Source organism: Actinoplanes sp. NPDC049265 (assembly GCF_043197135.1).
Lineage (GTDB): Bacteria > Actinomycetota > Actinomycetes > Mycobacteriales > Micromonosporaceae > Actinoplanes.
Genome location: NZ_JBICSP010000014.1, coordinates 206,005 through 254,538 on the forward strand (window position 1 = coordinate 206,005; position 48,534 = coordinate 254,538).

At 70.1% G+C, this 48,534-nt stretch carries 49 protein-coding genes; 34 read left to right on the forward strand and 15 right to left on the reverse strand.

The genetic code is table 11. The annotated features are described in order from the left end of the window. Window positions 1-56 precede the first annotated feature (56 nt). The 3 genes from ACGFIO_RS30090 (at window position 57) to ACGFIO_RS30100 (ending at window position 4,277) form a co-directional block, all read left to right on the forward strand. Entirely contained in the window at window positions 57-1,703 is a 1,647-nt protein-coding gene (locus tag ACGFIO_RS30090; RefSeq protein ID WP_392830922.1) for a bifunctional adenosylcobinamide kinase/adenosylcobinamide-phosphate guanylyltransferase, read from the forward strand. Next, on the forward strand, window positions 1,700-2,413 hold the full coding sequence (locus ACGFIO_RS30095; RefSeq protein WP_392830925.1) for an adenosylcobinamide-GDP ribazoletransferase: 714 nt from the start codon (window positions 1,700-1,702) through the stop codon (window positions 2,411-2,413). The genes ACGFIO_RS30090 and ACGFIO_RS30095 overlap by 4 nt, the downstream gene beginning before the upstream one ends. Window positions 2,414-2,573: 160 nt before the next feature. Then, window positions 2,574-4,277 carry an alpha/beta hydrolase gene (locus ACGFIO_RS30100; RefSeq protein ID WP_392830927.1) on the forward strand — a complete coding sequence of 568 codons (1,704 nt, stop codon included), beginning with the start codon at window positions 2,574-2,576 and terminating at the stop codon, window positions 4,275-4,277. A 107-nt stretch (window positions 4,278-4,384) separates the two neighbouring features. Here ACGFIO_RS30100 and ACGFIO_RS30105 read toward each other — a convergent pair whose 3' ends face one another. Genes ACGFIO_RS30105 through gcvT form a run of 3 tightly spaced genes read right to left on the reverse strand, consistent with a single transcriptional unit; the run spans window position 4,385 to window position 7,207 of the window. Beyond that, on the reverse strand, window positions 4,385-5,341 hold the full coding sequence (locus ACGFIO_RS30105; RefSeq protein WP_392830929.1) for an anti-sigma factor RsbA family regulatory protein: 957 nt from the start codon (window positions 5,339-5,341) through the stop codon (window positions 4,385-4,387). Next, complete coding sequence (locus tag ACGFIO_RS30110) at window positions 5,338-6,105, reverse strand: MEDS domain-containing protein (RefSeq protein ID WP_392830931.1); 768 nt, start codon at window positions 6,103-6,105, stop codon at window positions 5,338-5,340. Before ACGFIO_RS30110 ends, ACGFIO_RS30105 begins: the two co-directional genes overlap by 4 nt. A 31-nt stretch (window positions 6,106-6,136) precedes the next feature. Beyond that, on the reverse strand, window positions 6,137-7,207 hold the full coding sequence (gcvT, locus tag ACGFIO_RS30115) for a glycine cleavage system aminomethyltransferase GcvT (RefSeq protein ID WP_392830934.1): 1,071 nt from the start codon (window positions 7,205-7,207) through the stop codon (window positions 6,137-6,139). A gap of 136 nt (window positions 7,208-7,343) precedes the next feature. Here gcvT and ACGFIO_RS30120 point away from each other — a divergent pair, with 136 nt between their 5' ends. Beyond that, the gene (locus ACGFIO_RS30120) at window positions 7,344-8,903 is read left to right on the forward strand and encodes a leucyl aminopeptidase (protein ID WP_392830937.1); all 1,560 of its coding nucleotides are present in this window, start codon (window positions 7,344-7,346) and stop codon (window positions 8,901-8,903) included. 144 nt (window positions 8,904-9,047) lie between these two features. Here ACGFIO_RS30120 and ACGFIO_RS30125 read toward each other — a convergent pair whose 3' ends face one another. Continuing rightward, window positions 9,048-10,439 (reverse strand): MFS transporter, encoded by a 1,392-nt coding sequence (locus ACGFIO_RS30125; RefSeq protein WP_392830940.1) that lies wholly within the window; start codon window positions 10,437-10,439, stop codon window positions 9,048-9,050. Window positions 10,440-10,580: 141 nt separating this feature from the next. Next, the gene (locus ACGFIO_RS30130) at window positions 10,581-10,895 is read right to left on the reverse strand and encodes a hypothetical protein (RefSeq protein ID WP_392831065.1); all 315 of its coding nucleotides are present in this window, start codon (window positions 10,893-10,895) and stop codon (window positions 10,581-10,583) included. A 143-nt stretch (window positions 10,896-11,038) separates the two neighbouring features. Here ACGFIO_RS30130 and lpdA point away from each other — a divergent pair, with 143 nt between their 5' ends. From lpdA to ACGFIO_RS30150, 4 genes are all read left to right on the forward strand, one after another. After that, on the forward strand, window positions 11,039-12,448 hold the full coding sequence (lpdA, locus tag ACGFIO_RS30135) for a dihydrolipoyl dehydrogenase (protein WP_392830941.1): 1,410 nt from the start codon (window positions 11,039-11,041) through the stop codon (window positions 12,446-12,448). A 39-nt stretch (window positions 12,449-12,487) separates the two neighbouring features. Continuing rightward, window positions 12,488-14,386 (forward strand): 2-oxoglutarate dehydrogenase, E2 component, dihydrolipoamide succinyltransferase, encoded by a 1,899-nt coding sequence (gene sucB, locus ACGFIO_RS30140; RefSeq protein WP_392830943.1) that lies wholly within the window; start codon window positions 12,488-12,490, stop codon window positions 14,384-14,386. Between the two features lie 174 nt (window positions 14,387-14,560). After that, a complete protein-coding gene (locus tag ACGFIO_RS30145; RefSeq protein WP_392830946.1) occupies window positions 14,561-15,478 on the forward strand; it encodes a TIGR01777 family oxidoreductase in 918 nt (305 codons plus the stop codon). Window positions 15,479-15,509: 31 nt separating this feature from the next. Beyond that, on the forward strand, window positions 15,510-17,375 hold the full coding sequence (locus ACGFIO_RS30150; protein WP_392830949.1) for a DUF2079 domain-containing protein: 1,866 nt from the start codon (window positions 15,510-15,512) through the stop codon (window positions 17,373-17,375). 10 nt (window positions 17,376-17,385) lie between these two features. On the opposite strand, the gene ACGFIO_RS30155 is transcribed toward ACGFIO_RS30150, so the two are convergent. Together ACGFIO_RS30155 and ACGFIO_RS30160 are read right to left on the reverse strand one after the other, a co-directional pair. Then, window positions 17,386-17,703, reverse strand: coding sequence for a hypothetical protein (locus ACGFIO_RS30155; RefSeq protein WP_392830951.1), 318 nt, complete (start codon window positions 17,701-17,703; stop codon window positions 17,386-17,388). A 3-nt stretch (window positions 17,704-17,706) separates the two neighbouring features. Continuing rightward, window positions 17,707-18,165, reverse strand: a complete 459-nt coding sequence (locus ACGFIO_RS30160) for an ester cyclase (protein WP_392830953.1) — start codon at window positions 18,163-18,165, stop codon at window positions 17,707-17,709. A gap of 56 nt (window positions 18,166-18,221) precedes the next feature. Here ACGFIO_RS30160 and ACGFIO_RS30165 point away from each other — a divergent pair, with 56 nt between their 5' ends. Genes ACGFIO_RS30165 through ACGFIO_RS30175 form a run of 3 tightly spaced genes read left to right on the forward strand, consistent with a single transcriptional unit; the run spans window position 18,222 to window position 19,665 of the window. Next, the gene (locus ACGFIO_RS30165; RefSeq protein WP_392830955.1) at window positions 18,222-18,848 is read left to right on the forward strand and encodes a TetR/AcrR family transcriptional regulator; all 627 of its coding nucleotides are present in this window, start codon (window positions 18,222-18,224) and stop codon (window positions 18,846-18,848) included. Further along, complete coding sequence (gene lipB / locus ACGFIO_RS30170) at window positions 18,823-19,497, forward strand: lipoyl(octanoyl) transferase LipB (protein ID WP_392830958.1); 675 nt, start codon at window positions 18,823-18,825, stop codon at window positions 19,495-19,497. Before ACGFIO_RS30165 ends, lipB begins: the two co-directional genes overlap by 26 nt. Before the next feature lie 3 nt (window positions 19,498-19,500). Further along, the gene (locus ACGFIO_RS30175) at window positions 19,501-19,665 is read left to right on the forward strand and encodes a peptide ABC transporter substrate-binding protein (protein ID WP_392830960.1); all 165 of its coding nucleotides are present in this window, start codon (window positions 19,501-19,503) and stop codon (window positions 19,663-19,665) included. An 18-nt stretch (window positions 19,666-19,683) separates the two neighbouring features. On the opposite strand, the gene aspS is transcribed toward ACGFIO_RS30175, so the two are convergent. Beyond that, complete coding sequence (gene aspS / locus ACGFIO_RS30180) at window positions 19,684-20,931, reverse strand: aspartate--tRNA(Asn) ligase (protein ID WP_392830961.1); 1,248 nt, start codon at window positions 20,929-20,931, stop codon at window positions 19,684-19,686. A gap of 370 nt (window positions 20,932-21,301) precedes the next feature. Between aspS and lipA the strand changes: the two genes are divergently transcribed. Continuing rightward, window positions 21,302-22,198 (forward strand): lipoyl synthase, encoded by an 897-nt coding sequence (lipA, locus tag ACGFIO_RS30185; protein WP_392831068.1) that lies wholly within the window; start codon window positions 21,302-21,304, stop codon window positions 22,196-22,198. A gap of 274 nt (window positions 22,199-22,472) precedes the next feature. Here the strand turns inward: lipA and ACGFIO_RS30190 are convergent, their stop codons facing one another. Then, window positions 22,473-23,015 (reverse strand): CGNR zinc finger domain-containing protein, encoded by a 543-nt coding sequence (locus tag ACGFIO_RS30190; RefSeq protein WP_392830964.1) that lies wholly within the window; start codon window positions 23,013-23,015, stop codon window positions 22,473-22,475. 84 nt (window positions 23,016-23,099) lie between these two features. Between ACGFIO_RS30190 and ACGFIO_RS30195 the strand changes: the two genes are divergently transcribed. Next, window positions 23,100-23,999: an alpha/beta fold hydrolase gene (locus ACGFIO_RS30195; RefSeq protein WP_392830967.1), complete on the forward strand. Its 900-nt coding sequence runs from the start codon at window positions 23,100-23,102 to the stop codon at window positions 23,997-23,999. A 329-nt stretch (window positions 24,000-24,328) separates the two neighbouring features. Here ACGFIO_RS30195 and ACGFIO_RS30200 read toward each other — a convergent pair whose 3' ends face one another. After that, window positions 24,329-24,904: an NADPH-dependent F420 reductase gene (locus ACGFIO_RS30200; RefSeq protein ID WP_392830968.1), complete on the reverse strand. Its 576-nt coding sequence runs from the start codon at window positions 24,902-24,904 to the stop codon at window positions 24,329-24,331. A gap of 92 nt (window positions 24,905-24,996) precedes the next feature. Here ACGFIO_RS30200 and ACGFIO_RS30205 point away from each other — a divergent pair, with 92 nt between their 5' ends. After that, window positions 24,997-25,509, forward strand: coding sequence for a MarR family winged helix-turn-helix transcriptional regulator (locus tag ACGFIO_RS30205; RefSeq protein ID WP_392830971.1), 513 nt, complete (start codon window positions 24,997-24,999; stop codon window positions 25,507-25,509). Here the strand turns inward: ACGFIO_RS30205 and ACGFIO_RS30210 are convergent. Continuing rightward, complete coding sequence (locus ACGFIO_RS30210; protein WP_392830974.1) at window positions 25,476-26,351, reverse strand: glycosyltransferase; 876 nt, start codon at window positions 26,349-26,351, stop codon at window positions 25,476-25,478. The two genes, ACGFIO_RS30205 and ACGFIO_RS30210, sit on opposite strands and share 34 nt — an antisense overlap. A 579-nt stretch (window positions 26,352-26,930) precedes the next feature. Here ACGFIO_RS30210 and ACGFIO_RS30215 point away from each other — a divergent pair. Beyond that, window positions 26,931-27,644 (forward strand): hypothetical protein, encoded by a 714-nt coding sequence (locus ACGFIO_RS30215; RefSeq protein ID WP_392830977.1) that lies wholly within the window; start codon window positions 26,931-26,933, stop codon window positions 27,642-27,644. Window positions 27,645-27,855: 211 nt separating this feature from the next. Here ACGFIO_RS30215 and ACGFIO_RS30220 read toward each other — a convergent pair whose 3' ends face one another. Together ACGFIO_RS30220 and ACGFIO_RS30225 are read right to left on the reverse strand one after the other, a co-directional pair. Further along, on the reverse strand, window positions 27,856-28,404 hold the full coding sequence (locus ACGFIO_RS30220; RefSeq protein ID WP_392830979.1) for a GNAT family N-acetyltransferase: 549 nt from the start codon (window positions 28,402-28,404) through the stop codon (window positions 27,856-27,858). Beyond that, window positions 28,401-29,180, reverse strand: a complete 780-nt coding sequence (locus tag ACGFIO_RS30225; RefSeq protein ID WP_392830982.1) for a GntR family transcriptional regulator — start codon at window positions 29,178-29,180, stop codon at window positions 28,401-28,403. The genes ACGFIO_RS30220 and ACGFIO_RS30225 overlap by 4 nt, the downstream gene beginning before the upstream one ends. Before the next feature lie 150 nt (window positions 29,181-29,330). Here ACGFIO_RS30225 and ACGFIO_RS30230 point away from each other — a divergent pair, with 150 nt between their 5' ends. From ACGFIO_RS30230 to ACGFIO_RS30300, 15 genes are all read left to right on the forward strand, one after another. Further along, window positions 29,331-30,200 carry a hypothetical protein gene (locus tag ACGFIO_RS30230; RefSeq protein ID WP_392830984.1) on the forward strand — a complete coding sequence of 290 codons (870 nt, stop codon included), beginning with the start codon at window positions 29,331-29,333 and terminating at the stop codon, window positions 30,198-30,200. Window positions 30,201-30,263: 63 nt separating this feature from the next. Continuing rightward, on the forward strand, window positions 30,264-30,719 hold the full coding sequence (locus ACGFIO_RS30235) for a single-stranded DNA-binding protein (RefSeq protein WP_392830986.1): 456 nt from the start codon (window positions 30,264-30,266) through the stop codon (window positions 30,717-30,719). A gap of 10 nt (window positions 30,720-30,729) precedes the next feature. Beyond that, a complete protein-coding gene (locus tag ACGFIO_RS30240; RefSeq protein WP_392830989.1) occupies window positions 30,730-31,644 on the forward strand; it encodes an FtsK/SpoIIIE domain-containing protein in 915 nt (304 codons plus the stop codon). Between the two features lie 178 nt (window positions 31,645-31,822). Next, entirely contained in the window at window positions 31,823-32,119 is a 297-nt protein-coding gene (locus ACGFIO_RS30245) for a hypothetical protein (RefSeq protein ID WP_392830992.1), read from the forward strand. A gap of 123 nt (window positions 32,120-32,242) precedes the next feature. Continuing rightward, window positions 32,243-33,277 carry a hypothetical protein gene (locus ACGFIO_RS30250; RefSeq protein ID WP_392830995.1) on the forward strand — a complete coding sequence of 345 codons (1,035 nt, stop codon included), beginning with the start codon at window positions 32,243-32,245 and terminating at the stop codon, window positions 33,275-33,277. Further along, window positions 33,277-33,957: a hypothetical protein gene (locus ACGFIO_RS30255; RefSeq protein WP_392830998.1), complete on the forward strand. Its 681-nt coding sequence runs from the start codon at window positions 33,277-33,279 to the stop codon at window positions 33,955-33,957. The genes ACGFIO_RS30250 and ACGFIO_RS30255 overlap by 1 nt, the downstream gene beginning before the upstream one ends. Next, complete coding sequence (locus ACGFIO_RS30260) at window positions 33,954-34,217, forward strand: hypothetical protein (protein ID WP_392831001.1); 264 nt, start codon at window positions 33,954-33,956, stop codon at window positions 34,215-34,217. Before ACGFIO_RS30255 ends, ACGFIO_RS30260 begins: the two co-directional genes overlap by 4 nt. Then, entirely contained in the window at window positions 34,214-34,435 is a 222-nt protein-coding gene (locus tag ACGFIO_RS30265; protein ID WP_392831004.1) for a hypothetical protein, read from the forward strand. The genes ACGFIO_RS30260 and ACGFIO_RS30265 overlap by 4 nt, the downstream gene beginning before the upstream one ends. After that, the gene (locus ACGFIO_RS30270) at window positions 34,432-34,890 is read left to right on the forward strand and encodes a Pycsar system effector family protein (protein ID WP_392831007.1); all 459 of its coding nucleotides are present in this window, start codon (window positions 34,432-34,434) and stop codon (window positions 34,888-34,890) included. The genes ACGFIO_RS30265 and ACGFIO_RS30270 overlap by 4 nt, the downstream gene beginning before the upstream one ends. 5 nt (window positions 34,891-34,895) lie before the next feature. Then, complete coding sequence (locus ACGFIO_RS30275) at window positions 34,896-35,993, forward strand: hypothetical protein (protein ID WP_392831010.1); 1,098 nt, start codon at window positions 34,896-34,898, stop codon at window positions 35,991-35,993. Between the two features lie 98 nt (window positions 35,994-36,091). After that, the gene (locus ACGFIO_RS30280; RefSeq protein ID WP_392831013.1) at window positions 36,092-36,421 is read left to right on the forward strand and encodes a DUF4031 domain-containing protein; all 330 of its coding nucleotides are present in this window, start codon (window positions 36,092-36,094) and stop codon (window positions 36,419-36,421) included. Further along, window positions 36,418-38,145, forward strand: a complete 1,728-nt coding sequence (locus tag ACGFIO_RS30285) for a DNA cytosine methyltransferase (RefSeq protein ID WP_392831015.1) — start codon at window positions 36,418-36,420, stop codon at window positions 38,143-38,145. Before ACGFIO_RS30280 ends, ACGFIO_RS30285 begins: the two co-directional genes overlap by 4 nt. Beyond that, the gene (locus ACGFIO_RS30290) at window positions 38,142-39,725 is read left to right on the forward strand and encodes a replication initiator (RefSeq protein ID WP_392831017.1); all 1,584 of its coding nucleotides are present in this window, start codon (window positions 38,142-38,144) and stop codon (window positions 39,723-39,725) included. Before ACGFIO_RS30285 ends, ACGFIO_RS30290 begins: the two co-directional genes overlap by 4 nt. A gap of 81 nt (window positions 39,726-39,806) precedes the next feature. Next, window positions 39,807-40,007 carry a helix-turn-helix domain-containing protein gene (locus tag ACGFIO_RS30295; RefSeq protein ID WP_392831020.1) on the forward strand — a complete coding sequence of 67 codons (201 nt, stop codon included), beginning with the start codon at window positions 39,807-39,809 and terminating at the stop codon, window positions 40,005-40,007. A gap of 2 nt (window positions 40,008-40,009) precedes the next feature. Then, on the forward strand, window positions 40,010-41,215 hold the full coding sequence (locus ACGFIO_RS30300) for a tyrosine-type recombinase/integrase (RefSeq protein WP_392831022.1): 1,206 nt from the start codon (window positions 40,010-40,012) through the stop codon (window positions 41,213-41,215). A gap of 81 nt (window positions 41,216-41,296) precedes the next feature. On the opposite strand, the gene glnA is transcribed toward ACGFIO_RS30300, so the two are convergent. Continuing rightward, window positions 41,297-42,721, reverse strand: coding sequence for a type I glutamate--ammonia ligase (gene glnA / locus ACGFIO_RS30305; protein WP_392831024.1), 1,425 nt, complete (start codon window positions 42,719-42,721; stop codon window positions 41,297-41,299). A 177-nt stretch (window positions 42,722-42,898) separates the two neighbouring features. Between glnA and ACGFIO_RS30310 the strand changes: the two genes are divergently transcribed. After that, window positions 42,899-43,300 (forward strand): RDD family protein, encoded by a 402-nt coding sequence (locus tag ACGFIO_RS30310; RefSeq protein ID WP_392831027.1) that lies wholly within the window; start codon window positions 42,899-42,901, stop codon window positions 43,298-43,300. Here ACGFIO_RS30310 and ACGFIO_RS30315 read toward each other — a convergent pair. Further along, on the reverse strand, window positions 43,297-43,989 hold the full coding sequence (locus ACGFIO_RS30315; RefSeq protein WP_392831030.1) for a DUF4191 domain-containing protein: 693 nt from the start codon (window positions 43,987-43,989) through the stop codon (window positions 43,297-43,299). The two genes, ACGFIO_RS30310 and ACGFIO_RS30315, sit on opposite strands and share 4 nt — an antisense overlap. A gap of 181 nt (window positions 43,990-44,170) precedes the next feature. Between ACGFIO_RS30315 and ACGFIO_RS30320 the strand changes: the two genes are divergently transcribed. The 3 genes from ACGFIO_RS30320 to ACGFIO_RS30330 are packed head-to-tail and all read left to right on the forward strand — an operon-like array spanning window position 44,171 to window position 48,233. After that, on the forward strand, window positions 44,171-44,347 hold the full coding sequence (locus tag ACGFIO_RS30320) for a hypothetical protein (protein WP_392831032.1): 177 nt from the start codon (window positions 44,171-44,173) through the stop codon (window positions 44,345-44,347). Between the two features lie 41 nt (window positions 44,348-44,388). Continuing rightward, a complete protein-coding gene (locus ACGFIO_RS30325; protein WP_392831034.1) occupies window positions 44,389-47,256 on the forward strand; it encodes an AAA family ATPase in 2,868 nt (955 codons plus the stop codon). Window positions 47,257-47,258: 2 nt separating this feature from the next. Then, complete coding sequence (locus ACGFIO_RS30330; RefSeq protein WP_392831071.1) at window positions 47,259-48,233, forward strand: polysaccharide deacetylase family protein; 975 nt, start codon at window positions 47,259-47,261, stop codon at window positions 48,231-48,233. Window positions 48,234-48,534 lie beyond the last annotated feature (301 nt).

The window sequence follows — 48,534 nt, forward strand, 5'->3', positions numbered from 1 at the left end:
GCCTGGCGAAGTCCCGCCTCGCAGGTGAATTTGGGCCAAGGCCTAAGGTACGGGGCATGTCCGTTGATCGGTGGAACACCGCGCTGGTGCTCGGGGGCATCCGCTCCGGCAAGTCCGCATTCGCCGAGGAACTGGTGGCCGACGCGGCATCGGTCCGTTATGTGGCGACCGCGGTCGGCGCCGAGGACGACCCCGAGTGGATGGGCCGCATCGAGGCGCATCAGCGGCGCCGCCCGCAGACCTGGTCCACCGAGGAGACCGGGCCCGATCCGGCGCGGCTGGCGGCGGTGCTGGCCGAGGCCAAACCGGACGAGACGCTGCTGATCGACGACCTCGGCGGCTGGGTGGCCGCCCTGCTCGACCCGGCCAACCAGCCTCAGGACGACGTGGCCATGGTGGCCGCGCTGGCCGAGGCGGTGCGCGAGTGCGCGGGCCGGGTGGTGCTGGTGAGCCCCGAGGTGGGGCTGTCGCTGGTGCCGGCCACGGTGGTGGGTCGCGCTTTCGCTGACGCGCTGGGTACGACGAACCAGGCGCTCGCCGCGGTCGTCGACCGGGTCGCTCTGGTCGTGGCCGGCCAGCACACCTGGATCAAGGCGGCGGCGGGCCGGCCGCGCCCGGCGCAGCAACTGGTCGCTCCGTCGGTGGAGCCGACGCCGGTTCAGCCCGCCACCATCCAGTCCGACTTTTCCGACATTTCAGATATCGTGTTCGAGTCGGGCATGGACCTGCCGATGCCCGATCAGGACGCCGGCCCGGACGCGCACGACCGCCTGGGCACGCTCGACCTGACCGGCGCTGGCCTCGGCGCGCTGGGCGAGGCGGTCGAGTTCGCCGCCGCCACCCAGGGCACCGTGACCCCGCAGCCGTGGTCCGCGGTCCGCGTCCTGCTGCTGTCGGGCACGCACGCCGGCGGCTCGGGCGCCGGCACCGACCCGGCCGACGTCGACCGGCGGGTAGCCGAGGCCGAGGCCGGCACCGGCCCGCTGATCCGGCTGGCCGGGCAGGCCGGCGCCGACGTCGCGGTGGTCCGCGCGGCCGGCTCCGGGGCCATGGAGGACGGCCCGGTGCTGGACGCCGGCGAGGTCGAGGCCGCCCTGCGGCACGGCTGGCAGCTGGCCGCGGCAGCCCGCGCCGACGGCAAGGACGCCCTGGTCATCGCCGCCTGCGGGACGGGCGCGGAGGCGGCCGCCACGGCCGTGCTGGCCGCCACCACGGGCGCCGAGCCGGTGGCCGTGCTGCCCCGGGTGCTGGCCGCGGGCGGAACCATCGACGACAACGCCTGGATGGTGCGCTGCGCCGCCGTACGCGACGGGCTGCACCGGATCCGCACCAAGTCCCGTGGCGCCCTGGACATCCTGGCCCAGGTCGGCGGCGCGGACGTGGCCGTGGCGACGGGCGCGCTGCTCGGGGCGGCCGCCCACCGGCTGCCGGTGCTGCTGGACGGACCGGTGGGTATCGCCGCCGGCCTGGTCGCCCGCGACCTCGGCAGCCAGGCCCGGCACTGGTGTCTGCTGGCCGACGCGGGCACGTCCGAGCTGGTCCAGCAGGGCGCCGACGTACTCGGCCTGACGCCGGTGACGGAACTCGGGCTCGATCTGGGCGAGGGCCTAAACGCGCTGACCGCGCTGCCGGTCCTGCGTACCGTGATCGGTCTGGCCGGCGCGCTGCCCACGCACCCGGCCCTCGCCGAAAACACGGATTGAACGGCCTCCGCCTCGCGCTGACCACCCTGACCGTCCTGCCGGTCCGCGCGGGCCGGATCGACCGCCGGGCGGCGGGCGTGGCGATGAGCGTGGCGCCGCTGGTCGGCCTGCTTCTCGGCCTGCTGCTGGCCGGCCTGCGCTGGCTCCTGTCCGGCTCCCCCGACCTGGTCGCCGGCGGCGTGACGGTGGCCGCGGCGGTGCTGCTCACCCGCGGCCTGCACCTGGACGGGCTGGCCGACACGGTCGACGCGCTCGGCTCCTACCGTCGCGACGCCGAGGCCCTGGCCATCATGAAGAAGCCGGACATCGGGCCGTTCGGTGTCGCCGCGATCGCGTTGACGCTGCTGGTGCAGGCGGCCGCGATCACACCGGCGGCGGCCGTGGTGGCCTGGACCGCCGGCCGCGCCGCCCTCCCCCTGGCCTGCCGGCGCGGCGTTCCCCCGGCCCGCCCCGAGGGGCTGGGGGCGATGGTCGCGGCCACCGTTCCGGTACCGCTGAGCGTGGCGATCGCGGCCGCCGTCGCGGCCTCGGCCTGGTGGGCGGTGCCGGGCCGTCCGTGGCAGGGGCCGGCCGCCGTCGCCGCCGCCCTGCTCGGCGTGGTCCTGCTGGTGCGGCACGCGGTACGCCGCTTCGGCGGCATCACCGGTGACGTCCTCGGCGCCGCCGTCGAGCTGGCGACCACTCTCACCCTGGTCGGCCTGGCCCTCTGAATACGCCGCGGCCGACCATATTCGCGTTTTCCGGTAACGGGATCAGGACGCTCCGCCGCTAAGAACAAGTTAAGGAAGCGGAGCTGAACAATTCCGCCGGGCCGACGTTTTTCAGGAATGATCGCGACCGGCGCGGTCATTCTCGGAAGAAGGCCCCCTCATGCCGTCCAGAAAGCGAAAACTGCTGATCGCGACGTTGGCCGGGGTGGTTTTCGCTTCAGCCGCGGCCGTGATGGTCGGGGCGGACGCGGCCACCCAGCCGACCTCCGATGTCACCGGCCGGGCCGAGAAAGCCCGGGTTGACTCGGTGCCGACACCGAAGCTGAACTGGGTGCCGTGCAACGACACGGCCGAATGCGCCACCGTGCAGGTGCCGCTTGACTACGATCAGCCACGTGGCGCCTCCGTCGACCTCGCGGTGCTGAAGATCAAAGCAAAGGATCCGAGCCGCAAAATTGGCAGTCTGTTTATCAACCCCGGGGGTCCGGGCCTGCCCGGCACGCAATTCGCACTCGACGCCCCGTCCTATCTGAGCGCCGGTGTTCTCGATCGCTTCGACGTCGTCGGATTCGATCCGCGCGGCATCGGCGGAAGCACCCAGGTCCGCTGCTTCGCCTCGGTCGAGGAGCAGACCGCGGCCCTCGCTTACCAGGACGTCATCTTCCCGTTCGGCGCGACCCAGGAAAAGGCGTTCGTCAAGGGTGCGAAGACGTTCGGCGCGGCCTGCTCGGCCAACGGCCCGGCGATCACCGGCGCGATGTCCACCGCCGAGGTCGTCCGCGATATGGACGTGCTGCGCCGCGCGGTCGGCGACGCGAAACTCAGCTACCTGGGCCGTAGCTACGGCACCGTGCTGGGCCAGTACTACGCCAACATGTTCCCGGACCGGGTCCGCGCCGTCGCCGTCGACGGCGTGATCGACCCGACGGCCTGGGTGGGCAACACGAAGCAGATCATGGAGGAGCGGCTGCGCGCGGGCGCCGGCGCCCACGGCGCGCTGGTCGAGCTGTTGAAGCGCTGCGACCGGGCCGGCGAGACGAAGTGCGCCTTCGCCGCCGGTGACCCGGTGCGGAACTTCGACACGGTGGCGAAACGGCTGCAGGCGAAGCCCCTGGAGCTGACCGGCGGCGAGGAACCAGTCCCGTTCACGTACGCGGACTTCATCAACGAGGCCATCGGCGGGCTGCTGTCGCACAACATCGCCGACGTCACTGGCGTGACCCAGCTGGCGGCCGACGTGCGGTCGGCGCTCGACGGGGGCTCCACCGACCCGATCAGCCAGCGCCTGGCGGCCGAGGCGAAGGCAGCGACGGAGGCGACGGTGGCCGACACCGGGGACGCGGACGCCTACGACAACAGCACCGAAGCCCTGAGCGCCGTGACCTGCACCGATGCGCTGCACCCGGCGGACGCGGGCGTCTACCCGGCCGCGGTGGCCCGCGTCGACCGGCAGGCGCTCCACTTCGGCCGGCTCTGGGGCTGGAACGAGCCGCAGTGCGCCCGCAACAGCTGGACGGTACGCGACGAGGACGCCTACACCGGACCGTTCAACCGCCGCACGGCCGCGCCGGTCCTGGTCGTCGGCACCTTCCTGGATCCGGTCACCAACTACGCCGGCGCGGTGTCGTCGAGCAAGCTGCTCCCGAACTCCCGCCTGCTGTCCAGCAACAACTGGGGCCACACGGCCTACGGCAGCGGAACCTGCGTGACCACCGCGGTCGACACCTACCTGCTGACCGGCAAGCCGCCCGCGGCCGGCAAGATCTGCTCCGACGCGCCCCAGCCGTTCACCCAGCCGGCCGGCGCCACCGGCACGACGGCCGGCCGGACCAGCATGACCGCGGCCGGGACCGCACCCCGCTGACCGGCGGACCATGCGCCGGTCCTGATCACCGCCCCGGCGTCACCAGCCGCCGTCGATCCGGGCGAGCGAGGGCCGTCGCCGTGGCGCCGGCCCTCATGTGGGCGGGCTCAACCCGGGTTGCCGGCGGTGAGGCGGAGGGTGAAACCGTCCGGGGAGGACACCGCGGTCACATAGTTGCAGGACTGGTGGACGATCCACAGTCCACGGCCGCCGGTGGCCCGGTCGGTGGCCGGCATCAGGCCGGCGAACGGGTCCTTGGGGCCGGGGCCGGCGTCGGTGATGGTGACCACGATGCGGCCGTCGCCCGCCCACACCCGCATGGTGGCCGGCGCCCGGCCGTGGACCAGGGCGTTGGTGACCGCCTCGCTGACCGCGACGATCAGATCTTCCAGGTCGTCGTCGCCGATGACGGCACCGGCGTTGGCCGACCGGATCGCCGCCCGCGCCGACGCCGGGGTGGGCTCGGGCAGGTCGGCCAGCGGCGGCGCCGCCTGCAGCGGGTCGGCGGCCTCGGTGCGGGGTTCGCTGAGGTAGGTGACCGGTTCGACGTACGCGGTGGAGATCGGGTGGGTGCCGTCGGGGCACGCGGTACGCGGGTGGGTGCGGGCGATCTCGGCCAGCTGGTCCTCGGCCGTGGTACGCCGGTCGTACGCGCACATGCTCCACAGCGGAAAGTCGTTGTAGACGTGATTGATGGCCGACTCGTAGCGCGTCCACCAGTCCCAGGTGGCGCCGAACGCCGAGGCGGGCAGCTCGCCGATGATGCGGATCTGCGGCGCCCCGGCGGCGAGGTGGCCGGCCAGCAGCCGCCGGTACGAGCGGATGGCCGCGGTCGGCCGGGCGTAGACGGCCCCGCCGGTCAGGTATTCGACCCTGGACCGGGCGGGCAGCGCCGACCGGACCAGGGTGGCGTTGCGCTCACCGAGCGCCACGATGGTCGGCTCGCCCGCCTCGCTGCCCTCGCTGAGGAACGGGACCAGCACCGACAGCAGTTCGTCGTCGGACGAGTAGTAGACGGCCTCGTGGTAGTAACCCTCGTGGCCGGCGGCGGCGCCAGTTCTCATCGGGTGGCCTCGACACGCAGACGGGACAGGTCGAGCAGGTCGGCGAGACGTTTCAGGCCGCCGCTGGCCCCGCGGAGCACGATCGTGGTGTCGTGGTCGTCGGCGAACCGCTGGATCCGCAGCAGCGCCTCGTGGTCGGCGAACCGCAGGCCACGCGCCTGCAGCACCACCTCGCCGGCGGGCGGCAGGTCAGCCCGGGCCAGGGTGGTGGTGAGCAGGTCGTGGGCGGTCAGGTCGAGTTCGCCGGTGAGCGCGGCGCTGCCGTCGGCCGGCGGGCACGCGTGCAGCCGGAACGGGACTGTCGCGTCGGCCCGGGAATGCATGCAGGCGAGCTCGGCGATCACGTCGTCGCCGAGCTCGGTGCGGTCGTAGGCGCACATGGCGGTGTACCGATGATCCGGGATGTAGCGGTCGATGAGGAATTCGTAGCGGGCGAAGGCGTCGCGCTGGGCCGGGGTGCGTACCAGCGGGGTGACGTCGGCCACCACCCGCAGGCCGGTGTAACCGGTCGCCACCGCTTCCTCGGTCGCCGCCGCGTAGACCGCGACCTGGGCCCGGGGGTCGATGACGGCGCCGTCCGGGTAGCGCTCGCCCAACGCCAGGAACGGGAGCGGCAGGGCCGGCCGGTCGGCGGCGACGAACCTGGTCAGCTCGCCGGCCGCCTCGCCCGCGGCCAGGAAGTCCCGGGCGCGTTGCTCCAGCCCGGCACGGTTGTCGAAGGCGAGACAGACGTGCCCGGCGCATCGGCCCTGGTCACTGCTCACCCCCCGAGCATAGGTCGCCACGCCGATCAGGTCATCGCACAGAGGTGTCAACGAACGGCGGCCTGACCAGTCGCGCCTCGGCGCGGCGGCCGCGGATGTCGATCTCCACGGTGTCGCCGTCGGAGAGGCCGGCGGAGTTGTCGATCAGAGCGAGGGCGATGCCCACCTTCTTTGTCGGGGAGAAGGTCCCGCTGGTCGTCAGGCCGATCGCGTGCTCACCGGCGTACACGGGCATGTGTCCCCGGGGGATCCCCCGGCCGGTCAGCTCGAGTCCGCGCAGGACCCGCCGCGGACCGTCCGCCTTCTCCTTGACCAGCGCGTCCCGGCCCCAGAAGGCCGGCTTGGACCAGCCGACGGCCCAGCCGGCGCGCGCCTGCACCGGGGTGATGTCCAGGCTCAGCTCCTGGCCGTGCAGCGGATAGCCCATCTCGGTACGCAGGGTGTCGCGCGCGCCGAGCCCGCACGGTCGCACCCCGGCCGCGATCAGCCTGTCCCACAGCGGGCCGGCCTCGTCCCAGGGCACCACCAGCTCGTAGCCCTGCTCGCCGGTGTAGCCGGTGCGGCACACCACGATGCGGTCCTGGGCGGTGAACGACATGTACTCGTGGCCGACAGGCAGGCCGAGCGCGCGGACCGCGTCCTCGGCGGCCGGACCCTGCACGGCCAGAATGGCGTAGCCGGTGTGCTCGTCGGTGACTGTGACGCCCTCGGGCGCGGCGGCCCGCAGCCGGGCCACCACCTCGGCCGTGTTGGCCGCGTTGGGGATGAGGAACACGTCGTCCGCGCCGAACAGATAGGCGATCAGGTCGTCGACCACGCCACCGGACTCGTCGCAGCACATGGTGTATTGCGCCTTGCCCGGCCCGATCCGGCCCAGGTCGTTGGTCAGGCAGCGGTTGACGAACTCGGCCGCGCCCGGACCGGCCACCCGCGCCTTGCCCAGATGCGAGACGTCGAAGACCCCGGCCTGGGTACGCACGGCCGTGTGCTCCTTGATGACGCCACCCCCGGCGTACTCCAGCGGCATTTCCCAGCCACCGAATTCCGCGAGCTTGGCGCCGAGGCCGAGGTGCCGTTCGTGTAAGGGCGAGTGCTGGAGCATGGAGTCAACTTACCCGTGATCACCGTGCCGGTTAGAGTCGCCTGAGCACTCAGGGCCCGGCCGCACCGCGCCGAGCCTCGCCAGCGCCGGCGCCGCCCACAGGCGACACCGGCTCCCGACTTCCCGGAGAGCCCGCGTGACCCAGCCCCGTCTCAGCCTGGTGGACACCGATCCCGCCGAACTCGCCGTCGATGCCATCGTGATCGGCCTGCACAGCCAGCCCGACGAGGGCGGTGCGCTGCTGCCCGCGGCCGGCGCCGAGAGCATCGCGGCCGCGTTCGACGGCAAGCTGACGTCGACGCTGGCCCTGCTGGGGGCGACCGGCTCGCCGGGTGAGGTGACCAAGCTGGCCACGCTCGGCACGATCACCGCGCCGCTGGTGGTGGCCGTGGGGCTGGGCGACGAGCCGTCGGGTTCGGCGCCGGCCCCCGAGACGCTGCGCCGGGGCACCGGTGCGGTGGTGCGGGCGCTGGCCGGCAGCGAGACGGTGGCGCTGGCCCTGCCGGTGCCCGACGACGCGGACGCGCCCGGCGTGCTGCGGGCGATCCTGGAGGGTGCGCTGCTGGGGTCGTACCGGTTCGCCGGTTACAAGACCAAGCCGCAGCCCGGCCGCCGCGAGCCGGTGTCGGCGCTGCAGGTGCACGTGCCCGACGCGGCCGACGAGCCGGCCCGGTCCGAGGTTTCGCGCGCTTCGATCGTGGCGGCCGCCGTCCGGCAGACCCGCGACTGGGTGAACGCCTCGCCCAACAACCTGCGCCCGCCGGCGTTCGCCGACGCGGTGGTGGCCGCGGCCGAGGGCACCGGCCTGCAGGTCGAGGTGCTGGACTTCGACGAGCTCAAAGCCGGTGGGTACGGGGGAATCGTCGCGGTCGGCCAGGGTTCCGCCGCCGGTCCGCGCCTGGTCAAGCTCAGTTACACCCCGGCCGGCGTGACCGACCCCAAGCGGGTGGCCCTGGTCGGCAAGGGCATCACGTTCGACACCGGCGGCATCAGCATCAAGCCGGCCGCCGGCATGTGGGAGATGAAGTCGGACATGGCCGGCGCCGCCGCGGTCGGCGCGACCATGCTGGCGGTGGCCGCGCTCGAGCCCGGCATCGCGGTCACCGGTTACCTGGCCATGGCCGAGAACATGCCGTCGGGTACGGCGTACCGGCCCGGCGACGTGATCACCATGTTCAACGGCAAGCGGGTCGAGGTGCTGAACACCGACGCCGAGGGCCGCATGGTGCTGGCCGACGCGATCGCCCGCGCCTGCCAGGACGGCACCGACTACCTGTTCGAGACGTCGACGCTGACCGGCGGGCAGGTGATCTCGCTGGGCAAGCGGATCGCCGGCGTGATGGGCGACCCGGCCACCTGCGAGCGGGTCAAGGCGGCGGGCGAGTCGGTCGGCGAGCCGGCCTGGCCGATGCCGCTACCGGACGAGGTGCGCAAGGGCATGGAGTCGGAGATCGCCGACATCTGCCAGACCAACAGCTCGATGGACCGGGCCGGCCACATGCTGCAGGGTGGCGTGTTCCTGCGCGAGTTCGTGGCCGAGGGTGTCGACTGGGCGCACATCGACGTGGCCGGGCCGGCGTTCAACTCGGGCGAGCCCAGCGGCTATCTCACGAAGGGCGGCACCGGGGTGCCCGTCCGCACCTTCCTCGCCCTGATCGACGACATTGCTGCTGACTCCGCTCCGCTCCGTGGGTGATCGCCCCGATAGGCCGATGAGATGACTCGGGGTTTTCTGCCGCCCGCAAACCCGCGGGCGTCAGAAAACCCGGGCCATCTGATCGACGGGCGATCGCCGCCGCCAACGGCTGAGCGGGCGCTTCCCGAGTGGTAGCGCTGGGCGCTATTCGCGGCCCGGACGGCGCTCGGGGCTACCACTGTCTTTGACTGTGGTGGGGACGGTGCCGTCGAGCAGGGGCATGGCCAGGGCGGCGAGCCCGATGCCGATCACGATCCAGGCGACGCGGTGGAAGCCGGCGTCGTCGACCCGCGCCCCGAAGCTCAGCCCGATCACGCTGGCCGAGAAGATCGCGCCCAGGTAGTTGGCGGTCCGGTAGAGGCCGGCCGCCACCGCGATCCGCTCCCCCGGCGCCTGCGTGTAGAGCGCCGCCTGGTTGGCGACGTTGCTGAAGCCGTTGGCCACCCCGAACATCGTCGAGATGGCCAGCATCAGCGCCACCCCGGAGCCGTGGCCGGCGGCCAGCATCACGCCGGCCGTGGCGATCAGCGCCGACGCCCCGGCCACCAGCGGCCACCGCACCCAGCCGCGGGACGACGCGACCCGGGCCAGCCCGATGCTCACCACCGACAGCGGCAGCATGATCAGGCCGACCGCGAGCGACGAGTAGCCGGCGCCCTCCTCCATCCACTGGCTGACCCCGTACAGCGCGGTGTAGTTGCCCAGCCCGGCCAGGAACTGCCGCAGATAGGTGCGTTGCAGGGCACCGTTGCGTCCGAGCATGGGCAGGTCGATCAGCGGTTCCGGGGCGCGCGGCTCCCAGCCGGCGAGGGCGGCCAGCAGCACCAGGGCCAGGCCGGCGATCCACCACCGGGGGTGGGTCAGGTCGCCGAGGAACAGCAGCAGCGCGACGATCGCCCCGGCGAACAGGGCGATGCCGGGCAGGTCGAGCGCGGCGAGCGTGCCGCGGCGGGACCGGAGCGGCTCGTCCCGCTCGACCGCGAACCAGGTGGCGGCCAGCGTGATCAGCGCCAGCGGCACGTTGACCAGGAACAGCCCGCGCCAGCCGAAGGTCCCGTTGAGCAGCCCGCCCAGGGGCAGGCCGACGACGATGGTGACCTGGGCGGCGATGGAGAAATTGCCGAGGGTACGGCTGGGTACGCCCGTTCCGAGCCGGTCGGCGCGGCGGCGGACCAGGGCCATCGCGGTCGGGTAGCCGGCCGACGTACCGATGCCGATCAGCGCCCGGGCGACCAGCAGCGCCTCGAAGCTCGGGGCGAAGCCGCCGAGCAGTCCCCCGGCCAGCAGGATCGTCACGCCGGCGAGGAACACCCGCCGGGGTCCGAAGAGGGTGGCCAGCTTGCCCATCGTGGGCTGGGCGACAGCGCTGCACAGGTAGAGCACCGAGACCAGTTGCGCGGCGGCGCCGGGCCCGACCCGGAAGTCGGCGGCGATCGCGGCCAGCCCGGTGGCGATCATCGAGCTGTTGATCGGGTTCAGTGCCGACCCGAGCAGCAGCGGCGCGATGAATCGCCGTTCTTTAGCTTGGCTAACCACTTATCTCACGGTACCCGCGGGCGCCCCGTCGATGAGACGGCGCGCCGTTCGCTGGCGCCCGCGGCGTTGCGGGCGACAGTAAGCGGTGGGTCATCTCATCGGCATCAGGGGCGCACGCTCGCGGAGCGCAGCGACGCCGTACTACTCGGCCTTCTTCCTTGCGTTGTAGTCGCGCATGCGCTGGGGGTAGCCCATCAGCTTCACGTCGTACACCGGCATGGCGAGCTGGTGGGCGAAGCGGCGGGCGGTCTCGGGCGAGTCGACGCGGCGACGGGTCCACTCGCCGTCGTGTGCCACGAGCAACAACGTGGTCTCGGTCACCGTCGTCCGCGGCTCGATGAAGCCTTCGACGCCACGACGGGATCGGACAAAATCGGCGAGGTGCTCCAAACCAGCACGATCCGCACCACGATCGGTCGTACGACCCGGCTCCCTGCGCCGGCGGAACCAGGCCACCGAGCCCTCCTCACGTTCTTTAGCCACAAGCGTACTTTGCGTGCGCATGTCGTTGGGCACCTGAGTGCATCGACCGCGTGCGCAAGTGACAAGATGGCCAGGACGACTGTGACCGTTTCGTTTGTGTGACCCGCAGCGGAACGATGCTTAGGGAGTTGACCGTGAGCCAGCCAGACGGCGGAACATTCGACATCGTGATCCTCGGGGCGGGCAGCGGTGGATACGCCGCCGCGCTCCGCGCCGCCGAGCTTGATCTGACCGTGGCGCTGATCGACAAGGCCGAGCTGGGCGGCACCTGCCTGCACCGCGGCTGCATCCCGACCAAGGCGCTGCTGCACGCCGCCGAGATCGCCGACCAGACCCGCGAGAGCGAGCAGTTCGGCGTCAAGGCCGACCTGGTCGGCATCGACATGGCCGGCGTCAACTCGTACAAGGACGGTGTCGTCGGCCGGCTCTTCAAGGGCCTGACCGGCATGCTCACCACCAACAAGAAGATCACCGTGATCCCCGGCCACGGCAAGCTCGTCGCCAAGGACACCGTCGAGGTCGACGGCAAGCGCTACACCGGCCGCAACGTGATCCTGGCCAGCGGTTCCTACTCCCGCTCGCTGCCCGGCCTCGAGGTCGACGGCAAGCGCGTGATCGCCAGCGAGCACGCCCTCAAGCTCGACCGCGTGCCCAGTTCCGCGATCGTGCTCGGCGGCGGCGTGATCGGCGTCGAGTTCGCCAGCGTGTGGAAGTCCTTCGGAGCCGACGTGACCATCCTCGAGGCGCTGCCCCGGCTGGTGGCGGCCGAGGACGAAGAGATCTCCAAGGCGCTCGAGCGGGCGTTCCGCAAGCGTAAGATCAACTTTAAGGTCGGCAAGCCGTTCGAGAAGGTCGAGCACACCGAGAACGGCGTGCGGGCCACGATTCAGGGCGGCGAGACCATCGAGGCCGAGGTACTGCTGGTCGCGGTCGGTCGTGGGCCGACAACCAAGGACCTGGGGTACGAGGAGCAGGGCGTCACCCTCGACCGCGGCTTCGTGATCACCAACGAGCGCCTGCACACCGGCGTCGGCAACATCTACGCCGTCGGCGACATCGTCCCCGGCCTGCAGCTCGCGCACCGCGGCTTCGCCCAGGGCATCTTCGTGGCCGAGGAGATCGCCGGCCTCAACCCGGCGGTCATCGACGAGGCGGGCATCCCCCGGGTCACCTACTGCGACCCCGAGATCGCGTCGGTCGGCATCACCGAGGCCAAGGCCAAGGAGAAGTACGGCGCCGACAAGGTCAAGTCGTACAACTACAACCTCGGCGGCAACGGCAAGAGCCAGATCCTCAAGACCGCGGGCTTCGTCAAGCTCGTCCGGGTCGAGGACGGGCCGGTCGTCGGCGTCCACATGATCGGCGCCCGCATGGGCGAGCAGGTCGGCGAGGCGCAGCTGATCTACAACTGGGAGGCCTTCCCGGAGGAGGTCGCCCAGCTCATCCACGCCCACCCGACGCAGAACGAGGCGCTCGGCGAGGCGCACCTCGCGCTCGCGGGCAAGCCCCTGCACGCTCACGCCTGATTTCATCCACCCGCAAGCACTGGTTAGGAGTCACAGAACATGCCGACATCGGTCACCATGCCGCGGCTGGGTGAAAGTGTCACCGAGGGCACCGTCACGCGCTGGCTGAAGCAGGAGGGCGAGCGGGTCGAGGCCGACGAGCCGCTGCTCGAGGTCTCCACCGACAAGGTCGACACCGAGATCCCCTCCCCCGCCGCAGGCGTGCTCACCCGCATCGTCGTCGGTGAGGACGAGACCGCGGATGTCGGCAGCGAGCTGGCCGTGATCTCCGGCGAGGACGAGGACGCGGGCTCTTCCGCCCCGGCCCCCGCCCAGTCGCAGCAGGAACAGGAGGACGAGCCGCCGCTGGCCCAGGAAGAGGCGAGCCACCGCGAGGAGCAGCCGGCCGAGCAGGAGCAGCCGTCCGCCGACGCCTCGTCGCAGGGCGGCTCGGGCGGTGACGCGACGTCGTCGCCGGATGGCTCGGGCGGTGGCGGCGAGGGCACCCCGGTGAAGATGCCGGCGCTGGGCGAGAGCGTCACCGAGGGCACCGTCACCCGCTGGCTCAAGCAGGTCGGCGACTCCGTCGAGGTCGACGAGCCGCTGCTCGAGGTCTCCACCGACAAGGTCGACACCGAGATCCCGTCGCCGGTGGCCGGCACCGTCCTGGAGATCAAGGTTCAGGAGGACGAGACCGCCGACGTCGGCGCCGACCTGGTGATCATCGGCACCCCGTCGTCGGGCGGGTCGTCCGCCCCGGCGCCGTCGCAGCCCGAACCGAAGCAGGAGGCTCCCAAGCAGGAGGCTCCCAAGCAGTCGGCTCCCGCCCCCGCGCCGCAGCAGGCCGAGGCGCCCAAGGTCGAGTCGAAACCGGCCCCGCAGGTGTCGGAGGCCGGCGAGTCCTACGCCGGCCCGACCCCCGAGGTGGAGCAGGGCAAGCCGGTGCAGCAACCGTCCGCCCCCGCTCCGGCCGCGCAGGCGTCGTCGTCCAACGGTGGCTCCGGCGACGCCGGCTATGTCACGCCGCTGGTCCGCAAGCTGGCCGCCGAGAAGGGCGTGGAACTGTCCTCGCTGACCGGCACCGGCGTCGGCGGCCGGATCCGCAAGCAGGACGTCATCGAGGCCGCCGACAAAGCGGCGGCGGCGAAGGCCGAAGCGGCCAAGCCGGCTCCGGCCGCGTCGTCCGCCCCGGCCTCCGCGCCCGCTCAGGCACCGGCGCCGAAGGCGGCACCGAGCCCGCTGCGCGGCCGCACCGAGAAGCTGACCCGCATGCGTGCGGTGATCGCCCGGCGGATGGTCGAGTCGCTGCAGACCTCGGCCCAGCTCACCACGGTCGTCGAGGTCGACGTCACCAAGATCGCCCAGCTGCGGCAGAAGGCCAAGGCCGACTTCCAGGCCAAGCACGGCGTCAAGCTGACCTTCATGCCGTTCCTGGCCCTGGCCACGGTCGAGGCACTGCAGGAGCACCCGGCGGTCAACTCGTCGATCGACCAGGAGGCCGGCACGGTCACCTACCACGACGGCGAGCACCTGGGCATCGCGGTCGACACCCCGCGGGGCCTGATCGTCCCGGTGATCAAGGACGCGGGCGACCTCAACCTGGCCGGGCTGGCCAAGCGGATCGCCGACGTGGCCGACCGCACCCGCAACAACAAGATCAGCCCCGACGAGCTGTCCGGTGGCACGTTCACGCTGACCAACACCGGCAGCCGGGGCGCGCTGTTCGACACCCCGATCATCAACCAGCCGCAGGTCGGCATCCTCGGCACCGGCGCGGTGGTCAAGCGGGCCGTGGTCGTCGACGACCCCAACCTGGGCGAGCTGATCGTGCCCCGCTCGATGATGTACCTGGCCCTGAGCTACGACCACCGCATCGTCGACGGCGCCGACGCCGCCCGCTTCCTCACCACGATGAAGCAGCGCCTCGAGAGCGGCGCCTTCGAGGCTGAATTGAGCTAGCCCCACGCGATCGCCCCGTCGGTGAGATGGTCGCGATTTCTGATGCCCGCCGGGTTCGCGGATATCGGAAATCGTGGCCATCTCATCGGCATTCTGGGGGCGATCGCGCGCGGAGCGAAGCGAAGCCATCCAACTCAGTTTTGAACCTGTTCGACAAGGGGCATCATGGGGATCATGCGGATCCTCATGGCCGGTGCGTCCGGTTTCCTCGGCGTCCCGCTCGCGAAGCGGCTGCGAGAGGCTGGGCACGACGTCACCAGACTGGTCCGGCGGCCCGCCGAGTCGACGGATGAAGCGACCTGGTCGCCGTCGCAGGGGCAGCTCGACCCCGCCCTGGTGGCGGGGGCCGACGCGGTGATCAACCTGGCCGGGGCCGGGGTCGGCGACAAGCGGTGGACCGCGGCGTACCGCAGCGTCATCCGCTCCAGCCGGGTCGACACGACCGGGACCATCGCGCGCGCGATCAAGCACCTCCCCGCGGCCGACCGGCCGCGCACGCTGCTGCAGGGCTCGGCCGAGGGCTGGTACGGCGAGACCGGCGACCGCCGGGTCACCGAGGACTCGCCGGCCGGCCGCGGCTTCCTGGCCGACGTCGTGCGGGTGTGGGAGGCGGCGGCCCGGCCGGCCGAGGACGCCGGCACGCGCGTCGTCCTGCTCCGCAGCGGGCTCCCCCTGCACCAGGACGGCGGCCTGCTCAAGCCGCAGATGCCGATCTTCCGCGCCGGGCTGGGCGGCCGGCTGGGCAGCGGCCGGCAATACCTGCCCTGGCTCTCGCTGGAGGACTGGCTGCGCGCGGTCGAGTTCCTGCTGGACCAGGAGGAGATCAGCGGGCCGGTCAACGTCGTCGGGCCCGAGCCGGTGACCAACGCCGAGTTCGCCGAGACCCTGGGCCGCGTGCTGCACCGGCCGGCGGTGACCTTCGTGCCAGGGTTCGCGCTGCAGATCGCGCTGGGCGGCTTCGCCGAGGAGGCGCTGGGCAGCAAGCGGGTGATGCCCGGGGTGCTGAGCCGGGCCGGATTCCGGTGGAACCACCCGACCCTGGAGTCGGCCCTGCGGGTGGCAGTCGGCCAGACGCCGAGCGCGGCTTCCTGATCACGGGGCGGCGGCTGTTAGCTTGTAGCCGATGTCCGTCACCGCCACCGCGCCCGCCGAGTCGTCCGACCCGCCCGCCGAGCCCGCCGCCCCGTCCGCGGTACGCCGCCGGTGGCCGGGTCATCTGATCATGGCCGCCGTGTCGGTGGCCGTCGCGGTCTACGTGACCCAGGGGCTGTGGGCCGACCCGTACGGCAAAGTGCTCCAGCGCAACGCCGGCGACCAGGCGTTCTTCGAGTGGCTGCTGGGCTATGGGTGGTACCTGCTGAGCCACGGCGCCGACCCGTTCTTCACCGACATGATGAACGCGCCGGACGGCGTGAACCTGGCCGCCAACACCTCCATCACGGTCTACATCGTGGCGCTGGCGCCGATCAGCCACTTCCTCGGCCCGCAGGTCAGCTTCGTGATCATCCTGACCGCGAACCTGGCCGCAGCGGCGTTCGTCTGGTATTTGTTCCTGCTCCGCCACGCCACCACCCGCCGGGGCGTGGCCGCGGTGGCCGGGCTGTTCTGCGGGTTCGCGCCCGGCTTCGTGTCGCACGCCAACGGCCACCTGAACTGGTCCGCCGGTTGGATCGCGCCGCTGGTGCTGTGGTGGGTGCTCAAGCTGCGCGAGGACCGCTGGATCCGCAACGGGCTGGTCCTCGGCCTACTGGTCGCGGCCGGGTTCTCGATCGCGGCCGAGGGGCTGTTCTTCACCGCCCTGGCCAGCGCGGTCTTCCTGGCGGCGTGGGCGCTGGCCCCGGCGACCCGGGCCGAGGCGCGGGGCGCGCTCACGACCATGCTCAAGGGCTTGGGTGTCACCGCGGTGGTGGCCGGCGCGCTCCTCGCGTACCCCCTGTACATGCATTTCGCGGGGCCGCAAAGCTTCTCCGGGACCGGGTTCAACCAGCGCCACTACGTCGAGGACGTGGCGTCGTACCTGAGCTACGCCGAGCGCAGCTTCGCCGGCTGGGCCGGGCTGGACAGCGCCTGGCTGGCGCCGAACCCGACCGAGGAGACGTCGTTCTTCGGGCTGCCGATGGTCGTGCTGATCATCGCCGGGCTGGTCACGCTCTGGAAACGGGCCGACGCCGGGCGGCGGGCGACGCTGCGGGCGCTGATCGTCGTGGCGGTCACCTTCGTGGTGCTGTCCTGGGGGCCGCGGCTGCAGATCTTCGAGCAGGAGACGCCGATCCCGCTGCCGTACGCCGCCCTGGCCCATCTGCCGCTGTTCGACTCGGCCCTGCCGGCCCGGTTCGCGCTGGTGCTCGTGGGCGTCTTCGGCGTGGTGCTGGCCATGCTGGGCGATCTGCTGCTGCGCGACCGGACGATCCCGTCGGCGGCACAGACCGCGTTCGGAGCGGCGTACGCGGTGGCTCTGGTCCCGATCATGCCCTTGCCCCTGCTGACGACCACACGCGCGGTCGAGCCGCAGTTCATCGCCGACGGCACCTGGAAACGGTACGTGGACGACGACGCCTCGCTGAGCTCGCTGCCGTTCGCCAGCAACCTGTCGGCCGACGCGCAGCGCTGGCAGGCGTACACGATGGCCCGGGGCGGCAAGCAGTTCCGCATCCCCGACGGCTATTTCCTCGGGCCGGGCGGGCACGACGGCACCGGGCAGATCGGCGCCCGCTGGCATTGGACCGACTGGCTGCTGGCCCGGGCCGGCCGGTACGGCGAGGTCCCGCAGGTCACCGAGGCCGACCGGATCCGGGCCCGTGAGGATCTGGCCCACTGGAACATCCAGGGCCTGTTCCTGGCCGACCGGGTGACCGGCGCGGACGGTCCGGAATTCCGGGCGGCGATCGAGCTGACCGCCCGTGATCTGTTCGGCGAGCCCGAACGCGTCGACGACGTGCTGTTCTGGCGCATCCGCCCCGGCGTCGACCCGGTCACACCCGGGCAGTAGGGCCCACCGCTCAGGTGAGCGGCGATCCGGCGACCGGGTCGAGCAGCAGGTCCTCGACACCGAGGATGTCGCTGACGTCGAAGCCCCGCATGTCAGCCGCCAGTTCGGGGCTGGCCCCGTAGGCGGCGAGGAATTCGGCGGGGTCGACGTCCTCCCGGAACGAGATCAGGGCGATCAGACGGTGCGCTCCGGCCTGGTCATCGGTCCAGAAGCCGTGCACGGTGACACCGAACTTGGGCATGCCGACGATGTGCCGCGGCCAGTGCACGGTGGCGTACTGGTGAAGCGCTCCGGTCGTGCGCAGGGTATAGGTCTTGATCTGATACACGATTCATGCTCCCGTGACGGCCACGATCGCCGACTTGAAATCGGGGTCGGCCCCGATTTGAGCGAGCAGCACGTTCGCCGAGTTGTAGCAGTCGAACCGTTCGATTTTTCCGTTCCGGAGAAACCAGAGATCCGCCGTCGGTACGTCGATACGGTTACCGGTCGGCGGGATTTCGCCGGCCGGGGTCGGGAATGCGCCGCGATGCGTTCCCTGAATGCGGAGTTCGACGGCGACGACGTCACCGAGCGCATGCACTTCGAGCAGTTCCCGGTGGACGTCGGGGAAGACGCCGGCGAAGCCGTTCACCGCCTGCGGAATCTGGTCCCCGCGGAAGGTCAGTGAATTCGGGATGTCGTTGAATGTTCCGTCCTCGGTGAACAGGGCGCGGAAACCGCCGGCGTCGAGGGCGTTCCCTTCCGCCAGCCGGTAGGCCTCGCGGACAACCTCTTCGTTACTCGTCATGACGGCCAAGCTAACAGGGTTTTTGACCGTACAGTCAATAACGTAAGCTGGCTCACATGCCTCGTCCCCGCAAGTTCGTCGAGAGCGACGTCGTCAGCAGCGCCGGCGAGGTGTTCGCCGTGCACGGCCTCGCCGCCGCGACGCTGGATGACCTGGTGCGGGCGACCGGTCTGGGCAAACAGAGCCTGTACAACGCATTCGGCGGCAAGCGGGAATTGTTCTTCCGGGCCCTTTCCGAGGATCGGGAGGAGGCGACCCGCGCCGTCACCGAAGCGCTCGGACACGACGACGCTTCGCCGCTGGAACTGATCCGCGGTCACATGCTCCGGATGGCGATCGAGTTCAGCAGCGGTGATCGGCGGGTCTCGCTGACCACGCGGGCACTGGTCGAATCGACCGGCGAGGAGGATCCGCTCTCGACGGCCACCAAGGCCGGCATCGAAGAGCTCGCCGGGATCTACGGTCAATGCCTGGAACACGCACGGGAGAACGGGGATCTCCCCGAGGACGCCAACGTGCAATCGCTGGCGGTCTACTTCGTCGCCGTCACCCGGGGGATGGAGCTGCTCGGCCGCGCCGGTGTCGGCCGCGCCGTTCTCACCGCCGTCGCGCTCGACTCGCTTCGCGCGCTCCACGGGAAGCGGATGGAGGAGGCCGATGACCACCCGCGGCGGCCGGAGTAGCGTTGGCGGCGTGACCAGCCCGACGCTCACCATTCTGCGGCCCGGCCTCGTCGACTACCGCGAGGCCTGGGACGAGCAACGCCGCATCCACGAGGCCGTCGCCGAGGGCAAGCAGCCCGACACCGTCCTCCTGCTCGAGCACCCCAGCGTCCTCACCGCCGGCAAGCGCACCGAGCCGGCCGACCGCCCGCTCGACGGCACCCCGGTGGTCGAGGTCGACCGCGGCGGCAAGATCACCTGGCACGGTCCGGGTCAGCTGGTCGGCTACCCGATCCTCAGGCTGCCCGACCCGATCGACGTGGTCGCGTACGTCCGGCGGACCGAACAGATGTTGATCGACGTCTGCGCCGAGTTCGGCGTGACCGCGACCCGGGTCGAGATCAAAGGGCGCAGCGGCGTCTGGGTACGCGCGGACGACCGCGGGCCCGACCGCAAGATCGCCGCGATCGGCATCCGGGTGGCCCGGGGCGTGACACAGCACGGCTTCGCCATCAACTGCGACTGCGACCTGTCGAACTACGACCGGTTCGTGCCGTGCGGCATCCGCGACGCCGGCGTCACCTCGCTCTCCTGGGAGCTGGGCCGCGACGTCACGGTGGCCGAGGTGCAGCCCGTGGTCGAGCGTCACCTGCCCACTCTGCTTACCTAGAGCATGGCCTTCGAGAAGGATCCGACCGACCCGCGCGTGTTCATCCCGCGGCCGGGCGGCGGTGTGACGCTGAACTACGCCCACGGCATCTCGTGGGCGATCTTCCTGAGCATGACGGTGATCCCGCTGGCCGTGGTCATCGGGACCACCGTCCTGCTACTGCTCTGAGGCGTTTGTCCGGCCGGCCTAGGGCGCTATCCGGTGCAGGTCGCGGGGGAACGCGGTGACCTCGCGGACATTGCGCGCCTCCAGCAGGCGGGCGACGAAGCGCTCCAGGCCGATCGCGAAGCCGCCGTGCCGGGGCATGCCGTAGCGGAAGGCGTCGAGATAGCCCGCGTACGGCTCGACGTCACCGTCGAGGGCTGTCACGTAGTCCTCGTACCGGTGCAGCCGTTGCCCGCCGGTGACCAGCTCCATCCCGCGGAAGAGCAGGTCGAAGCCGTTCGAGTAGCGCGGGTCGGCCGGGTCGGGATGGGTGTAGAAGGGACGTTTCGCCATCGGGTAACCGGTGACGAACACGAATTCCGAACCGTGCTTCTCCTTCGCCCACGCGCCGACGGCCCGCTCGTGCGCCGGCGCCAGGTCCGGTTCGTCCTCCGGAGCCCCGGCGATCTTCAGCGCTTCGGTGAAGTGCACCGCCGGGATCTCACTCGGTGTTTCCAAGGCAGCCCACGGCTCGACCGCCGCCGCCATCCCGGCCAGCGCCGACGTCAGCACCGCCATCACGTCCCGGTGGTCGGTGATGAAGCCGAGCTCGGCGTCCAGTGACGTGTACTGGGCCAGGTGCCGGCCGGTGTCGTGCGGCTCGGCCCGGAACACCGGGCCGACCTCGAAGACCCGCTCGAACACCCCGACCATCATCTGCTTGTAGAACTGCGGCGACTGGGCCAGATAGCCGGGCCGGCCGAAGTAGTCGAGAGCGAAGACGTTGGCGCCGGACTCGGTCGCCGACGCCACGATCTTGGGCGTGTGGATCTCGACGAACCGCTGTGCCGCCAGCGCCGACCGGAAACCCTCGGTCGCCGCGGCGGCCACCCTCACCGCTCTCGACCGCGTGGGGTGGCGCAGGGCGAGAGCGGCGTGGTCCAGCTGGGTGGGCAGGGTCGCGGTGAGTTCCGGGCGGTGCAGTTCGAGAGGCAGGGGTACGGACACAGCGCTCTGTACGCGTACCCGTGGCGAAATGAGCTCGACCCCCGCCGGAGCCGCCGCGTTGACGCTGACCTTGGCCGTCACCTCGATCACACTCTCCTCGGAGATCGCCTCGATCTCCGCGCGTGTGGCCGGGTCGGTGACGACAACCTGGGCGAGCCCGGCGGCGTCGCGGACGATCAGAAAAGCGACCTGTTTGAGAATTCGGCGGCGGTGCAGCCACCCGGCGATAGTGACCTGTTCGCCGGGGTGCATCGGCAATTCGGTGGAAAGAATGCGTTGCATTGGTACCTCCTCTGGTGCTGCCCCAGGGAGGTGTGGGCGAGCGGGATCCTCGCGGTGCCACCACACCTTCGCGCCTTTCGGCGCCTCTTGGTGTTGCCGCAGCTCAGGAGTGTCTTCCCACCTCGGCGCCGGGCCGCACTCACAGCAGTCGAGCGGCTCTCTCGGCCGGCGTGATCGAGGCGGTACTTGGTTCCGTCACAGCCGATGGACCGGACGTTAACAGGGGGCGACTCCCCGGCAAAGCGGGTTTACACGTGTCACGTGAGGGCACTCACACCGCCAGTCACGTGAGCCACGTCGCCCAAAGGCCAACGCTGCCGCGATCCGGCGTAACCTCGGCTTTGTGACTATCGCTCCCGAGGGCCGCCGCATGCTGCGCATCGAAGCGCGCAACGCCGAGACTCCGATCGAACGGAAGCCTCCGTGGATCAAGGTCAAGGCGAAGATGGGCCCGGAGTACACACAGTTGCGTGGTTTGGTGCAGCGTGAGGGTCTGCACACGGTTTGCCAGGAAGCGGGCTGTCCCAACATCTACGAGTGCTGGGAAGACCGCGAGGCCACGTTCCTCATCGGCGGCGACCAGTGCACGCGGCGCTGCGACTTCTGCCAGATCGACACCGGCAAGCCGGCCGAGTTCGACGCCGACGAGCCCCGCCGGGTCGGCGAGTCGGTCGCCACCATGGGCCTGCGCTACGCCACGGTCACCGGCGTCGCCCGCGACGACCTCCCCGACGGCGGCGCCTGGCTCTACGCCGAGACCGTCCGCCAGATCCACAAGCTCCAGTCCGGCTGCGGCGTCGAGCTGCTGATCCCCGACTTCAACGCCGACGAGACCCAGCTGGCCGAGGTCTTCGGCGCGGCGCCCGAGGTGCTCGCGCACAACGTCGAGACCGTGCCGCGCATCTTCAAGCGCATCCGCCCCGGTTTCCGTTACGAGCGCTCGCTGGGCGTGCTCACGTCGGCCCGGGGCGCCGGCCTGGTCACCAAGAGCAACCTGATCCTGGGCATGGGCGAGGAGCGGGCCGAGGTGTCCCAGGCGCTGCGCGACCTGTATGACGCCGGCTGCGAGATCATCACGATCACGCAATACCTGCGGCCGACGCCGCGGCACCACCCCGTGGAGCGCTGGGTCAAGCCTGAGGAGTTCATCGAGCTGCAGGCCGAGGCTGAGGCGATCGGCTTCGCCGGGGTGATGAGCGGGCCGCTGGTGCGGTCTTCGTATCGTGCCGGGCGGCTCTACCGGCAGGCGCTGGACGCTCGCGGCTGAGCCCGGCCTCATTCGGCGCGCTTGGCCCGGCTTCATTCAGCGCGGCCTTTACTCAGTACGGCTTGGCCCCGCTTTATACAGCGCGGCCTTCACTCAGTACGGCTTAGCTCGGCTTCATTCAGCGCCGCCTTTACTCAGCGCGGCTTGGCCCGGCTTCATTCAGCGCCGCCTTTACTCAGCGCGGCTTAGCCCGGCTTCATTCAACGCGGGTGGGCTCGGCCTTACTCGGCACGGCTGGGCGCGCGGCCCTATTCGGCATCGTTTGAGCCCGGCCCTACTCGGCGCGGTTGCGCATGGCGGCCTTCTTGGCGCGGTTGCCGCAGGTGGCCATCGAGCACCAGCGGCGTGACCGACCTCGGCTGTTGTCCAGGAAGACCGCGACGCAGCCCTCCCCCTCGCACACCTTGATCGTCCCGTCCCTGGCCCCGCCGACGGTGTCCACCGCGTCGACGGCCACGATCGCGAGCGCCGACCGGGCCGCGTGCGCCGGCGGGAAGCGCCAGCCGGCACCGTGGTCGCCGAGCACGCGTACCGCGTCATGCCGGTCGGCCCACGCGTTCAGCAGGTCGCGGTCGTCGGGCGGGACCGTTGCCGCCTCCGCGACCGCGCGCGCCGACCGGTAGATCGCCTCCCGCAGCTCGCGCGCCTCCCGCAGCAGCTCGTCACTCACCCGCGACCCGGGCGCGCTCAGCCCGGCGGCGGCCAGCCAGGCGGTCAGGTCCGAGGGATCGCGCAGCTGCTCCCGCGGCGCCGGCTCGAGCCGGAATCGGGCCGTCTTGGTGAACAGCAGCGACAGAGGTTGCTGGATCTCGAACACGGAACCACCCTAGCCGGTTCGCTATCGTCTACGCTACGGTCTCGGAACCGGCTTAGGTGGTTCAGCAACTTCGAAAGGAAACCCATGGACGTCACCGTCGACAAGGTGCCCGGCCTCCCCGAGGGGTTCGCCGACCAGTTCCGCAGCGAGCGTTACGACCTCGGCGACATCTCCCTGCACGCGGTCACCGGCGGATCCGGTCCGGCGCTACTGCTGGTCGGCGGGTGGCCACAGTTCTGGTGGCAGTGGCGCAAGGTCATGCCCGCGTACGCCAAGCACTATTCGGTGATCGCGGTGGACCCGCGCGGCGTCGGCGGCTCGGACATGCCCGAGGACGGCTACGACAGCGCCACGGCGGGCGGCGACCTGGCCCGGCTGATGACCCTGCTGGGCCACGAGCGGTTCCGGCTGATCGGTCACGACGTCGGCATGATGATCGCGTACGCCCTGGCCGCCGACCACCCCGGCCGCGTCACCCAGCTCGTCCTGGCCGAAGCCGCCCTGCCCGGCCTGTCCACCGACCCCGGCGCCCTGCCCACGGCCAATCCCCCGGTCGAGAAGATGTGGCACTTCATGTTCAACCGCCTGCCGTCGGTCAACGAGCGGCTGGTCGAGGGCCGCGAGGATGTCTACTTCGGCGACCAGTTCGCGGTGAAGGGCGCCACGCCGTCGACCATGCCGCCCGAGGTGGTCGGCGTGTATGTCGACGCCCTCCGCCGGCCCGGGGCGCTGCACGCGAGCTTCCAGTACTACCGGGCCCTGGACATCACGATCGCCCAGAACCTGGAGCGCTCCCGCACTCCGCTGCCGATGCCGGTCCTGGCGATCGGCGGCGCGACGTCCCGTGGCGCTGGGGTGGCGGCCGACGTGCGCCGGGTGGCCACGGACGTCACCGACCTGGTGGTGCCGGAATGCGGGCACTACGTGCCGGAGGAGACGCCGGACGTCTTCACCCAGGCGACCCTGAGTTTCTTCGGCGCCTAACGCGACTTCGCGGCCGGATCGCCCCCTCCGCGATCCGGCCGCGCCCACAACCCCGCCCCAGCCGAAACCGGCGCCACCCCGCCACGCCCACAACCCAGCCCCAGCCGAAACCGGCGCCACCCCGCCACGCCCACAACCCCGCCTCAGTCGAAGCCGGCGCCATCCCGCCGCGCCTACAGCCCCGCACCGGCCGAAGTCGACACCGGCCGGCCTGGATGATCTTGAGCGTCGCGGCGGGCCGCCCCCTCCCCCACCCCGGCACTGGGTGGGCGTCAAAGTAGCGGCCGGGTACGACAACTTTGGGCGCTGTCCACAGGCTCGCCGGGCGGTCAGGCGATGACGGCGAAGCCGCCGGTCCAGCCGACCTTCTCGCCGGCGGCCAGGGTGACCTGCAGGAAGGCGGTCGCCTCGAGCTCGCGGGCCCGCTTCAGCGAACCGGCGTCGATCGCCTTCAGGCCACCGGCCGACACGATGCCGGCCAGCAGCGCCTTGGCGTCGGTGTCGTCGCCGGCGATCAGGACCGTGGTGGGCTCGGTGCCGACCGTTCCATTGTGCAGAGTGGCGGCGAAGTTGGTGTTGAACGCCTTGAGGACCCGGGACTGCGGGAGCTTCGCGGCGATCTCGGCGGCGGCCGAGCCGTCGGCCGGGACGGTCAGCGAGTCGAAGGTTTCGAAGTTCAGCGGGTTGGTGATGTCCACGACGATCTTGCCGGCGAGCTGGTCGGCCCGCTCCTCCAGGACCTTCGCGATCGACGGGTAGAGCACCGCGAGGATCACGATGTCGCCGGTGATCGGCTTGGCGACGTCGGAGGAGTTGAACAGCTCGACGGAGTTGCCACCCTTGGTGACGACGTTGGCGATGGCCTGGCCCATGTTGCCGGTGCCGAGGATGGTGACGTGGCTCATGATGCGCTCCCTGATCAATAGGTTGTCGCTACAACAAACACCATAGCCGTACGCGAGTTGTTGCTACAACCTTTTCGAGGGAGAATGTGACCATGGACTCGCCCTGGCTCGACAAGAAGCAACTCGCCGCGTGGGTACGGCTGGCCGCCGTGGTCGAGTTGCTGCCCGGCGTACTGGAACGGCAGCTGCGCCGCGACGCCGAGCTGACCCACTTCGACTACTTCGTGCTGGCGATGCTCTCCGAGGCGACGGACCGCACGCTGCGCATGACCGAGCTGGGCCGGCAGACGAACGCCACGCTCCCCCGGCTGTCCCACGTGGTGCAGCGGCTCGAGGACCGCGGCCTGGTCGAGCGTTTCCCATGCCCGCAGGACAAGCGGGCCACGAACGCACGGCTGACCGACGCGGGCTGGACCAAGGTGCAGGCGACGGCACCCGGTCACGTCGCTACCGTGCGTACCCATGTCATTGATCCTCTGACCCCGCGGCAGCTCGCCCAGCTGACCGAGATCGCCGACGCGATCCTGCAGCACCTCGACCCCGACGGTGCGATGAGCGGTGTCTACAACCGCTACGACAACGAGTCCGGCCAGGACGACACCTGAGGCGTGCCTTCAACCGTCCTCATCCGTCCCGCTCGATGAGCGGTCATCGACAATGCCGCGTACGCACTGATCCGAAGGCCGTGCCGAAACGCGAGCCGGACCAGACCGGCGCCGTAGGTGTCCCGGACGGTCCGCGGCCCGACCGAGGTCAGGTCACCTCCGGCCGCCATCGTGGCAGCGGCCCGCCCGGCCCGGTAACGCCCGCGAACCAGGCCCGCGACGGTGTAGTCGCCGCGGTGCCGCACGATCAGGTCGGACGCGTACCCGATGATCGCGCCGGAGCGGACGATGCGGCGCGCGAGTTCGCGGTCCTGGGATTTGACGAACCGTACGTCGAACCGGCCGGCCCGCCGCAGGAGATCCGCCCGTACGCCGAAATTGCCGCCGTTGAGATAGTCGACCGGCCCGCCGGCCCGCGTGTTGACCCGGTCTCGATTGTCGAAGGCCAGCCGCCGGAGTCGGGAGAGCGGCCCGGGCTCGACGTCCTCCACGATCCGGCCGGCCAGGCCGTCGAAGGTTTCCAGCCCCCGCGCCAGAACGGTGAGCCACCGCGGATCGGGCTCGACGTCGTCGTCCAGAAATCCGATCAGGTCGCCGCGGGCCACCTCGATCGCCGCGTTCCGGGCCGCGCTCACACCACGGTGATCCGGCAGCCGGACCACCTCGACGCCGGTGCACTCGGCGTGCCGGGCGACGCCGCTCAGGTCGGGCGCGGGCCCGCCGTCGACCGCCACGATCACCTCGAACGGCGGGGCCTGATCCTGCTGGGCGAGCGCCTCCAGCGTCGTTCGCGACGAGTTCCGGCCGGTGGTCGGTATGACGACCGAGACGTGCTCGTACACCGAAGTGATGGTACTGATCAAGACAGACGGAACGGCGGCCGCGCCGGGAGCGCGACCGCCGTTTCGATGACCGTACGGGTCAGACGTTGTAGTACATCTCGAACCAACCGTGCGTTCGCCGTGACCTGGCGCGATGGCGGTGACCGGCCGTCTGACCTGCTTCAACAGTGGGCATCGATTGTCATCGTTTTCGGTTGGTTTCTCGGCGGGTTTGTGCCCTGGTTGGGCCGAACGATCTTGACCGTCGTTCGCGGGTTTGACCTTCAGGCGGGCGTCGCGAGTAACCTGGTGGGGCATCCCGTCGCGCAAGCCTCGCTCGGCCGGGCCGCGCTCGGCTGGTCCAGGTGGAGCGCCCCACTGGACGAACGACCTGGACCAGCCGAGCGCGGTCTGGTGGCCTCCGGTGCGCGATGCTTCCCCGCCGGTGTTGGGACATCCCAGAGCACCCCAGGGTCCAGGGGCGGAGCCCCGGCCGCCGGAGGCCCTGTCCGGGTCGTAGGGCCGGAGGCCCTGCCCGCCGGAGGCGCAGTGATGCCGCCCTCCGAGCGCTTGCGGAACCCATTTACCTTGGTAAGTGAAATGAAGAAGAGAATGCAGCTCTCGGAGCCGTGGCATCGGCGACCGAACGGGCTCTACGTTCCGCGAAGCTACTCATCCGCTGAGGCTGAGCGGACCGCCGAACGTTCCTCCATCCGGGATTCTGTCCGGCGTCGTGCGCCCGACTGGGTGATGGCGACCGCCTCGGTCCTTAGCGTGGGCGCTGCGCTTGTATCGACTCTGATTGCCAGCGACGCGCTCAAGGCGCAGTCCGCCGCGCAGTCCCGGGAGATCGTGAAGGACCAGATGGAGATCAACGCGATGAACGCGGAGAGGAGGGAAAAGGCCGAGGAGCTGGCTAACCGGAGGTCCGAGAGCGCGCGGAAGGTCACTTGGTGGTCCAGCACCGCTGACTTGACACTTAATGTGAGGAACGCGTCCAACGGCGAACTCTACTCGGCCGGCTTCAACTACCTTAAGACCGACAGGTCTGTTATATACGTGACGATGCCAAGCGTTCCCCCGTGCACCACGCTTTCGCTATCGCTTCTGGGTCCAGCACTTCAGCAGGCGGGAATCTCGGACGCCGTGCCGACTGCTCTGACCTTCAGCGATGGGGAAGGGTTCTGGACTCGTTGGGTCGGGGGAGGTCTCGAATACCGGGCTCGGACAGAGCAAGAAGTTCGGGTTTTCACCCACGCGGCCTTGTCCGACAGCGACTCCGGGCGCTACACCAAGATCGACGGCTGCGTCTAGCGACGATCGAAAGAGCCGGTTTGTAGAGCCTCGATCATCCTCGGCGGATGATCGAGGCTCTTTCGCGTCTCCCGGTAGCCGCAGCGAGGACTGCCGGGCCGCGCCGTGAGCGAAGCGGCAAGGCGCGGTCGGCCGGCAGAACCCTTGCGGCGTGCGGCCCGAAGGGCCGCCTTGAAGACGTATAGAAAGTTCTCACCGGGCTGCGGCGTGTTCAGCCGTCCTCAGTGAGCTCTCGGATGGCCGGACCTAGGCCGAGCGTTACTCTGGCTCGGCGCTCGAACAGTACGCCGGATGGAATGCCCGGTGCCTGCACCGTCCGAACCAGGTGAAATCCGTGTTCCAGGTAGTACTTGTGCAGCTGGGTGTTGCTGGTCCACGCATCGAGACGTAGCCAGCGGGCTCCCGCTGCTTCTGTGCGCATACTGGCCCAGTCGAGGACTGCGGAGCCCAGGTGACGGATGCCGGCGTCGCGGCTCACGACCAGCCGATGGACGTACCGACCGTCTTCCGGCTTGTCCTCCGGTAGCCAGAGGCGTGGGTCGGCGAAACGGTCAAGCGTCACCGTCGCGACGGTGACATATGGGGGTTGCTCGATCAGCCAGCAGGTTCCTGCCTCTATCGCTGCCTCGATCCCGTCGAGCTTGACCGGGTATTGCCACTGATCTTGGCCCAACTGTCGGAGCCACGCGGAAGCACCGTTCCACAGGCCGGCGACGATGTCTCGGTCGGATTCTCGCGCAGCCCTTATGACCAGGGTCACGAGTGACTTCTCCCGGTGCTCCCGATGGGGCGCCCTTGGTCATCGATCGGGTGGATCCGCTCGTACATGATCACGTGTCGGTCACCGGGTAAGACGAAGACGTCACACCGAACCGGTTCCTCGCTTGCCGTGAAACCTGTTACGACGTGCATCGCGACGGGTGTCCCTGCGCTGAGCCGCAAACGGCCGATCTCATCGGGCGTCGGCATGCGGACGAAAAACTCATCGATGGCGTACCGCTCACGGTACCCGCGCTCGGCCAACACGTAGTTGCTTCCGCCGGGGATATCGGCGGGGTCCATGATCTCGGTGTCGTGCACCAGCGCGTAGGGGTAGTAGGTGTCGTTGATGTGGAAGGGCTCGCCGTCGAGGGAAATGATGCGCTTTCGCGCGACCACCTTGGAGCCCAGCTCGATCCCGAGTCGCTCAGCGACTAGCGGGTCAGCCTTGACGACCGCGATCTCAATTTCCATGGACGGGTTCCGTCCATGTCGCGTGAAAGCGGCAGTGAAGCGATCCATCGTCGGGCTTGTCGGGGCTTCCCACCCGTCCTGCGGCCGATAGACCATCTGCTGGCGGTCACGCACCGTAACGCCGCGTCCTTGGTGGCTGACGACCAGGCCCTCGTTGATCAGCTCCGCCACGGCCTGGCGTGTAGTCATGCGGGCTACGCCGTATCGCTCGGATAGCTCTTGCTGGGTGGGCAGCAGCGACCCGGGCGGGAGCTCGCCAGACTGAATCTTCTCTCGAAGCTCGCTAGCGATCTTCCGGTACATCGGCTGCCCTGCCCTCACTGCCCATTTCTACATGGCATGAGCAAGATTTGTCTAGCCAATTTCGCATCACCCCTTGACCGTGTCCCAACTTCATCCGTAAATTTGGCTAGACAACATAGATCTTCTAGCCAATATTGGAGGGGAGTGATCGTGGGAAGGAAACTTTTCGACCGCACGGTGAGCGAGTTCGCGATCGTCGATCCGCCGGTGTCGCAGTGGTACGCCAGGCGCGCCGGCGTATCGGCTCTCGTCGTGGGCCTGGGGTTCGACGCGCTGGTGACGGCGGTGTTGAGCGTGTTCTGCCCGCTGTTGCTTGCGGTGGTGCTAGGTGCGCTGGCCGGCGTGGTCGCCGCGTTGGTGACAGCGGTGCTGGTGCGGGTCTGGCCGGTGCTGCGGTCGCTTTGGTGGTGGTCACTCGAGATCACGGCCGCGGTGCTCGCGGTGGGTGGTTGGGTCGCGCTGGCACATGTGACGGTTTGGTGGGTCGCTTCGGCGGTCTTGCTGGCGTTGGTGGCGGCGGTGTTCGTGCCGTCGCGGTCGCGTCGGTTCGTCTACGCGTGGTCGTGGTGTCTGGTGGTTCGTCACCGGCTGCGGTTGTGCTTCGCGACGCTGGTGCGTTCGCAGGTGCGGGTGACCGGCGGCCGTCCGGCTGCGTTGCCGTTGCTGTTGTGGGCGCGGCCGACGCTGGCTGGCGAACGGGTGTGGTTGTGGCTTCGCCCGGGCCTGTCGCTGGAAGACCTGGATGGCAAGGCGTCGCTGATCGCGGTGGCGTGTATCGCCAAGCAGGTCCGGATCGCGCCCGCGTCAGAGCGCTACGCCGCGTTGTTGCGCGTCGACATCGCTCGCCGTGACCCGCTGGCGGGCCGGATCGATTCGCCGTTGGCGCTGTTCATCCCGAGCCTGCGCGGCAACACCGAGGCGGATGTGCCGGTGTCCCCGGCCGTGTCGCCGGTTGGCCTGGAGCTGGCCGACATCGAAGACCCGGCACCCGAACCGCCACGTCGCGGGGGTCGCGGATGACCTCCTACGGCTGGGTGCCTGTGCAAGTGAAGTCCCGTGCCATCACCGACAAGGAGAACTGAGATGGCCAACGAAACCAACCTGACCATGGTCGGCAACCTGACCGCCGACCCGGAACTGCGGTTCCTGCCGTCCGGCACGGCGATGGTGAAGTTCACGATCGCGTCGACGCCGCGCACCCTCGACCGCCAGTCGGGGGAGTGGAAGGACGGCGACCCGCTGTTCATGAACTGCACGGCGTTCCGTGACCTGGCCGAACACATCGCCGAGTCGCTGACCAAGGGCACCCGCGTCATCGTGTCGGGCCGGCTGAAGCTGACCCGGTGGGAGGACAAGGAAACGGGCGACAAGCGGTCCGCGTACGGCATGGACGTCGACGAGATCGGCCCCAGCCTGCGCTTCGCCCAGGTCAAGGTGCAGAAGATGAACCGTGGCAGCAAGAACGACGGGTTCACCCCGGACGTGCCGCAGGACGACGAGTGGAGCATCGCCGCTCCGGCTGCTCCGGCGAAGGTCTGAGGGCTGAGCTGTGCAGCACGTCGTCGCCGTGAACGGCTCACTCGGCCCGGTCAAGCCCGGTCTGCCCCTGTCCATCTTCGACCCGGTCCCGATCGGGATCGACGAGTTCGGTGTGCAGGTGCTGGTCCGGCTGATCTGGCGGAATCTGCTGATTGGCGGCGAGCCCGGCGCGGGTAAGTCGGCGCTGCTGAACGTGTTGGTCGCCTATGCGGCGCTGTGCCTGAACTGCAAGCTGATCCTGTTGGACGGCAAGCAGGTCGAACTCGGGCAGTGGCGTAGATGCGCTGACGCGTTCGTCGGCCCGAACATCGTCCAAGCGCTGGTCCTGCTGACCAAGTTGCAGAAGATGATGGACAACCGGTACGCGTTCCTGCTCGACGCCGAGCGACGCAAGGTCGTCGAGAAGGTCCCGACCCTGTCACCGGTCACCGGGGAGATCAGCTGGGTTGCGGACGCGTTCCTGCCCTATGTGGTCGCGATCGACGAGATCGCCTACTACTCGGCCACGACCGGGGACAAGAAGCAGCGCGAGGAGTTCGCGGCGCTGCTTCGCGACCTGGTCGCCCGTGGCCGGGCGGTCGGCATCATCGTCATCGCCGCCACCCAACGCCCCAGCTCGGACATCATCCCGACCTCGCTGCGTGACCTGTTCGCGTGGCGGTTCGCGGGACGGTGCACCAACGATTCGTCGTCGGACATCGTGCTTGGGCACGGCTGGGCCAACAAGGGCTGGTCCGCTAACGCGGTCAGCCCGAACAACCCCGGCGCCGGCCTGCTGATCGCTGAAGGCGGAAGTCCACAGCTGGTCAAGACCGCCTATCTGGATGACCGCACGTGCGCGGCCATCGCCGCTTACGCGGCCGAACTGCGCGCCACTGCCACCGCCGCCCGCCCGCACCTGAGCGCGGTCCCGGCGGCGGCTTGACGCGCCTCACATGACCTCCCGAAACCTTCGGGCGGACAGCGCAACGCCACTGGAAGGAGTTCGATCCGTGACCACCAAAAGGTATCCCACCCGCCGGCCGCCGATGTCTCGTAGCGGCCTCGCGGTCCCGCAGGCTCAGGCACCCGTCCGGTACCTGGACCACCAACAGCCTCCGGTCGTGTTCGTCAGCGAGCAGGCCTACGCCGAGAAGTTGCGGCAGGACGAGATCGTCTACGCCCGTTGGGTCAGGCGGCAGGCCGCGATCCGCGAGCGTGACGCCAAAGTCCGCCGGTTCTGGCTCGGCTTCGGCGCGATTCTCGCGCTGGCTTTCCTGGCCGCGCTGGTGGTCGCTGGCTGGCTGCTCTGGACCGCTGTCGGGCTCGGCGTACTCGCCGTCCCCGTCGTGGTCGTCCTCTCGATCGCTGCTGCGGTCGGCGGACACCGCTGCATCACCATCGTGCAGCACTGGCACTGACCAGCACCAACAACTGCAACCCCGGACCTCGGTCCGAGCGGACGACACCAGATCCAACCACCAAGCAAGAGCTGGTGCCGCCGCCCCATCACCAACCCACTTCCGACGGAAGGAGTCGGCGTAATGAATCCTACCCAAAAACAGGACAACCCTGACACCGGCAGAGCCTGCTGCCCCGACTGCCGCGATGACCAGCTGGAGACCTTCGGCCAGAACGAACTGGACCAGGATCGGATCCCGACCCTCGAAGGCTTCACCGTCTGGCAGAAGCAGCACGGCGTCGCTTGCACCCACGGCTACACGGTCACTGAGGCGGGCCTGCTGGAGCTGGCGAAGACCAGCGGCCAAGAGCCCTCTCACGACGGGGGCCCGGCAACGCCAGTGTCCTGCAGCCGCAAGTGCGGCGAGTCGATGCCGGGCGTCTACGCGTGGGACGTGCCGTTCTGCCCGGACTGTGTGATCGCGGTCCCGGCGAACAACAAGTACGGCTACGTCGTGACCGCCCCCGAGCCGGCGGAGTCGACCTGCCCGGTCGATCTGGTCACCGAGACCGATGACGAGACCGCCGCCCGGGTGCTGCGCTCAGCGGCCACCTACCTGGAACGGCACGGCTGGATCCAGGGCACCTACTACGACGCCACGTCGGGAAGCTTCACGCCCCCGGCGTGCCTGGTCGGCGCGATCAGCATGGTCTGCTACGGCGGCCCGGTCGACGCACCGGCGCACCACTTCGACGACCCCGGTTTCCTCGACTTCGAAGCGGCCGTGCTGCACCTCGACCGGTACCTGCTGGCCGAGAACGGCTCGGAATCCTACGACTTCAACGATGCCAAGGGCCGTCGCCTCGAAGACGTCACCCACGTCCTGCGCGACGCGGCCGCCCGGCCGGCGCACGAACTGATCGACGCCCTGCGAGCGATCGACAAGAAGAACGCCGATCAGGCCGCGCTGGCCGACCTGCTGACGCGCGGCGGGATCTGGGCCGCTGATCAGACGGCCGAAAAGGTCACCTCGCCGCACGGGGAATGCCCCAACTGCGGGAGCACGGAGCTGCACGTTCTGTTCGTCCTCGACGACGGGGACGGCTACGTCGCTCGTTGCGAGAACCCGTGGCACACCGGGGACCACGTTGTACCCCGTCAGGGCGGTGACGCCTGATGAGCAAGAACACCGTCAAGCCCACCTTGACAGGCAAGCCGCGTAAGCGGGTCAAGCGTCAGGTGGAAAACCGTGAGTTCGACGCGTTCGCCCGCAGGATCCTGCGCGCGTACGGCCGCCGCGTCGCCAACGGCGACGTGGAAACCCTGGCTTCGCTGGCCGGTCTCGCCGCCGAGGTGGACGCGGTGACGCGTCTGGCGGTCACCAGCCTGCGTAAGTCTCCCTATTCCTACTCGTGGGACGAGATCGCCACCCGGCTGGGCGTGTCCCGGCAGGCCGCGCAACAGCGCTACGGCGACAAGTCCCGTTCCAAGTACGCCCTGGACCAGCGCCTCACCGAGGCTGGTCTGGGCGTGAGCGTGGCGACCCTCGTGCAGGTGTTCGCCGACCACCATCCCGGTGACCCGGCCGCCTCTTGCTGCCCGGGTTGCGGCTTCCGCTACCCCGACGACGGGCGACCGGATTGCCCTACCAACGCCACCGTCCGGCCTCTGCTGCGGCGACGCCGTAACGAGGATCCGAGCGCTGTTGAGCGTCTGTCCCCTGTCCAGTTCGCCAACCTGATCGGAACCACCAAACCGCGCAAGCGCGGCACGGTCCGGCCGGCGGCCCCTACCTCGCCTGGTCCCGACCGTGCACCAACCCTGTTCGACCCTCACGGAGAGGACCTCGCCTCATGACCAATCACAACAACCACCCGAAAACCGAACTCCGCAACGTCCGGCCGACGTGCCCGTACGTCTACTTCATCGGCTTCCAGTACATCGGTAGCCGCGGCATCGGCTTCGCCAATGTCGAAGTGTCGCTCGCCCAGCCGCTGGCTGCCATCGAGGCTGTCCACCAGGTTGAAGCAACGCTGCGAGAGCAGGGCTACAACCGCGCCCTGATCATGGGCTACTCCCTTCTTCGGGACGAGTCCCGGACGCGGGGTGCGCGATGACCGCACTCTGGGCCACTGTCCAACGGCTGCTCGTCCACGGGCTGCTGGAAGACCTGCAGAACGCGATCGAGGCCGGTGACGCCAACGGCGCTATCACCATGCTCCACACGATCGCCTCGGTGGCTGGCGCACGCTACGCCAACCGCATCATGGCCGCCCTCATCGAGGCCGGTCACCCCACCACCAACGGGCCGGAGTCCTCGGGAGGCCCCCGATGACCACCGACTACTTCACCACCGAGATCGCCGACGTGCAGGCACAACTCGGCCGGGCCGACACGAAAGGGTCGATCCTGACCGGTCTGTCCCTGGCCGCCCTCACCGGCGGCGCGGCGATCCTCGCCAAGGTGCACCTGCACGGCTTCGCCGTCGCCGGTGCCGTCCTGGCCGCCTGCCTCATCGGGGCGGCTCTGGTACTGCTCGGCCTGGCCATCCGGCCGGCGCTTGGCGGCAACCACGGGTTCGTACGCTGGGCCACCCCGCCCACCGCCACGGCCCTGCGCCGGGCACTCCGCGAAAGCGGCACCTCCTACGAGGAACGCGTCGAAGCCCTCTGGGTCCTCGCGCGTAGCGCCCAACGCAAATACCAGCGGATCCGCGCGGCCGTCGACCTGCTCGGCGCTGCCCTCGCGGCCACCGCTATCACTGCTGCCTTCGTCGGCGTGGGCTGGTGACGGCAGTGGCAACCACATCGAATACCACCGGCCGCACGGGCGAACCCCGGCTCGCTTCGGTCGCCTCCTGGGCGGTCCTGGTTGCCTCGTTCGCCTTGTCGGCCTCGACCTGGATCGCGATGGCGGTCCTGGCCGGATTCACCGGCACCGCAACACTTCCGGCCCTCGACGTCACCCTGCGGGTGGCGTGGCTGATGCCGGTCGCGATCGACGGCTACGTCGTCGTCGCTCTGGTGCTGTGGATGTCCCCGGTCCCGGCGACGGTGGCCGAGTTCGCCAAGAAGAACACCTACGGTGCGGCGGGCATCGGCATCGTCGCCCAGTCCGCCTACCACCTGCTCGAAACCCAATCCACCACCAACGAACTGTGGCGCGTGGCCCTGGCCGCGGTCGTCGGAGCCTTGCCTCCGGCCGTCGCCGCCCTGGCCGTGCACATGCGCGCCCTGATCCGCCGTGAACTCGACCGCACCCCAGTCGCGTCCGGCACCGCACCGGCCACCCGGCCCGTGCACACCCCGACCGTGCCCACCCCGGCTCCGACCCCCATCACGGTCGTAGCCCCGACCCTGCCCGCCGTCCCGGCGCCCAGCATCACAGCGCCCCGGCCGGCAGACGATCCGAAGCCGACTGCGGAACCGGCACCGACGCCGGAACCTGTGACGGCGCCCCGGACCGAGCCTGTGCCGACCCCGGCCGAGGTTGCCGCCCGGGTCACTCCCAGCCCGACGAAGGTTCCGCTGCGACCGACCGCCACCCGGCCGGCTGCTGGCACCTCCAAGCCTCAACCCCGCAAGACCGCGCCGACCGCACCGGTTGAGCCGCTGGCCGCTTCCGCCACCGACATTCCTGTCATCGAGCCGAAGCCTGCACAGCTGCCCCTGCCGATGCCCGTCGACCCGGCCCTGCTGGTCAAGGCCCGCGAGATCGCCGAGCAGTACCGAACCGAGACCGGCGTTGCGATCAAAGCGAGCCAACTCGCCGCCCGGCTGCGGATCGACTCCACGCAAGCAACCCAAGCCCTGGCCGTGCTCGACCTCGGCCCGGACAGCCTCACCACACCCATCCCGACCGTCAACGGCAACCCCGTCAAGGCAAACCGCTGACCGTCTCGCCGATTGAGCGTCGTGCCCGAAGCATCTCCTGCTTCGGGCACGGCCCCGGCCGACGAGCCGACCCCACAAACCCTGAAGGAGCGCCACCCGTGACCGTGTACGTCGACAACTACCGCTGTCCCGCCACTGTTGGCCGGCTCACCGGCCGGTGGTCGCACCTGACCGCCGACACCCCGACCGAACTCAACGCCTTCGCCGCTCGCCTCGGTTTGCGCCGCGCCTGGTTTCAGGCCCGTTGCCGCTACGCCTCCTGCCCGGCCCCGGACGGCGTCTGCGTGCACTACCACTACGACGTCGTCGACAGCATGCGCACCCGTGCTCTCGCGGCCGGTGCTGTCTCCATCGACATTCACGGCTTCGGCGCTCTCATCGCCTCGCGCCGTGCGGCGCTGCGACCGGCCGGGGAGGTGACCCGGTGAGCCTGGGTGTCTACGACGAGTTCTCCGGCATCGGCGGTACCAGCCACGGCTGGTCCCTGATCCCCGGGGTGCGCATCTCCGCTGGTGCCAACCACATGAAGGACGCGATCGAGTCGTTCGCGCTGCATCACCCGGACGCCCAGGTGTTCCAGGAAGACATCACCAAGCTGTCCGTCGATCGGATGCCGTACGCGGAGATCTTCGTCGCGTCTCCGGCCTGCCCGGCCTGGACCACCGCCAACGGGGTCCGCCGTGAGTTCGACCGGGCCAACGCGGAGCAACCGGCCCTGTTCGACCTGGCCCGCCCGCTCACGGCGAAGGAGGTCAGGCGGCGCGAGGAGTACAAGCGGTCACGGCTGCTCATGCGGGAGATCCCGCGCTACCTGCGGGCGATGGCCGAACGCGGGAAGCCGGTGCTGGCCGGGATGGTGGAGAACGTCATCCAGGTCCGGCTGTGGCACGAGTGGGATGCCTGGCTCGGCGAGATCCGCAAACTCGGCTACCAGGTGCGGGTCATCGCGTTCAACTCGATGCACGCCCAACCGGTCCGCGCCCGCCGCGCCCCGCAGTCCCGCAACCGGGCGTTCGTCGCCTACTGGCATGTCAGTCTCGGTCGCACCCCCGACTGGGACAAGTGGCTACGCCCGGCCGCGTGGTGCCCGACCTGCGAACGGCAGGTGTCCGCGATCCAGGTGTGGAAGAAACCCGGCCGCGACATGGGCTCCTACGGCACCCAATACATCTACCAATGCCCGACGATCGGCTGCCGGGGAACACAGGTCCATCCCGAGGTGCTGCCCGCCCTGGCCGCCATCGACCCCACCCTGCCGGGCATCCGCATCGGCGACCGCGGACAGCACGGCCTCGACCCGCTCGAAGACGCGACCCTGGCCCGGATCCGGGCCGGGATCGACCGCTTCTGGACGCCGCTGATGGTCCCGGTGGAAGGCCGCGACGGCAAACAAGCCGCCCCAGCGCAGCTGCCCCTGCGCACCCAGACCTGCCGCAACGAGACCGGCTACGCCCTGCCCCCGTTCCTCGCCCCGGCCGGCGGCACCTGGCGCACCCACCCCCACCCCGGAACAGCGCCGATGCCCGCCCGCACCACCCGCGAATGCGACGGCATCGCCGCGTGGCCGTTCATCACCCCCCTGCGCGGCGGCGGCGACCGCGAACGCGCCCGCCCGGCCACCGACCCGCTGTCGACGGTCACCGCCTCCGGCAACCACCACGGCCTCGCCCTGCCCCCGCTGATCACCCGGCAGAACACCGCCCGCGACCACGGCTCCTACCTGTCCACCCCGGCCACCGAACCCGTGCGCACCGTCACCGCCCAGGGCAACCAGAGCGTGGCCATCCCGCCCGGGCACGAGCAGATGCTGCTCGTCCCGTACTACGGCACCGCCACCACTGCCCGCCCGGCGGCCGAGCCGGTTGGCACGCTGCCCACCCGCGACCGGTACGGCCTCGCGCACCCCGACACCCCCGGGCGTATCGACCTCGACGACGTGCGGTTCCGCATGCTCGAACCGCACGAGATCGCCGCCGCGATGGCCTTCGACCCCCACTACGCCACCGCCGCAAGCTCCAAGCGGGCCAAAGTCCGCCTGTTCGGCAACGCCGTCACCCCACCGGTGGCCGAACTGATCGGCTCCGCCCTGGTCGAAGCCATCACCGGCGACGACCTGCCCCGCCACCTCGACCCGGAGACCCGGCAGGCATGACCGCCACGGCGCTCCCCGTCGCACCCGACGCCCTCGCGGCCTCGGGCACGGCGGAGTGCGCCGAGCTGGCCACCGTGCCCGTCTGGTGGCGACGCTCCGCCGACCTGCACAAGCAGGCCATTGCCCGGGCCGCCCGCCCGGACTACGAAGCCTGGCTCAGTCACGTCAAATCCGCGTCCGCATGCATGCGGCCGGTCCGGCTGGCCGGCACCATCGCCACCATCGAAGCCGCCACCGGCCGCCTGCTCGCCGAACGCTCAACCTCCGACATGCCGGACGGGGTCATCTACAAGCCCTGCGGCAACCGCCGCGACAGCGTCTGCCCCTCCTGCTCACAGCTGTACAAACGCGACGCCTACCACGTCGTCCGGACCGGCCTGGTCGGCGGCAAAGGTGTCCCCGACGAAGTCGCACACCACCCGGCCGTGTTCCCCACCCTCACCGCACCCAGCTTCGGGCCGGTACACACCCGCACCGTCCGCAGGCACACCTGCACCCGCCGCACCGACTGCGATTGCCGCCCCGAACCCTGCCACGCCCGCCGCGACCTCGCCCTCTGCCCGCACGGCCAGCGGCTGGCCTGCTTCGCCCGCCACGACGCCGACGACCACCGCCTCGGCACACCGCTGTGCCTGGACTGCTACGACCACGACGGCCAGACCGTCTGGAACGTCATGGCCGGCGAACTGTGGCGACGCACCACCATCGCCGTCAACCGGCACCTGCGCCGCCTCTGCAAAGCACGCGGGATAGCCTACGTAGCAACGATTTCCGCCTCCGGCAAGCCCAAAAGGGTGCCGCCGGTACGGCTGTCGTTCGGCAAAGCCGCCGAGATGCAACGCCGGGGCGTCGTGCACTTCCACGCCATCGCCCGCCTCGACGGCGTCCACCCCACCGACCCCAACGCGGTCGTCCCGCCCCCGCCCGGCATCGACGCCGACGATCTCAAGGTCGCGATCGACCACGCCGCCGCCACGGTCCACTTCACCATCGAGGCGCACCCGGCCCGACCGGAAGGCTGGCAGATCGGCTGGGGCGACCAAGTGCTGACCAAGGTGGTCACCGTCGCCGGGCAGGGTGAGGTGACCGACGCTCAGGTCGCCGCCTACCTCGCCAAGTACGCCACCAAAGCCACCGAGATCACCGGACACACCTCACCCCGCCTCGACCGCGGCGACCTCGCCACGGTCGAGCTGTACGCCAACCCGACCGGCACCCACGTCGAACGCCTCGTCTGGGCATCGGTCTGGCTCGGCCGGCACGACGGCTGGCGACGGCTACGCCGCTGGGCGCACATGCTCGGCTTCGGCGGACACTTCCTCACCAAGTCCCGCCGCTACTCGACCACCTTCGGAAGGCTACGCGAACAGCGGATCGTGTTCCGCCGCAACGCATCCAGCGGCCCGGACAGTCCAGCCGAAGCGCCCACAGAGCCGACGACGCTGATCGTCAACTTCCTGCAGTTCGTCGGCGCCGGATGGCACACCACCGCCGACGCCCTACTCGCCAACACCTCCGCCGCAATGGCCCGAGAGCACGCCGAAGCCGCCAGGCAGGCCCTACCGACCCTGGCCGCATGAACGGCCGTCAGCCGTCAAGCCCGCCTTGACGCTCCGCTCGGAGCCAGGCGGTTGGACTCTCGGATTAGGAGCAGGAACCCTATGGCGACATCATCCGCGTCAGCGGTGGTCGTGGAGGAGCTGTGGACGGTCGACGACGTCTCAGCCTTTCTCCGTGTGCCTACCGCGACGCTCTATCAGTGGCGGCACCACCGTGTTGGGCCGCCAGCGTTCAAGGTCGGTCGGCATCTGCGGTATGACCCGGCGGCGTTGCGGGCCTGGCTTGCCTCGCGGGAGGTCTAGCCATGGCTGTCGATGACCTGTGGTACCTGACCAAGCGCGGCCCGGACGGCAAGCGGCTGCCGTCAGCCAAGCACGGGCGGGGGAAGCGCTGGCGGGTCCGGTGGGTCGACAACCTGGGCCAGTCCCGGGAGCGTCTGTTCGAGCGCAAGGCGGACGCCGACCGGTACGACGCCAACGTTCATGCCGACCTGAGCCGGGGTCAGTACATCGATGACCGGGCCGGGCGCGTCACCGTGGCGACTCTGGCTGAGCGGTGGCGGGCTGACCAGCTGCACATCGAGAGCACGGCTATCCGGGTGGAGCACGCCATCCGGCTGCACATCGCACCGGGGATCGGGCAGATGCAGGTCGGACAGGTCCGTCCAAGCAAGGTTCAGGCGTGGGTGAAGGACCGTAGTCGGGTGCTGGCACCCACCACGCTGCGGGTGGTGTACGGCTACCTCAACGCCATCTTCGCGGCGGCGGTGAGGGACCGGCTGATCGCCAGCTCACCCTGTGTCGACATCCGCCTACCCGGGATTGACCGCGACAAGCGGGTGATCCCGGAGCCGGAGCAGGTGCACCGGCTGGCCGAGCTGATGCCTGACCGGCTCGCGGCCACCGTGTACGTGGCCGCTGGCTGCGGTCTGCGTCTCGGTGAGGTCCTGGGGCTGGAGGTGGGTGATATCGACTTCGGCAGGGCTGAGCTGACGGTTCGCCAGCAGTTGAAGATGCACAAGGGCCGTCCGCCGTACCTCGGCCGGCCGAAGACGAAGACCAGTGTGCGGACGGTCGAGCTGCCGGACGTCGTGGCGGCGGCCCTGCGAGCACACCTCGATGGACGTGACCTGCCGCCGGTGGAGGTCGATGACGACTCCGACCCTCGGCGTCCGACCCGTCGGCCGGCCGAGCTGGTGTTCCGCGCCGCCAGCGGTGAGCCAGTGAACGCGTCGACGTTCTCCCGTACGTGGGCACCGGTCCGCACCCAGGTCGGGCTGCCGCCTCGCTGGGGTTTCCACGGTCTGCGCCACTACTACGCGACGCTGCTGATCCACGCCGGGGCGAGCGTCAAGACGGTGCAGCTCGCCCTCGGGCACTCGACGCCGACGATCACGCTCAACGAGTACGTGCACGAGTGGCCGGACGCGCTCGACCGGACCCGGTCGCTGGTCGACGGAGCCCTTGGCATGCGCAAAGCGGCGGCCATATCGGCTGGGAGCCGAGCATGACCGCCGCTCGCTACGTTGTGCCCAACTTGTGCCCAAGATCAGATCGGAAGGCATTTCCGCTGGTCACGGGCTCAGACAGGGTCAGACGTTGTAGTACATCTCGAACTCGTGCGGGGTCGGGCGCAGGCGGACCGGGTCGATCTCATTGGCGCGCTTCCAGTCGACCCAGGTCTCGATCAGGTCGTCGGTGAAGACGCCGCCCGCGGTCAGGAACTCGTGGTCGGCCTCGAGCGAGGCGAGCACCGCGTCCAGCGAACCCGGCACCTGCTTGACCGTGCCCCACTCCTCCGGCGGCAGGTCGTACAGGTCCTTGTCGATCGGCGCCGGCGGCTCGATCTTGTTCTTGATGCCGTCCAGGCCGGCCATCATCTGGGCCGCGAAGGACAGGTACGGGTTGGACGACGGGTCCGGTACGCGGAACTCGACGCGCTTGGCCTTCGGGTTGCTGCCGGTCACCGGGATGCGGGTGCAGGCCGAGCGGTTGCGCTGCGAGTAGACCAGGTTGACGGGGGCCTCGAAGCCGGGCACGAGGCGACGGTACGAGTTGACCGTCGGGTTCGTGAAGGCCAGCAGGCTGGGCGCGTGGTGCAGCAGGCCGCCGATGTACCAGCGGGCGGTGTCGGACAGCCCGGCGTACCCGGTCTCGTCGTAGAACAGCGGCTCACCACCCAGCCAGAGGCTCTGGTGGGTGTGCATGCCGGAACCGTTGTCGCCGAACAGCGGCTTGGGCATGAAGGTCGCGGTCTTGCCGTGCTCCCAGGCGGTGTTCTTGATGATGTACTTGAACAACTGCATCTGGTCGCCGGCATGCAGCAGCGTCGAGAACTTGTAGTTGATCTCGCCCTGGCCGGCGGTGCCGACCTCGTGGTGCGAACGCTCGACGGTGAAACCGGACTCGACCAGGCGGCGGACCATGTGGTCGCGCAGGTCGGAGTAGTGGTCGACCGGCGCGACGGGGAAGTAGCCGCCCTTGTACGCGGTCTTGTAGCCGCGGTTGCCGCCCTCCTCCTCCTTGCCGGAGTTCCAGGCGCCCTCGATCGAGTCGATGTGGTAGAACGCCTCGTTCGCGCTGGTGGAGTGGCGGATCGAGTCGAAGATGTAGAACTCCGCCTCGGCACCGAAGTAGGCGGTGTCGGCGATGCCGCTGGAGGCCAGGTAGGTCTCCGCCTTCTTGGCCACGTTGCGCGGGTCACGCGAGTACGCCTCACGCGTGAACGGGTCGTGGATGAAGAAGTTCAGCGCCAGCGTCTTGTGGATCCGGAACGGGTCGATGAACGCGGTGGCGACGTCCGGCAGGAGCATCATGTCGGACTCGTGGATGGCCTGGAATCCGCGGATCGAGGATCCGTCGAAGGCGAGGCCGTCGGTGATGACGCTGTCGTCGAACGACTCGACCGGGATGTTGAAGTGCTGCATCACACCCGGAAGATCGCAGAAGCGTACGTCGACGAACTTGACGTCCTCATCCTTGAGGTATCGCAGGAGTTCCTCGGGATTGGCGAACACACATCCTCCTGGCACAGGAAATTTCGAACCGGGCGGCTATGGACCGCCTCGTCGCTAGGCTGGTCGCGACGCTATGGGCCCGCCGTTGCCCGGCCGTATCCCCATTGTTTCCGCCGTGTTACGGAGGCTGTGATCTGCCGCAACCTCACGGAGGCTACCCCGGTAACCTGGGCTCTCGTGGCAGCTCGCGAGAAATCCACCCCACCCGCTTTCGACCCCGAGTCGACCCTGCTCGCGGGCTTCGGCCGGCGCTTCGCGGCCCTGATGATCGACTGGGCACTGTGCCTTCTGGTCGGCAGCCTGCTCGGCGATCCGCGCACGGTGGCCTGGCCGCCGGTCGTGGTGCTGGTGCTGCTCAACACGTTCTTCATCGGCCTGTTCGGACAGACGCCAGGCATGGCACTGGCCGGCGTCCGGTGCGTCTCGATCGACGACGGTGGCGCGATCGGCCTGGCCAAGGGGTTGCTCAGGGCCGTACTCCTCGCCCTGCTCGTTCCGGCCGTGATCATGGACCAGGCCCGCCGCGGCTGGCACGACCGTCTGGCGGGCTCCGTCGTCGTCCTTAAGTCCCGGTCCTAGCGGGGGCGCTGCTGGCGGAACTGGCCCTTCGACGGGCGCATGTTCTTGGGGATCGCGCCCTTGGGCATCTGCGGCCGGGCCATCAGCGCGGCCAGACGCTTGTCCAGGGCGTTCACGTCCTTGCCGCTGAGGTTGCGGGGCAGGCGGAGGAAGGTCGTGCGGAGCTTGCGTACGGACAGCTCGCCCTCGCCCTGGCCGACGATGTAGTCGTACATGGGCGCGTTGCCGATCACCTTCGACAGGCGACGTTTCTCCTGGCCAAGCAGGCTGCGGACGCGCTGCGCCTGGCCCTCGCCGAGCAGGATCACGCCGGGGCGCCCGATCACCACGTGCACCATGTCGAACTGGGTGGTCGAGCTGGCCGCGGGGCGTACCCGCCAGTCACCGCGCATGTTCTCGATGATCTGCGCGGCCGCGCCCGGCTGCCCCTCGGCGACGTTCATCATCGCCGCGTTCGAGCGCAGGTTGAGCACGATCAGCGCGGCGAGCAGCGTGAGCATCACCCCGAGCGGGATGACCACCCAGCCGAACCCGAGCAGCACGAACAGCACGGTCAGCGCGATCGGGATCAGCACCGCCGCGGCCAGGAGTGGCACGAACCACTTGTCCTGTTTCGCGGTGAAGGCGAAGACCTGTCCGATCTGCTTGAGCCGGGTGCCGAACGACACCTTCTCCTCGGGAGTTGCCATACCCGCGAGTGTAGTGGTGAGCAGTAAGGCCCTTACGCCGCCCAGGCACCTCAGCGCCGAAACGTAAGGTAGCTGCCCGCCCCAACATAGGGCCCGCTCCCCATGCGCCCCGCCTGCCTTCACGCGGAGAGTCGTCTTCACCAAGACAACACCGATGACGATGTACGCGAGGAGCACGCGAATGTTTCCCTACACCGACGCACAGACCATCCTCGACCTGCACCACCTGCGTGCCGACGAGCTACGTCGCGAGGCCGCCGCCCACCGCAACGCGCGCGCCGCGTCGCCGGCCGGCCGTCACCGGCGCTTCGGCCGTGCCTCCCGGAGGGCCGCCGCAGTGCGTGCGCCAGCGCAGTGATGGGCGCCGTCGGGGCCGAAATTCGGTCGTACCCCCATGGCATGCTCGACCTCATGACGGCGAGCGTGCGGAGCACCGACGCCCTGGTCGGCCGCGAGGCCGATCTGGCGCAGCTCCGCGACGCTCTGAAACGCACCCGCAGTGCCGAGCCGTCGGCCGTTCTGGTCGGCGGCGAGGCCGGGGTGGGCAAGACCCGGCTGATCGAGGAGTTCGTCCGGGCTGCGGCCGCGGACGGCGCGCAGGTGCTGACCGGTCACAGCCTCGAGCTGGGCGAGGAAGGCCTGCCCTACGCGCCGTTCGCCGGGGCGCTGCGCGAGCTGATCCAGCGCGACGGCACCGGGGTGTTTCAAGGGCGCGACGACGATTTCGTACGCCTGCTGCCCGAGCTCGGGCCGCCCGAGTCGGGCGGCGACACCCGCCGCGGGCATCTGTTCGAGGCGGTGGCGGCCCTGTTCGGCCGGCTGGCCGAGGCTCAGCCGCTGGTCCTGGTCCTGGAGGACCTGCACTGGGCCGACCGGTCGACCCGCGACCTGATCGGGTTCCTGATGCGCGCCGCCCGCCTGCCGGGTGTCCTGCTGATCGGCACCTACCGCACGGATGAGCTGCATCGGGGGCATCCGCTGCGGCCGTTCCTGGCCGAGCTCGACCGGGTGCGCGGCGTGCAGCGGCTCGAGCTCGACCGGCTCGACCGCGAGGGCACCGCGCAGATGCTGGCCCAGCTGCTGGGGGCCGAGCCCGAGCCGGGCTTGGTCGACACGCTCAACGAGCGGGCGCAGGGCAACCCGTTCTTCATCGAGCAGATCGCCGCGTCGGGCGACCAGTGCGGCGACATCTCCGACAACCTGCGCGACCTGCTGCTGTCCCGGGTCGACCAGCTGTCCGAGGCGGCCCAGCGGGTGCTGCGGGTGGCGGCGGTCGGCGGCACCCGGTTCGGTCATCGGCTGCTGGCCGAGGTCGCCGGGGTGCCCGAGCCCGAGCTGGAGTCGGCGCTGCGGGTGGTGGTGGCCGCCCAGCTGATCGTGGTCGACCCCAGCGGAGAGTACGAGTTCCGCCACGCCCTGGTGCGCGAGGCGGTGCACGACGACCTGCTGCCGGGTGAGCACGCCCGGCTCCACGCGCGCTACGCCGAAGTGATCGCCGGCGATCCGGGGCTGGTGTCGGTCGGCCGGGCGCCGGCCGAGATCGCGCACCACTGGCACGCCGCCCACGATCACCCGCGCGCCCTGGTCACCGCCCGGGCCGCGGCGGTCGAGGCGGGGCGGCGCTATGCGTTCGGCGAGCAGGCCCGGTTGCTCGACCGGGTCCTCGACCTGTGGGAACAGGTGCCAGACGCGGAGGCGCTGCTCGGCACCCGCCACCTCGACCTGCTCGAGGAGGCCGGGCTGGTGGCCATCGACGCCGGCGAGTCGATGCGGGCGCTCAGCCTGACCAAGCACGCGCTGGCCGGCATCGACTACGAGCACGAGCCGATGCGGGTCGCCCGGCTGCTGGTGCGGCGGTCCAAGCTGCTGCAGAACGCCGGCAAGAGCGACGGCTCGGCCGAGTCACAGGAGGCGGTTCGCATCCTGCGGGCGCAGCCACGCACCCCGGAAAGCGTCAAGCTGCTGGCCGACGTCGCGCACACGCTCAACCGGGTCGATGTCGACCTGGCCGCCGAGGTCGCACAGGAGGCGATGGCCGGCGCGGCCGAGCTGGGTGACCTGGCCGCCGAGGTGGCGGCGACTGTCACGTTCGGCCGGTTGTGCGCCGGTCAGGTGGCGCTCGACGAGGCTCTGCCGGTGATGCGGCGGGCCGCCGAGACCGCCCGCCGCGAGAGCGACCTGCAAAACCTGGCGTACGCGCTGGTCAACATCTCCGACGCGCTGTACGAGGTCGGCCGCTACCTGGAGTCGGCCGACACCGCGTGGGAAGGCGTGCCGCACGCCGACAAGGCGGGCATCAGCCGCACGACCGGGGTTTATCTGTTGTCCAACTACGCCGAGGCGGAGATCGCGCTCGGGCAGTGGGACGAGGCCGAGCGGCGGCTGTCCGAGGCGACCAGGCTCGACCCGCCGGGCACGCTCGTCCTGCCGGTGCTGCGGTTGCGGGCCTGGCTGCGGCTGGTCCGCGGGCGAGAGGGGGCAGAGGCGCTGCTGTCCCGGGCGTTCGGCTTCCTCAGCCGGGCCTATCTTCACGAGGAGACCCGGCTCTACCTCCTCGAGCTGCGCATCCTGTGCGCGCTGGAATTCGGCGACGACGCCATGATCCGGATGTCGGCCAAGGCCGCCCTGACCGAGCCCACCGTCACCGACAATTCGCGGTACGGCTGGCCTGCCATCGCGGCCGCGGCGGACGCGGCCGACCGGCTCGGCGATCGGCAGCTCATCGAACTGGTGCAGTTGCAGGCGCGCTGGCCGAGGGTGCGCTACCCGGTCGACCGGGCGTATGCGGCGCAGGTGAACGCCACACTCAGCCACGAACCGGCCCACTGGCGCGAGGCGGTCGCCGAGTGGCGTGACGACGGCCAGCGCTACCCGCTGGCGGCGGCCCTGCTGCGGCTCGCCGAGGCGGAGGCCGGGGCCGGCGACCGCGCCGAGGCCGGGGTGGCCATCGAGGAGGCGGCCGAGATCGCCGGTGCGCTCGGGGCGGCCCCGCTGCTGGCCCGGGCCGAGACGCTGGCCCAGCGACTGGGTCTGCGTTCGTCCGCGCCCGCCCAGCCGGCGACCGAGATCCTGACCGCCCGCGAGCGCGAGGTGCTGCAGTTGGTCGCCGAGGGCCAGAGCAACGGCCGCATCGCCGAGCGCCTCTACATCTCCCCCAAGACCGCGAGCGTCCACGTCTCCCGCATCATCGCCAAACTCAACGTCGCCAACCGCGTCGAAGCCGCCGCCGTCGCCCACCGCCTCGGCCTCCTCGACCCCCAGCCATGACCATGCCTTCCCCCTCCCCTTCACCCACCTCCGCTTTCCCCTCCCCCGCCACTCACCGCTCCGCCCTTTCCGCCACCGCTCCCAACTCCCCGCCTTCCGGGCCCCCGCCTTCCTTCGCGGCCACTCCCGGCACCACGCCGCCCTTCCCGGCCACTCCCGGCACCACGCCGCCCTTCCCGGCCACTCCCGGCACCACGTCCTCTGTCTTCGCGAGCGGCGGCCCGGATGGCTCGGGACCTTCCAACGGGTGGGTGGTCCTGACCTTCGATGACGGGCCTTCTTCGTTCCGGCCGCGGACGTTGGAGGTTCTACGGCGCGAGACGGTGCCGGCGGTGTTCTTCGACGTCGGAATGCGGGTGGCGGCCAACCCGCAATTCGCCGCCTTCCAGGCTCGCGAAGGACACCAGGTGCTCAACCACACCTTTACTCATCCACGTCTGGCCACGCTGACGCCCGAGGCGATACGGCGCGAGATCATCGACACCGATGAGGCGTTGCGGGCCGCCGGGGTGCGGATGCCGTTCCGGGGAATGCGGCCACCGTTCCTCGCGGTCGACGATGCGGGGCGGGATGTGCTGGCCGGCCTCGGTTACCGGACGATCGTCGGCGTCGACGTGTTCGCGGCCGACCCCGATGCGGCCACCACGCCCGAACAGATCCGCGACTCGCTCCTCGCCGGCCTGGCGCCCGGTGCGATCCTGCTGCTGCACGACGGCAACGTGGACACGCCGTCCGGCCGGGCCGCCGTGACAGCCTTGCCCGAGATCATTCGAGGGGTACGGGAGCACGGCTACGGTTTCGGCCTGCTCGACGAGCACGGTGCGGTCGTCCCGGCCGGCCCTCTCCAGCCCTGCGCCGAGCCCATCCCGCCGATCGTCAATCCGGTCCCCTACCTGCCCTTGGTGGAGCAATTCCGCGGCGACCCGCCTCAGGATCCGCCCCCTCCGTACGTGATCGTGGAGTCCCCGCACTCCTGACCTACGTCCTCGACGATGTGCTCCCGCGGCTCGTCGCGGACGCGATCCTCCTGTCGGGCACGCACACCGACTTCTGCGTACCGCTCCGTACGTGATCATGGAGTCCCCCCACGCATGACCTACAACCTCGACGATGTGCTCCCGCGGCTCGTCGCGGACGCGATCCTCCTGTCGGGCACGCACACCGACTTCTGCGTGCCCCTCCGTACGTGATCATGGAGTCCCCCCACGCATGACCTACAACCTCGACGATGTGCTCCCGCGGCTCGTCGCGGACGCGATCCTCCTGTCGGGCACGCAC

What these genes read in the sequence shown, in the direction of transcription:
- ACGFIO_RS30255 (WP_392830998.1), top strand. Translation starts at nt 33,277, where the DNA reads ATGAGCAAGAACACCGTCAAGCCCACCTTGACAGGCAAGCCGCGTAAG.
- gcvT (WP_392830934.1), bottom strand. Translation starts at nt 7,207, where the DNA reads ATGCTCCAGCACTCGCCCTTACACGAACGGCACCTCGGCCTCGGCGCC.
- ACGFIO_RS30235 (WP_392830986.1), top strand. Translation starts at nt 30,264, where the DNA reads ATGGCCAACGAAACCAACCTGACCATGGTCGGCAACCTGACCGCCGAC.
- ACGFIO_RS30105 (WP_392830929.1), bottom strand. Translation starts at nt 5,341, where the DNA reads ATGAGAACTGGCGCCGCCGCCGGCCACGAGGGTTACTACCACGAGGCC.
- ACGFIO_RS30160 (WP_392830953.1), bottom strand. Translation starts at nt 18,165, where the DNA reads ATGACGAGTAACGAAGAGGTTGTCCGCGAGGCCTACCGGCTGGCGGAA.
- ACGFIO_RS30320 (WP_392831032.1), top strand. Translation starts at nt 44,171, where the DNA reads ATGTTTCCCTACACCGACGCACAGACCATCCTCGACCTGCACCACCTG.
- ACGFIO_RS30300 (WP_392831022.1), top strand. Translation starts at nt 40,010, where the DNA reads ATGGCTGTCGATGACCTGTGGTACCTGACCAAGCGCGGCCCGGACGGC.
- ACGFIO_RS30100 (WP_392830927.1), top strand. Translation starts at nt 2,574, where the DNA reads ATGCCGTCCAGAAAGCGAAAACTGCTGATCGCGACGTTGGCCGGGGTG.
- ACGFIO_RS30215 (WP_392830977.1), top strand. Translation starts at nt 26,931, where the DNA reads ATGAAGAAGAGAATGCAGCTCTCGGAGCCGTGGCATCGGCGACCGAAC.
- ACGFIO_RS30145 (WP_392830946.1), top strand. Translation starts at nt 14,561, where the DNA reads ATGCGGATCCTCATGGCCGGTGCGTCCGGTTTCCTCGGCGTCCCGCTC.
- ACGFIO_RS30295 (WP_392831020.1), top strand. Translation starts at nt 39,807, where the DNA reads ATGGCGACATCATCCGCGTCAGCGGTGGTCGTGGAGGAGCTGTGGACG.
- ACGFIO_RS30200 (WP_392830968.1), bottom strand. Translation starts at nt 24,904, where the DNA reads ATGAGCCACGTCACCATCCTCGGCACCGGCAACATGGGCCAGGCCATC.
- ACGFIO_RS30260 (WP_392831001.1), top strand. Translation starts at nt 33,954, where the DNA reads ATGACCAATCACAACAACCACCCGAAAACCGAACTCCGCAACGTCCGG.
- ACGFIO_RS30150 (WP_392830949.1), top strand. Translation starts at nt 15,510, where the DNA reads ATGTCCGTCACCGCCACCGCGCCCGCCGAGTCGTCCGACCCGCCCGCC.
- ACGFIO_RS30270 (WP_392831007.1), top strand. Translation starts at nt 34,432, where the DNA reads ATGACCACCGACTACTTCACCACCGAGATCGCCGACGTGCAGGCACAA.
- ACGFIO_RS30195 (WP_392830967.1), top strand. Translation starts at nt 23,100, where the DNA reads ATGGACGTCACCGTCGACAAGGTGCCCGGCCTCCCCGAGGGGTTCGCC.
- aspS (WP_392830961.1), bottom strand. Translation starts at nt 20,931, where the DNA reads ATGCAACGCATTCTTTCCACCGAATTGCCGATGCACCCCGGCGAACAG.
- ACGFIO_RS30315 (WP_392831030.1), bottom strand. Translation starts at nt 43,989, where the DNA reads ATGGCAACTCCCGAGGAGAAGGTGTCGTTCGGCACCCGGCTCAAGCAG.
- ACGFIO_RS30330 (WP_392831071.1), top strand. Translation starts at nt 47,259, where the DNA reads ATGCCTTCCCCCTCCCCTTCACCCACCTCCGCTTTCCCCTCCCCCGCC.
- ACGFIO_RS30325 (WP_392831034.1), top strand. Translation starts at nt 44,389, where the DNA reads ATGCTCGACCTCATGACGGCGAGCGTGCGGAGCACCGACGCCCTGGTC.
- ACGFIO_RS30175 (WP_392830960.1), top strand. Translation starts at nt 19,501, where the DNA reads ATGGCCTTCGAGAAGGATCCGACCGACCCGCGCGTGTTCATCCCGCGG.
- ACGFIO_RS30205 (WP_392830971.1), top strand. Translation starts at nt 24,997, where the DNA reads ATGGACTCGCCCTGGCTCGACAAGAAGCAACTCGCCGCGTGGGTACGG.
- ACGFIO_RS30290 (WP_392831017.1), top strand. Translation starts at nt 38,142, where the DNA reads ATGACCGCCACGGCGCTCCCCGTCGCACCCGACGCCCTCGCGGCCTCG.
- ACGFIO_RS30250 (WP_392830995.1), top strand. Translation starts at nt 32,243, where the DNA reads ATGAATCCTACCCAAAAACAGGACAACCCTGACACCGGCAGAGCCTGC.
- ACGFIO_RS30225 (WP_392830982.1), bottom strand. Translation starts at nt 29,180, where the DNA reads ATGTACCGGAAGATCGCTAGCGAGCTTCGAGAGAAGATTCAGTCTGGC.
- lipA (WP_392831068.1), top strand. Translation starts at nt 21,302, where the DNA reads ATGCTGCGCATCGAAGCGCGCAACGCCGAGACTCCGATCGAACGGAAG.
- ACGFIO_RS30090 (WP_392830922.1), top strand. Translation starts at nt 57, where the DNA reads ATGTCCGTTGATCGGTGGAACACCGCGCTGGTGCTCGGGGGCATCCGC.
- lipB (WP_392830958.1), top strand. Translation starts at nt 18,823, where the DNA reads ATGACCACCCGCGGCGGCCGGAGTAGCGTTGGCGGCGTGACCAGCCCG.
- ACGFIO_RS30265 (WP_392831004.1), top strand. Translation starts at nt 34,214, where the DNA reads ATGACCGCACTCTGGGCCACTGTCCAACGGCTGCTCGTCCACGGGCTG.
- ACGFIO_RS30165 (WP_392830955.1), top strand. Translation starts at nt 18,222, where the DNA reads ATGCCTCGTCCCCGCAAGTTCGTCGAGAGCGACGTCGTCAGCAGCGCC.
- sucB (WP_392830943.1), top strand. Translation starts at nt 12,488, where the DNA reads ATGCCGACATCGGTCACCATGCCGCGGCTGGGTGAAAGTGTCACCGAG.
- lpdA (WP_392830941.1), top strand. Translation starts at nt 11,039, where the DNA reads ATGCTTAGGGAGTTGACCGTGAGCCAGCCAGACGGCGGAACATTCGAC.